The organism is Dongia mobilis (assembly GCF_004363235.1).
GTDB lineage: Bacteria > Pseudomonadota > Alphaproteobacteria > Dongiales > Dongiaceae > Dongia > Dongia mobilis.
Window position 1 is genome coordinate 64,279 of record NZ_SNYW01000012.1, and the last position, 57,519, is coordinate 121,797.

49 protein-coding genes (2 of these 49 cut by a window edge) are annotated in these 57,519 nt (G+C 64.1%); 23 read left to right on the forward strand and 26 right to left on the reverse strand.

Features of this window, described 5'->3' with window-relative positions:
- Both A8950_RS16170 and murJ read right to left on the reverse strand, forming a co-directional pair.
- A protein-coding gene (locus A8950_RS16170) for a DeoR/GlpR family DNA-binding transcription regulator (protein ID WP_133614725.1) crosses the window boundary here: on the reverse strand, positions 1-338 show its 5' portion. Its footprint begins 460 nt before the window's first position; only the first 338 of its 798 coding nucleotides appear in the window; it begins with the start codon at positions 336-338; its stop codon lies off the left edge, out of view.
- Positions 339-410: 72 nt separating this feature from the next.
- A complete protein-coding gene (murJ, locus tag A8950_RS16175; RefSeq protein ID WP_133614726.1) occupies positions 411-1,952 on the reverse strand; it encodes a murein biosynthesis integral membrane protein MurJ in 1,542 nt (513 codons plus the stop codon).
- Positions 1,953-2,228: 276 nt separating this feature from the next.
- Here murJ and A8950_RS16180 point away from each other — a divergent pair, with 276 nt between their 5' ends.
- Positions 2,229-3,254 (forward strand): sulfate ABC transporter substrate-binding protein, encoded by a 1,026-nt coding sequence (locus A8950_RS16180; protein ID WP_133614727.1) that lies wholly within the window; start codon positions 2,229-2,231, stop codon positions 3,252-3,254.
- A 217-nt stretch (positions 3,255-3,471) separates the two neighbouring features.
- On the opposite strand, the gene A8950_RS16185 is transcribed toward A8950_RS16180, so the two are convergent.
- The 6 genes from A8950_RS16185 to A8950_RS16210 all read right to left on the reverse strand — a co-directional run bounded on the left by A8950_RS16185 (position 3,472) and on the right by A8950_RS16210 (position 12,347).
- Positions 3,472-6,558 carry an efflux RND transporter permease subunit gene (locus A8950_RS16185; protein WP_133614728.1) on the reverse strand — a complete coding sequence of 1,029 codons (3,087 nt, stop codon included), beginning with the start codon at positions 6,556-6,558 and terminating at the stop codon, positions 3,472-3,474.
- Positions 6,559-6,579: 21 nt separating this feature from the next.
- Positions 6,580-7,743, reverse strand: coding sequence for an efflux RND transporter periplasmic adaptor subunit (locus A8950_RS16190; protein ID WP_243735675.1), 1,164 nt, complete (start codon positions 7,741-7,743; stop codon positions 6,580-6,582).
- A gap of 11 nt (positions 7,744-7,754) precedes the next feature.
- Positions 7,755-8,312 carry a TetR/AcrR family transcriptional regulator gene (locus A8950_RS16195; protein ID WP_133614729.1) on the reverse strand — a complete coding sequence of 186 codons (558 nt, stop codon included), beginning with the start codon at positions 8,310-8,312 and terminating at the stop codon, positions 7,755-7,757.
- 196 nt (positions 8,313-8,508) lie between these two features.
- Positions 8,509-10,518 (reverse strand): sensor histidine kinase, encoded by a 2,010-nt coding sequence (locus A8950_RS16200; protein WP_166645232.1) that lies wholly within the window; start codon positions 10,516-10,518, stop codon positions 8,509-8,511.
- A gap of 105 nt (positions 10,519-10,623) precedes the next feature.
- Positions 10,624-11,730, reverse strand: a complete 1,107-nt coding sequence (locus A8950_RS16205; RefSeq protein WP_133614731.1) for a cis-3-hydroxy-L-proline dehydratase — start codon at positions 11,728-11,730, stop codon at positions 10,624-10,626.
- Positions 11,731-11,792: 62 nt separating this feature from the next.
- Positions 11,793-12,347, reverse strand: a complete 555-nt coding sequence (locus A8950_RS16210; RefSeq protein WP_133614732.1) for a regulatory protein RecX — start codon at positions 12,345-12,347, stop codon at positions 11,793-11,795.
- Between the two features lie 91 nt (positions 12,348-12,438).
- Between A8950_RS16210 and A8950_RS16215 the strand changes: the two genes are divergently transcribed.
- On the forward strand, positions 12,439-13,737 hold the full coding sequence (locus A8950_RS16215) for an NAD(P)/FAD-dependent oxidoreductase (protein ID WP_133614733.1): 1,299 nt from the start codon (positions 12,439-12,441) through the stop codon (positions 13,735-13,737).
- Between the two features lie 6 nt (positions 13,738-13,743).
- Here the strand turns inward: A8950_RS16215 and A8950_RS16220 are convergent, their stop codons facing one another.
- Complete coding sequence (locus A8950_RS16220) at positions 13,744-14,214, reverse strand: nucleoside deaminase (protein WP_243735676.1); 471 nt, start codon at positions 14,212-14,214, stop codon at positions 13,744-13,746.
- 114 nt (positions 14,215-14,328) lie between these two features.
- Between A8950_RS16220 and A8950_RS16225 the strand changes: the two genes are divergently transcribed.
- From A8950_RS16225 to rsmD, 3 genes are read left to right on the forward strand one after another with little or no spacing between them, the layout of a single operon-like run.
- Complete coding sequence (locus A8950_RS16225; RefSeq protein WP_133614734.1) at positions 14,329-15,045, forward strand: gamma-glutamyl-gamma-aminobutyrate hydrolase family protein; 717 nt, start codon at positions 14,329-14,331, stop codon at positions 15,043-15,045.
- Positions 15,042-16,235 carry a pseudouridine synthase gene (locus A8950_RS16230; protein WP_208109898.1) on the forward strand — a complete coding sequence of 398 codons (1,194 nt, stop codon included), beginning with the start codon at positions 15,042-15,044 and terminating at the stop codon, positions 16,233-16,235. Before A8950_RS16225 ends, A8950_RS16230 begins: the two co-directional genes overlap by 4 nt.
- Positions 16,216-16,779, forward strand: a complete 564-nt coding sequence (rsmD, locus tag A8950_RS16235; protein ID WP_133614736.1) for a 16S rRNA (guanine(966)-N(2))-methyltransferase RsmD — start codon at positions 16,216-16,218, stop codon at positions 16,777-16,779. Before A8950_RS16230 ends, rsmD begins: the two co-directional genes overlap by 20 nt.
- Before the next feature lie 6 nt (positions 16,780-16,785).
- On the opposite strand, the gene mutL is transcribed toward rsmD, so the two are convergent.
- Positions 16,786-18,594: a DNA mismatch repair endonuclease MutL gene (gene mutL, locus A8950_RS16240; RefSeq protein WP_133614737.1), complete on the reverse strand. Its 1,809-nt coding sequence runs from the start codon at positions 18,592-18,594 to the stop codon at positions 16,786-16,788.
- Positions 18,595-18,706: 112 nt separating this feature from the next.
- Between mutL and A8950_RS16245 the strand changes: the two genes are divergently transcribed.
- A complete protein-coding gene (locus tag A8950_RS16245) occupies positions 18,707-19,165 on the forward strand; it encodes a VOC family protein (RefSeq protein WP_133614738.1) in 459 nt (152 codons plus the stop codon).
- Here A8950_RS16245 and A8950_RS16250 read toward each other — a convergent pair.
- Complete coding sequence (locus tag A8950_RS16250) at positions 19,162-20,145, reverse strand: NAD-dependent epimerase/dehydratase family protein (RefSeq protein WP_133614739.1); 984 nt, start codon at positions 20,143-20,145, stop codon at positions 19,162-19,164. The genes A8950_RS16245 and A8950_RS16250 overlap by 4 nt on opposite strands.
- 7 nt (positions 20,146-20,152) lie before the next feature.
- Complete coding sequence (locus A8950_RS16255; RefSeq protein WP_133614740.1) at positions 20,153-21,508, reverse strand: nucleotide sugar dehydrogenase; 1,356 nt, start codon at positions 21,506-21,508, stop codon at positions 20,153-20,155.
- Between the two features lie 122 nt (positions 21,509-21,630).
- Between A8950_RS16255 and A8950_RS16260 the strand changes: the two genes are divergently transcribed.
- Positions 21,631-23,772 carry a heavy metal translocating P-type ATPase gene (locus A8950_RS16260; protein WP_133614741.1) on the forward strand — a complete coding sequence of 714 codons (2,142 nt, stop codon included), beginning with the start codon at positions 21,631-21,633 and terminating at the stop codon, positions 23,770-23,772.
- Positions 23,772-24,167, forward strand: a complete 396-nt coding sequence (gene cueR, locus A8950_RS16265) for a Cu(I)-responsive transcriptional regulator (RefSeq protein ID WP_133614742.1) — start codon at positions 23,772-23,774, stop codon at positions 24,165-24,167. Before A8950_RS16260 ends, cueR begins: the two co-directional genes overlap by 1 nt.
- A 10-nt stretch (positions 24,168-24,177) precedes the next feature.
- Here the strand turns inward: cueR and A8950_RS16270 are convergent, their stop codons facing one another.
- A complete protein-coding gene (locus tag A8950_RS16270; RefSeq protein ID WP_133614743.1) occupies positions 24,178-24,807 on the reverse strand; it encodes a hypothetical protein in 630 nt (209 codons plus the stop codon).
- A 289-nt stretch (positions 24,808-25,096) separates the two neighbouring features.
- Between A8950_RS16270 and A8950_RS16275 the strand changes: the two genes are divergently transcribed.
- From A8950_RS16275 to A8950_RS16300, 6 genes are all read left to right on the forward strand, one after another.
- Complete coding sequence (locus A8950_RS16275; protein ID WP_166645233.1) at positions 25,097-26,200, forward strand: ABC transporter substrate-binding protein; 1,104 nt, start codon at positions 25,097-25,099, stop codon at positions 26,198-26,200.
- Positions 26,201-26,305: 105 nt separating this feature from the next.
- Positions 26,306-27,247: an ABC transporter permease gene (locus A8950_RS16280; protein WP_133614745.1), complete on the forward strand. Its 942-nt coding sequence runs from the start codon at positions 26,306-26,308 to the stop codon at positions 27,245-27,247.
- Between the two features lies 1 nt (position 27,248).
- Positions 27,249-28,061: an ABC transporter permease gene (locus A8950_RS16285; RefSeq protein WP_133614746.1), complete on the forward strand. Its 813-nt coding sequence runs from the start codon at positions 27,249-27,251 to the stop codon at positions 28,059-28,061.
- A gap of 28 nt (positions 28,062-28,089) precedes the next feature.
- Positions 28,090-29,178, forward strand: a complete 1,089-nt coding sequence (locus tag A8950_RS16290; protein WP_133614886.1) for an ABC transporter ATP-binding protein — start codon at positions 28,090-28,092, stop codon at positions 29,176-29,178.
- Between the two features lie 53 nt (positions 29,179-29,231).
- Complete coding sequence (gene phaZ, locus A8950_RS16295) at positions 29,232-30,461, forward strand: polyhydroxyalkanoate depolymerase (RefSeq protein ID WP_133614747.1); 1,230 nt, start codon at positions 29,232-29,234, stop codon at positions 30,459-30,461.
- On the forward strand, positions 30,458-30,922 hold the full coding sequence (locus tag A8950_RS16300) for a YcgN family cysteine cluster protein (protein WP_133614748.1): 465 nt from the start codon (positions 30,458-30,460) through the stop codon (positions 30,920-30,922). The genes phaZ and A8950_RS16300 overlap by 4 nt, the downstream gene beginning before the upstream one ends.
- Before the next feature lie 6 nt (positions 30,923-30,928).
- Here A8950_RS16300 and A8950_RS16305 read toward each other — a convergent pair whose 3' ends face one another.
- Positions 30,929-31,348 carry a DUF1178 family protein gene (locus A8950_RS16305; protein WP_133614749.1) on the reverse strand — a complete coding sequence of 140 codons (420 nt, stop codon included), beginning with the start codon at positions 31,346-31,348 and terminating at the stop codon, positions 30,929-30,931.
- 144 nt (positions 31,349-31,492) lie between these two features.
- Here A8950_RS16305 and A8950_RS16310 point away from each other — a divergent pair, with 144 nt between their 5' ends.
- Positions 31,493-32,017, forward strand: coding sequence for a class I SAM-dependent methyltransferase (locus A8950_RS16310; RefSeq protein ID WP_133614750.1), 525 nt, complete (start codon positions 31,493-31,495; stop codon positions 32,015-32,017).
- Between the two features lie 10 nt (positions 32,018-32,027).
- On the opposite strand, the gene A8950_RS16315 is transcribed toward A8950_RS16310, so the two are convergent.
- A complete protein-coding gene (locus A8950_RS16315) occupies positions 32,028-32,429 on the reverse strand; it encodes a DUF4170 domain-containing protein (RefSeq protein ID WP_133614751.1) in 402 nt (133 codons plus the stop codon).
- A 188-nt stretch (positions 32,430-32,617) separates the two neighbouring features.
- Here A8950_RS16315 and A8950_RS16320 point away from each other — a divergent pair, with 188 nt between their 5' ends.
- The 3 genes from A8950_RS16320 (at position 32,618) to A8950_RS16330 (ending at position 36,352) form a co-directional block, all read left to right on the forward strand.
- Positions 32,618-33,355, forward strand: a complete 738-nt coding sequence (locus A8950_RS16320) for a hypothetical protein (protein ID WP_133614752.1) — start codon at positions 32,618-32,620, stop codon at positions 33,353-33,355.
- Between the two features lie 64 nt (positions 33,356-33,419).
- Positions 33,420-35,405, forward strand: coding sequence for an oxidoreductase (locus tag A8950_RS16325; protein WP_133614753.1), 1,986 nt, complete (start codon positions 33,420-33,422; stop codon positions 35,403-35,405).
- A complete protein-coding gene (locus A8950_RS16330; RefSeq protein ID WP_133614754.1) occupies positions 35,405-36,352 on the forward strand; it encodes an ornithine cyclodeaminase family protein in 948 nt (315 codons plus the stop codon). The genes A8950_RS16325 and A8950_RS16330 overlap by 1 nt, the downstream gene beginning before the upstream one ends.
- Positions 36,353-36,377: 25 nt before the next feature.
- On the opposite strand, the gene putA is transcribed toward A8950_RS16330, so the two are convergent.
- From putA to A8950_RS19585, 7 genes are all read right to left on the reverse strand, one after another.
- Entirely contained in the window at positions 36,378-39,545 is a 3,168-nt protein-coding gene (putA, locus tag A8950_RS16335) for a bifunctional proline dehydrogenase/L-glutamate gamma-semialdehyde dehydrogenase PutA (protein WP_243735677.1), read from the reverse strand.
- Between the two features lie 94 nt (positions 39,546-39,639).
- Positions 39,640-39,975, reverse strand: coding sequence for a hypothetical protein (locus A8950_RS16340; RefSeq protein ID WP_133614755.1), 336 nt, complete (start codon positions 39,973-39,975; stop codon positions 39,640-39,642).
- Positions 39,972-40,370, reverse strand: coding sequence for a hypothetical protein (locus tag A8950_RS16345; RefSeq protein ID WP_133614756.1), 399 nt, complete (start codon positions 40,368-40,370; stop codon positions 39,972-39,974). The genes A8950_RS16340 and A8950_RS16345 overlap by 4 nt, the downstream gene beginning before the upstream one ends.
- Before the next feature lie 305 nt (positions 40,371-40,675).
- Positions 40,676-42,148 (reverse strand): Asp-tRNA(Asn)/Glu-tRNA(Gln) amidotransferase subunit GatB, encoded by a 1,473-nt coding sequence (gatB, locus tag A8950_RS16350; protein ID WP_243735678.1) that lies wholly within the window; start codon positions 42,146-42,148, stop codon positions 40,676-40,678.
- 4 nt (positions 42,149-42,152) lie between these two features.
- Entirely contained in the window at positions 42,153-43,622 is a 1,470-nt protein-coding gene (gene gatA / locus A8950_RS16355) for an Asp-tRNA(Asn)/Glu-tRNA(Gln) amidotransferase subunit GatA (protein WP_133614757.1), read from the reverse strand.
- A gap of 15 nt (positions 43,623-43,637) precedes the next feature.
- Positions 43,638-43,925: an Asp-tRNA(Asn)/Glu-tRNA(Gln) amidotransferase subunit GatC gene (gatC, locus tag A8950_RS16360; RefSeq protein ID WP_133614758.1), complete on the reverse strand. Its 288-nt coding sequence runs from the start codon at positions 43,923-43,925 to the stop codon at positions 43,638-43,640.
- Positions 43,926-44,029: 104 nt separating this feature from the next.
- The gene (locus A8950_RS19585) at positions 44,030-44,680 is read right to left on the reverse strand and encodes a LysE family translocator (protein WP_166645235.1); all 651 of its coding nucleotides are present in this window, start codon (positions 44,678-44,680) and stop codon (positions 44,030-44,032) included.
- 204 nt (positions 44,681-44,884) lie between these two features.
- On the opposite strand from A8950_RS19585, the gene A8950_RS19590 reads away from it, so the two are divergent.
- Both A8950_RS19590 and A8950_RS16370 read left to right on the forward strand, forming a co-directional pair.
- Entirely contained in the window at positions 44,885-45,394 is a 510-nt protein-coding gene (locus A8950_RS19590; RefSeq protein WP_166645236.1) for a hypothetical protein, read from the forward strand.
- A gap of 226 nt (positions 45,395-45,620) precedes the next feature.
- A complete protein-coding gene (locus A8950_RS16370) occupies positions 45,621-48,629 on the forward strand; it encodes a PAS domain-containing sensor histidine kinase (RefSeq protein ID WP_133614760.1) in 3,009 nt (1,002 codons plus the stop codon).
- Here A8950_RS16370 and ftsH read toward each other — a convergent pair.
- The 4 genes from ftsH to hflK form a co-directional block, all read right to left on the reverse strand.
- The gene (gene ftsH / locus A8950_RS16375) at positions 48,626-50,437 is read right to left on the reverse strand and encodes an ATP-dependent zinc metalloprotease FtsH (protein ID WP_133614761.1); all 1,812 of its coding nucleotides are present in this window, start codon (positions 50,435-50,437) and stop codon (positions 48,626-48,628) included. The two genes, A8950_RS16370 and ftsH, sit on opposite strands and share 4 nt — an antisense overlap.
- Positions 50,438-50,522: 85 nt before the next feature.
- Positions 50,523-52,013: a DegQ family serine endoprotease gene (locus tag A8950_RS16380; RefSeq protein ID WP_133614762.1), complete on the reverse strand. Its 1,491-nt coding sequence runs from the start codon at positions 52,011-52,013 to the stop codon at positions 50,523-50,525.
- 105 nt (positions 52,014-52,118) lie between these two features.
- Entirely contained in the window at positions 52,119-53,000 is an 882-nt protein-coding gene (hflC, locus tag A8950_RS16385; RefSeq protein ID WP_133614763.1) for a protease modulator HflC, read from the reverse strand.
- Entirely contained in the window at positions 52,997-54,166 is a 1,170-nt protein-coding gene (gene hflK / locus A8950_RS16390; protein ID WP_133614764.1) for an FtsH protease activity modulator HflK, read from the reverse strand. Before hflK ends, hflC begins: the two co-directional genes overlap by 4 nt.
- Before the next feature lie 244 nt (positions 54,167-54,410).
- On the opposite strand from hflK, the gene A8950_RS16395 reads away from it, so the two are divergent.
- The 3 genes from A8950_RS16395 to A8950_RS16405 all read left to right on the forward strand — a co-directional run.
- Positions 54,411-55,517, forward strand: a complete 1,107-nt coding sequence (locus A8950_RS16395; protein ID WP_133614765.1) for an Mrp/NBP35 family ATP-binding protein — start codon at positions 54,411-54,413, stop codon at positions 55,515-55,517.
- 45 nt (positions 55,518-55,562) lie between these two features.
- Positions 55,563-55,982: an OsmC family protein gene (locus A8950_RS16400; protein ID WP_133614766.1), complete on the forward strand. Its 420-nt coding sequence runs from the start codon at positions 55,563-55,565 to the stop codon at positions 55,980-55,982.
- 113 nt (positions 55,983-56,095) lie between these two features.
- Positions 56,096-57,519, forward strand: partial view of a sensor histidine kinase gene (locus tag A8950_RS16405; RefSeq protein WP_133614767.1) — the 5' portion only. It continues 538 nt past the right edge of the window; the window shows 1,424 of its 1,962 coding nt (coding positions 1-1,424); its start codon is at positions 56,096-56,098; the stop codon falls past the right edge of the window.

A 57,519-nucleotide genomic window follows, 5' to 3' on the forward strand; every position in this document is an offset into this window, starting at 1 on the left:
TTGGAGAGCGCCCGGGCCACCTCCTCCGTCGTGGTACCGATATTGATGAAGAGCGACGATCCGTTGGAAATGAGGGATGCGGCGTGCTCGCCGATGCGGCGCTTTTCGAGATCGGCCAGATGCCGGCGTGCCTCATAGGCGACGTTCTCGACACCGGACGCCAGGATGGCGCCGCCATGGGTGCGGGTCAGCAGGCGCTGCCCGCACAGATCGTTGAGATCCTTGCGGATGGTCTGCGGTGTCACGTCGAACTTGGCGGCCAATTCGTCGACATTGACCCGGCCGTTGAGGCGGGCCAAGGCCAGAATGTCATTCTGTCGCGGTGTCGGCGTGAACATGAGCGTGGTCCTGAATCTGGTTGGAGCCGAGATTAAGGCGCCGCCGCTGGGGTGCCAACCGGCAATTCCACGCTAGCGTTTGCGCCGCAACATGCTCAGGTCGCTGCGACTTGTCACCCGCAGCAGCAATGCCAGGACGGCAAAAACGATGGCGCCGACCGCGATGATGAGGCCGGTCGCGACAACCCGGTGCGCCGTGACGGCATCTCCTTCCGGCCAGAATGCGAGGATACTTGCCCATGTTGCGGCGGCAAGGCCGGCGCAGGCTGCAAGCTGACGCGGCAGGAAGCGCTGGAACCTTTCGTCAAAAACCAGAAAGCCGCGACGCATCAGGGTCCAGGTCAAGAGGGCAGCGTTGACCCAGGCGGCCACCATCATGCCGAATGCCACACCGACAAAGCCGTAGCGCGGCGTCAGGGCAGCGCTGATGGAGATGTTCACCAGCACCGAGACAACCGCGAACTTGAAGGGCGTCGTGGTGTCCTCGCGGGCAAGAAAGCCGACGGTCAGTGCCTTCAGCCCGACATAGGCCGGCAACCCTGCAGCCATGATGAGCAACGCCAGCGCGACTGCCTCTGAGTCCGAGGCTGTAAACTTGCCGCGCTCGTAGAGCGTCACGATGATCGGCTGCGCGGCCACCATCAATCCGACCATGGAGGGTAGCGACAGCAGAAGGCCGAGCTCGAGGGCCCGGTTGTGCATGCGCATCGCGACAGCCGGGTCGGAGTCTCGCAGGGCCCGGGTCAGGGATGGCAGGAGAACGACGCCGATCGCGGTTCCGATCAGCGCAAGCGGCAATTGATAGAGCCGATCCGCATAGTAGATGTAGGAAATGGCGCCAGGATGCAGCGATGCGAGGATGGTAGACACGACCAGATTGATCTGGGTGACGCTGGCGCCGATGAGACCGGGCAGCATCAGGCGGCCGAGCCGCCGCACCTCCGGCGTCAGCCGGGGCAGGACGAGTCGCAGGACGATTCCGGCTTTGTGGCAGGCGCCGGTGAGGAATAGGAACTGCGCCAGCCCGGCGCCGACTACCGCCCAGGACAAGGTCTGGGCCACGCGGAAGTCGTCACCCTCGACGAACCAGAGCGTCGTCACCAGAACCAGGTTGAGAATGATCGGCACTGCCGCAGTATGGGCGAATTTCTGCAGGCCGTTGAGCATCCCGCCCTGGAGCGAGCAGAGCGACATGAAGAGGATGTAGGGAAAGGTGATGCTGGTGAAGAGAACCGTTGCCGCGAATTTCTCTGGCAACACATCGAAGCCGGGTGCGAAAAGCTGGATGAGCCAGGGCATGGCGAGTTCGGCGGCAAGGGTCAGGGCCAGCAATAGCATCAGCATGACCGACAGGACCTGCTCGGCGAAGCGCCGCGCTCCGCCCGCCCCCTCCTCCACCATGCGCCGGGTAAAGATCGGAATGAAAGCGGCGCTGAAGGCACCTTCGGCAAACATCTGCCGCAACAGGTTCGGCAGGCGCATGGCGACGATGAAGGCTTCCGCCATTGGCCCGGTGCCGAGAATGCCGGCGATCAGGATTTCGCGGACGAAACCGAGCAGCCGGCTGATCAGGGTCATGCCGCCGACCGTTGCGACAGCGCGGAGAGAGAACATGGCGTGCGGCGATCTCGTTGGTCGGCTGCGTCAGGGGGAAGAGGTCAATTACGATGCTGAATGCGTCTCTACCACAGCCAGGATGATTCCGGCGAATGCCCTAACCCGACCCGGCTGACGTGTCGCCATAACGTGCTGAATTTATGGCCGAGTTATGGCCCAAATATTCTCTACTAGACAGATAGATTTAATAGTGTTTATTTCTCTACGTCGATCGGATGCGACCGAGCGATACATCGACCGGACCACCCTGTCACTGTCTCCCTGGAGGCCAGGATGTTGTTATCAAACGGAAAAATGTCGAACCTTTTGGGTCTTCTGGTGGTCATTGCCGCCCTTCTACACCCTGATCCCCTGCGCGCGGAAAGCCAATTGCTCAACGTTTCCTATGATCCGACGCGCGAGTTCTATCAGGCATACAACGCAGCTTTCGCTACCCACTGGCAGGCGCTGACGGGAGAGAGTGTTACCGTCAACACCTCCCATGGCGGCTCTGGCAAGCAGGCCCGCTCGGTGATCGAAGGACTGCCCGCAGATGTCGTCACCCTGGCCCTGGCGCAGGACATCGACGAAATTCACGCCAAGGCGGACCTGCTCCCGGCCGACTGGCAGCAGCGCCTGCCGCACAACTCCACCCCCTATACCTCAACCATCGTCTTCCTGGTCCGCAGCGGAAACCCAAGGCAGATTCGCGATTGGAGCGACCTGATCAGGGACGACGTGGCGGTCATTACGCCAAACCCGAAGACCTCCGGTGGCGCTCGCTGGAACTATCTGGCGGCCTGGAGCTGGGCTCTCGCCCAGTCGGGCGGTTCGGCGGAAACCGCCAGGGACTTCGTGCAGGAACTCTTCCGCCATGTTCCGGTCCTTGATACAGGTGCGCGGGGCGCCACGCTCACCTTCACCCAGCGCGGCATCGGCGACGTCCTCCTGGCCTGGGAGAATGAGGCCATGCTGGCGATCCAGGAGTTGGGCGCGAACTCCTTCGAGATTGTGGTGCCATCCATTTCCATTCTGGCCGAACCTCCGGTCGCACTGCTTGATCGCAATGTCGATGCACGGGGCACGCGCAAGCTTGCCCAAGCCTATCTGGAATACCTGTACGCGCCGGAGAGCCAGGAACTGGCAGCGCAACATTTCTACCGACCGCGCGATCCAGCCATCGCCAGCAAGCACGCCGCAACCTTCCCGGCAGTCCAGTTGTTCACCATCGAAGATGTGTTTGGCGGCTGGGCCCAAGCGCAGGCGGCCCATTTTGCCGCCGGCGGCATCTTCGACCAGATCTATCAGCCGGCAGACTGAACCGAAAGCGAGCCGGTTCCGGGACCTTCCCGGCCGCAGGCTGCCAACCCGGTGAAGCCAGACCGGCTGTGCGCGGTCGCGGTGACCGGGCGAGGCATTACCTGCCGCTGCGATGCCGCCACGAACCTTCAGGTCGTGGCGGCATGCGGCAACTCCTTCGGCAATTGCCGGCGGCGCGCGGTCACGCCCGCGCGGCACAGCAATCGGCGCCGTCCCGTCAACCTTCGATCACCGCCGGGTGCTGAGGCGCGGCATGAGGTGCGAGATCCCCCGGCTTTGCCTTTGCATGGTTGGATGCAATGAAAGTGTAGAAGACCGGCAACACGAACAGGGTGAAGAGGGTGCCGATCGACAGGCCGGCCACGATCACCACCGAAATCGACAGGCGACTTGCAGCACCGGCACCACTTGCGAACATCAGGGGAATAAGGCCGGCAACCATCGCCGCGGTCGTCATTAGAACCGGACGAAGGCGCAGGCCGGCCGCGATCTCGACCGCCTCCAATTTGGAGAGGCCATGTTTCTCCTGCTGTTCCTTCGCGACCTCGCAGATCAGGATGCCGTGCTTGGTGATCAGGCCCACCAGGGTGACAAGGCCGACCTGGCTGTAGATGTTGAGCGTCGAGTAGCCAAGCGCCAGCGGAATCATCGCACCGCAGATCGAAAGCGGCACCGAGATCATGATCACCAGCGGATCGCGCAGGCTTTCGAATTGTGCCGCCAGTACCAGATAGATGATGGCGATGGCAAAGGCGAGGGTGAACCAGAAGGCAGCACCTTCCTGAATGTACTGCCGCGACTGGCCGGCATAGTCGATGGTGAAACCCTCAGGCAAAACCTCTTCGGCAATCTCCGCCATCTTTTCAAGGGCAGTACCCAGGGGAGCAGCCATCACGGCTGAGATGATGACGGCGTTCTGCTGGTTGAACTGGTTGAGGGCAATCGGCTGCACCTCTTTGCGCAGCGTCACCAGGCTTCCCAGCGGAATCGCCTTGCCGCTCGCCGTCCGGACATAGTAGTCGCCCAGCTTCTGCGGATCGAGGCGGTCTATCCGCGGCACCTGGGGAATAACCTGGTAGCTCTTGTTGTAGAGATTCATCAGATTGACGTAATTGCCGCCAGTCATGGTGGCGAGAGTCTGCGCGATCTCCTGCATGGTAACGCCATAGGCCGCCGCCTTGTCTCGGTCGACCTCGACGATTGTCTGGGGCTTCTGGAACTTCAAATCGGAGTCGAAGTAGAAGATTTGGAACCCGGCCTGGTAGAGGCGCTCCTTGAACCGCTCCACGACATCGTTGAGCGTCACGTAGTCGGCGATGGTGCTGATCACGAACTGGATCGGAATGCCGTCGGCACCAGGCAGGGATGGCACCGGAAACACCGCCGCATTGATGCCGGAAATGCCGCCGAGCAGGCCGGTGAGGTCATTGAGCACCGGACCCTGGTCGCGCGTGCGTTCATCCCACGTCTTCAGCACGGCGACGCCGAAGCCGGAGTTCGTGCCGTCGATTCCGTTGATGGTAAAAAAGCCGTTGATCTCGGGAATCTGGGCGACGCTGTTCTTCATGGCGTCGCCATAGCGGTCCATGTAGTCGAGATTGGCGTCGGTCGGGCCCTGATAGGCCATGAAGCCGGCACCCTGGTCCTCGACCGGCGCCAACTCCTTGAACATCAGCGCGACGAAGCCGAGACCGACCAGTGCCACGAGCACGATGAAGCCGAACACCACGGTCGCCGCCCGGTCACGCAACGAGGCACCCAGCATCCGCAGATAAACTCGGCGGATCGCATCGAACGTGACGTCGATGCGATGGGCGAGGCCGCGCTTGTCGGGGTCGTGCTTCAAGAGTTTCGAACACATCATCGGCGACAGAGTCAGCGCCACGATTCCCGAGACGATGACTGCGCCGGCGAGCGTCAGCGCGAACTCCTTGAACAGCGCACCGGTGAGGCCGGTCATGAAGGCGATCGGCGCATAGACCGCTGCCAGGGTGATGGTCATGGAAATCACCGGGCCGGCAATTTCACGCGTGCCGACCAGGGCTGCCTGGAAGGGGCTGAGGCCTTCCTCGATATGCCGGTGCACGTTTTCGACCACGACGATGGCGTCATCGACCACGAGGCCGATGGCAAGAACCATGGCGAGCAGGGTCAGCAGGTTGATCGAAAAGCCGAGGATCAGCAGCGCGAGGCAGACGCCGATCAGCGACAGCGGGATGGTGACCAGCGGAATGAGGACCGAGCGCAGCGATCCCATGAACAGAAAAATCACCACCATGACGATGAGAGCGGCCTCGCCGATGGTTTTCAGCACCTCCTTGATCGAGGCCCGGATAAAGATTGTCGCATCATAGGCCACCTGCATCTTCATCGATGCCGGCAGGTTGGCTTCGATCGAGGGCAGAACCTTGTAGACGTCGTCGATCACCGTCAGCGGGTTGGCATCCGGCGCCGTCTTGATGCCGATGAAGACAGCCTTTTCGCCGTTCACATAGACCGATGAATCGCTGCTCTCCGGCCCCAGTTCGACATTGGCTATATCCGACATGCGCACCAGCTGCGCACCTTCGTTGCGGATGACCAGGTCGCGGAACTCCTGCTCGCTGCGGAGATCGGTGCGGGCGGTGGTGCCGACCACATCGAAATACCCCTTGGCACTGCCGGCCGCGGCCAGATAGTTGTTGGCTTCGATGGCCGCCTGCACTTCGCCCGCGGAGATGTTGTATTGCGCCATCCTTTCTGGATCGAGCCAGATGCGCATGGCGAATTTCTGACCGCCGAAGAGTTCCGGGTCGGCAACGCCCGGAACGGTCGACAGCTTCGGCTGGATCACGCGAGCCACGTAATCAGTGATCTGGCCCGGATTCATCGCGCTGCTGGAGAAAGCGAGATACATGGACGCAAACTGGTCGCCGGTCGACTTCACGATCACCGGATCGTTGATGCCACGCGGCAGCAGCGAACGGGTCTGGTTGACCTTGGCGGTTACCGCCGTCATGGCAGCGTCGGGATCCTCGTTCAAACGGACATTGACCGTGACCACGCTGGTGCCGGCATAGGATTTCGACGTCAGATAGTCGATGCCGTCGGCCGTCGCCACCGCCTTCTGGATGGGGTCGGTGATGAAGCCCTGCATCAGGTCGGCATCGGCGCCCGGAAAGGTCGTCGTCACCGTGACGGTCGTGTTGAAGAGTTCGGGATACTGCCGAATCTGCAGCGAAAAGATCGACTGCAGGCCCAGCAGCAGGATCAACAGGCTGATGACTGTCGCGAGAACCGGTCGCTTGATGAAAATGTCGAACATGGCTTTGGTCCTGCTGCGCCCCTATTCCACCGGCACCTGATCGGGCAGTGCCAGCGTATCGTCCTTGACGACGGCGACTCGGGTGCCGTTGTCGAGCTTGAGCTGGCCCGACGTCACGACCATTTCCCCGGCCTCGACACCGGATTCGATGATGACGAAGCCTTGCCGCCTTTCGCCCGTGTCGACAATGCGCCGCTCCACCACATTCACGTCCTCACCAGCCTCGGTACGCTCGGCCTTGACCAGATATATATAGTCGCCATAGAGCGAGTAGCTGATCGCGGTCTGCGGCACGACGACGACGTCCATGCGTGCCGGGAGAAGTACGGCCAGCTTCGCGAACATGCCCGGCCGCAACAGGCCCTCGGCATTGTCGAAACGGCCCTGCACCTCGACCATGCCGGTCTGCTGGTTGACAAGCGGCTCGATGGCCGAGATCTCGCCTTCGAACTCCCTGACCGGATAGGCATCGGTCGTCATGCGGATCTTCTGCCCGACCTTGAGGTCGGACAGATCGCGCTGCGACACGCTGAAATTGACGAACATGATCGAGAGGTCCTGGATATTCACGATGGCCTGTCCGGCCTCCAGGTATTGCCCGACATTGATCTTGCGGATGCCGAGCTCGCCGTCGAAGGGGGCAAAGATCGTCTTCTTCTCGATCTGGGCCGCCAGCGCCGCGACCTCCGCCGCCGCAACGTCGTATTCCGACTGGCGCTGGTCAAGTGTGGCCTTCGAGATGTTGTTGGTGGAGAGCAGTGTCTCGCCGCGGGCAAGGTCAGCCCTCGCCAGCTTCAGCGCCGCCTGTGCCTTGGCAAGGTTGGAGCGCTCGACATCGGCATCGAGTTGCACCAGAGGCTGGCCTTGGGCGACGCTCTCGCCGGATTCGAAGCGGATCTGCTGCACCAGCCCCGGCACCGAGGAGTTGATGTCGACACCGCGGCGCGCCTCAAGAATGCCGATCGCGGCAACCTCGACCCCCCAGTCCTGAGCCTCGGCCGGAATGGCGGTCACGTTGATGACCGGGACTGGCATGCTTGCCATTTGTGCCGCCATGGCGGTGAACTTCGACTGGATCGTGTAGCCGATGCCGCCGAACACCAGGGTACTGCCGATCAGCATGAACAGCATCTTCCAACTGAAGATGCTGCGCAGCATGTTGCGGACAACCGAACCTGCGGACATGGTCGAACTCCTCAAACCTTCTCTTGTTCTTTCGCCTCGACGCCGGACAGCAGGGCCAGCGCCCGTTCGCGTACCCGGTCGCGCGTACTGTCATTCATGATGGGCGAGCCCACCAGGCGATGCAGCCATAACCCGTCCATGGCAAGGGCCACCAGCAAAGCCATATCGGGATCGTCGGAATCCTCGGTGAGACGCCGGAAGCCCTCGCTGATGGTCCCCTCCAGGGGCTCCAGCAGGCTGGGATTGGTGGCGATCGCTGCCAGCAACGCACATCCCGCCGGGTCGCTGGTCGGCGCCTCGGCATCAAAGGCGGTTGCGACCAGGGCTCGCGCCCACTTGTTCGGTCCCTGCGGCAGGACGTCATAGTGGCGCTGCTGGAGTTGCACGCATTTGTCGCTGAGATGCGCGACCATGCCCTGGATCAGCGCTTCCTTGGTCTTGAAGTGATAGAGCACACCGCCCTTGCTGATACCGGCAGCCCGCGCCGCCTCGTCCAAGGTCAGGCTGGCAACGCCTTGGGCGCGCACGACGGCAAGCGCGGAATTGATGATGTGGTCGCGGGTACTCATGTCCAGGAACGGCTTTGGCAATAATCGGGATGTTTGCTGCAGCGCGAAAACTATACCGTCCGGACGGTATAGTAAAGTGGGTATGGGGGCATTTTTCCTGGCGACGCCAACTATCTATAAAATCTTCGTTTTTTGCCGCCAGGGAGGAGTTTGGCGCGCCTTTGGCGGCGATCCTACGACATCCTTGACCACGGGGTCACGCAGGGGCCGTGGAACGGGTCCCTGCCCTGCCGGCCGCGACCAGGAGCGTCGCGGTGGTGCCGAGGTCGACCATGCTGGTGATTTCGAGGGCGAACCCGACGCGATCGCACAGCATCCTCGTAATCGGCAGGCCGAGGCCGACACCGCTATTCCCGGCAACATAGGGATTGCGCACCGAGCGCGAGAACGGGACGAAGGCGTTGCGCAATTCCTCCGCCGTCATGCCGACACCATTGTCGCCGATTTCGATCCGGCAAGTGCCGTCAGATCGCAATTGCCCCCGTACGGTAATGGTGCCGTTCGGCCGCGTGTACTTCACGGCATTGCTGAGCAGATTGGTCAGAATCTGCTTGAGCGGGGTCTCGTCCACCAGGAGCACAAGGTCGTCTGGGATCTCGACCTGCCACTGCAGCCGTTTTTCGGCAAATTGCTGCTCCAGCATGCGCCGGATGCCGGCAACTACGTCGCCCAGCACCTGCGGGTCACGGCCGCCGCTATCCAGGCCGTGATCGAACCGGGCGAATTCCAGCACCTGATCGATCAATTGCTGCAAATGGCGACCGAGGCCGATGATATCCGCGACATAGGAGCGCTCGCGCTCGCCAAGGCGGTCGGCGCTCGTCATTTCGATCATCTCGGAGAAGCCGATGATGCCGTTGAGCGGCGTCCGCAACTCGTGGCTCATATGCGCCAGGAATTCGGACTTGATCTGCCCGGCACGGATCGCCTCATCCAGCGCCAGCTGCGTCGCCTGAATCTGGGCAGACAGATTGCGCGCCATGTCGATCAGCGCCTCTTCGGTCTGCCGGATCTCCTTGAACGAACCTTGCGCCGGCAGCAGGTCTTCAAACTGGCCGCTCCTGACACGACTCGCATTGTGCTCCAGGCGGCGCAGTCCTGCCACGATCGGCTGCGACAAGGCGATGGCGGCCAGAACGGTGACGAGGGCAATGCCGGCGACCATCCAGAAAACCGAATCCCGCACCGAGGAAAACCAGCCGAGCGGCCCGGCACGCGGCACCGCGATGCCGACCAGCCACGAAAGGCCGCGAAAATCGAATGCACTGAGCTCAGCCAGATAGTTGACGCCTTGCCAATCGAGTGTACGGAAGCCAACCGGTTTCAGGGCACCCGGCGACATTCCGTGCCGCCAGACTGCAGGCAGCAGGGACTGGTCGAGATCGTCAACCGTCATCAACGCCTGGCCAATCGGCCGGACGATCTGTCGTGACGTCGGCTGGCGCGCCAATTCCGAGGCAGCGATGATACCAGCCTCGTCCGTCAACAGGAAGGCGCGCCCGCTGATCTCCGATTCCAGGCGCTGGAAAAACTGCGACATCTCGTTGAGCGTGATATCTGCGCCGATCACGCATTGCATGACCTCGTTTTCACATTTTGCCGGCCGCGCCACGGTGATGCCAGGCTGGCGCGTGGTCCAGAATACGTACGGCTCGGTCCAGCCGCTGTTGAGACCACGCGTCGCAGCCGCATACCAGGGCCGCAATCGTGGATCGTAGCCGTCCACCATCGTGGCATCCGGAACGATCTCCTCATAGAAGGCATTGCGCCAGGTAACCGTCACCATGCGCGCGCGACGCTGCTCCTCGATGGTCTTGAACATGAATTGGTCGCCGGTCACCGTCTGCACGCGCATGACATAGGTGAAGCCGCCGTCCTCGTAGCCGACATACATTCCGGCGAGATAGGGATGCGCCATGAGTTGTTGCCAGAGATAGCGCTGCAGCACTTGCCGGTCGGTCGCATCGAGCGTCCGCTCGCTGATCATCCTGGCCGTCAGGTCCGAAAGGCGCTCAGCCTGGCTGAGGAAGGCGACCGCTCGCGAGACGATATGGCTGGTCGCACTGCGCATCAGCGATTGCGCAGCTGCATCGGCCCCCCGCTGTGCGATGACCAGCCCGCCACCGATGATGGCCAGGGCCGCCATGCCGACCAGGAGCGGAAGTGCGATCAGCAGAACCGTTCGAACCGACCAGAAGGCCCGCATTGGCCGCCGTTTTCCCCTTACGTTAGATGACTTCAGGCCTGCTTCGGCCCACATGTGACCTTACATGACCGAGAAGGTGGTGCAAGCGAGGCCTGAATGCCGACGTCACACACTTATGGTAACCGACGCAGGGCCGATAACATCAGGACGTGGCGTCACGCCAAGACCAGGAGTCATACCCGCGGCCATCCTGCCGCCCTGACGTTTGGGCCCGCCTTCGGCGATCGAACGCGTAACATAGGAGTTGAAATCCGTCGCCGAAAACAGAAGCTCTTGCGGCGTCGAATGCGCGAGATGGGCGATGGCAGCGGTCGCGATGTCGCCCCCCCAGGTATCCTCGATCGTCATGGCGATCCCGAGGGCCTGGCAAAGGTCTCGAATCTGCCGCGCCCGCGTCAGACCGCCGACCTTGCTGATCTTCAGGTTGATGACGTCCATGGCGAGGTCGGCATGGCCCTTGAGGACGGCGCCGAGGGAATCGATCACTTCGTCGAGGATGAATGGGCGCGCCGTGCGGCGGCGAATGGCGAGACATTCCTCGTAGGACATGCACGGTTGCTCAATATAGACGTCGATATCGCGCACGGCATCGACCACGCGAGCCGCCTCATGCATCAGCCAGCCGGTATTGGCATCGGCGATCAGCACGTCGCCCGGCTGCAGTTCCGCCGCGCATGCCTCGATCCGTGCGATGTCGGTGTCAGGATCACCACCGACCTTCAACTGGAACTTGGTATAGCCATCAGCGCGGTACTGATGGACGCGTTCGGCCATCTCTGCCGGGCTCTCCTGGCTGATGGCGCGGTAGAGGGCAAAACTGTCGCCATAGCGGCCGCCCAGCAGGGTGACGACCGGCAGCCCCGCAGCCTTGCCGAGGATGTCCCAGCAGGCGACATCGATGCCCGATTTCACGTAAGGATGCCCGCGCAGGGCCTGGTCCATGCGCCGGTTGAGAACCCCAAGATCCCGCGGGTCGAGGCCGAGGAGCTTCGGCCCGATTTCCTTCAGTCCCGTGCGCACGCCTTCGGCATAGGCCGGCAGATAGGCCGGCCCCAGCGGGCAGACCTCGCCATAGCCGGTGATACCGGCATCGGTCTCGACCGCAATGACGGTGGAGTCGAACACGACCACCTGGTTGCCGCCGGACCACTTATAGGATCCTTCATGCAGCGGCAGTTCGACGCGATGGGCGCGGATGGCTGTGATCTTCATGCTTGAGGTCCCCGTTTTTGGCAGACCGAACCTAGCGGAAATCGCCGGCGATCAGAAGGGGGCTAATCCTCGGGCTCGATCTCGATATCGCTGGCCAGAACCTGCCTTGCCAGCGCCAGCGAGAACCCGGCGCGCGCCATGGCGGCGAGGTCGCGCTTCTCCTGGATGAGGCGTTGCGCGCCCGCGATATGTCGCGCGCGATAGGGGCCGAGGCGCCGGCGCTTGGCATAGGCGATCGCCGCCGCATGATCGGAATCGCCGAATTCCTCGGCCAGGTCGGCGATGGCCGCATCTCGCATGGCGCCGTCGACACCCAGCTGCGCCAGCTTGACCCCGATCTGGTGCCGCGATGCGCCACGCCTTGTCAGGCTGGCGGCCTTCATGGCGGCAAAGCTCCGGTCATCGAGCAGTTTGCGCGCCACCAGCGATTGCACGATCTCGGTGACCGCCGCCAGTAGCGGCGCCGGGTCTTCGTCGTGGGCCGCGGCCGACCGGCGGATGCGGCGCACCAGCATGTCCCGCACCCGCTTTTCGGTCGCGGCGAAGCGCGCCAGGTAATCGAGCGCTACCTGGTCGAGATCGTTTCGGGTGAGGCGTTTCGGTTTACGGGACTTCATCGTGCCAGCATGGCAGATTCGTTACCTGCCTGCACTGGAAAGACGGTCGCGAACGGTCTATCAATGCCGCGCCAGTCTTGGGGGGACGACGATGACCGATACCGTATTCGCCACCGGGTACAAGAACGAAAGCTTTTGGTGGGAGGATGCGCCCCGCCCCGACCGGCGCGCGGGATCCCTGCCGGCCAAGGTCGACGTGCTGGTGATCGGTTCCGGCTATACCGGCCTGATGGCGGCCTGGGAAACCGCCAAGGGTGGCCGGTCGACCCTGGTCGTCGATGCCGAGGCCGCCGGTTTCGGCTGTTCCAGCCGCAATGGCGGCCAGGTTTCCACCAGTATCAAGCCGACGCTCTCCGAGCTTTCCGGCCGCATGAACGAGGAGATCGCGCGCGGTGTCAGGCAGGAAGGCATCGACTCGCTCGCCTATGTCACCGATCTCGTGGAAACGCAGAAGCTCGATTGTGACTGGCGCGTGGTCGGGCGTTATCACGCGGCGCATAACCCGAAGCAGTTCGATGCGCTGGCCAAGGCGATGCAGACCCAGCCCCAGGGCCTCGTCGTCCCCTACGAGATCGTGACGCGGGCCGAGCAGTCCAAGGATATCGACACCGCCTTCTACCATGGCGGCGTCGTCTATCCGAAACATGCCTCGCTGCATCCCGGCAAGTATCACCTGGAATTGCTGCGCCTCTCCGAAGGCGCTGGCGCGCAAGTGGTTTCCTATTGTCCGGTCACCCACCTCGACAAGGATCCCGGCGGCTTCGTGGCAACGACGCCGCTCGGCCGCGTCAACGCCCGCGACGTCGTGGTGGCGACCAACGGCTATACCGGGCCGCTTACCCCCTGGCACCGCCGCCGCGTCATTCCGATCGGCTCCTACATCATTGCCACCGAGGAATTGCCGCTGGAGCAGACGGCGCGCCTGCTGCCCACCGACCGCGTCATCTCGGACACCCGCAAGCTGGTCTTCTATTACCGCCTGTCGCCGGACAAGAGGCGTATCATCTTCGGCGGGCGCGTCGCCTATATGGAGAACGACCCCAAGGTCAGTGCGCCGCGTCTGCATTACTGGATGTCGCTGGTCTTTCCGGAGTTGAAGGCGACCAGGGTGAGCCATAGCTGGATGGGCTATGTCGCCTATACCTTCGACACCCTGCCGCATCTCGGGCAGCAGGACGGTCTCTACTACGCCATGGGCTATTGCGGCTCCGGCATCTCGCTCGCCACCTATTTCGGCGCCAAGATCGGCCAGCAGGTGCTGGGCAAGAAGGAAGGAATGAGCCCGCTCAACAACGTGCCATTCCAGACCCGACCGCTCTATGAGGGCAATCCGTGGTTCCTGGCCCCCTCGATTCTCTATTACCGCATCCGGGATTCGCTGCCGATCTGAGAGAACTCACCGCCGCGCGCGGAAGAAGCCGCGCAGCAGTTCGGCGCTCGCCGCTTCCGCCGTCGTCGGCCCGCTGATCTCCGGCCGGTGATGACAGGTCGGTTGCTCGAAAAACCGGCCACCATGCAGCACGCCGCCGCCCTTGGGGTCGGGTGCCGCGAAATGCACCCGCCGCAGCCGCGCGAAACTGATCGCGGCCGCACACATGGCGCAGGGCTCCAGCGTCACGTAGAGTTCGGCGAAGGGCAGGCGCTTCTCGCGCCGGCTGGTGGCGACGGCCCGGATCACCAGCATCTCGGCATGCGCCGTCGGGTCGTGCCATTCCTCAACCCGGTTGTGATCGGCTGCCAGCACTTCGCCGGTGGCTGGATCCACCAGGACGGCGCCCACTGGCACCTCGGCACGCGCAGCGGCGGCTTCCGCCTGGCGCAAGGCCAATTCCATGAAATCCACCGGATGCGGGTGCGGGATGGTCATGGCCCGCACTGTCGGGCCATCGGCCTATTCTGGTCAAGGGTGGGCTTGTGTCCAACCTGCTGATATGAAATAGCTTTGCGAAATCAGTTCCAGCCAGCCCGGAGCCGGCCCCGCATGACCGCACCCTTGATCGGCCTGACCCTTGATGTTGACGCACCGCGCGGCATCGCGAAGGCCCCGCATTATTCCCTGCGCGCCACCTATACCGGTGCCGTCGCCAAGGCCGGCGGCCTGCCACTTTGCCTGCCCCATGAGCCCGGCATGGTCGAGGCCTATGCCGATACCCTCGCCGGCCTGGTCGTCACCGGCGGTGGCTTCGATGTCGACCCGGCCCATTTCGGCGACAACACGCGCCACGCGACCGTGCGCACCAAGGAGGGTCGCACGAACTTTGAGCTTGGCATCGTCAATGCGATGCTGAAGCGCGACAAGCCGGTCCTCGGCATCTGCGGCGGCGAACAACTGATCAACGTGATCCTGGGCGGGACGCTGATCCAGCATATCGAGGACGAGGTTCGCGATTCCCTGCTCCACGAACAGCCCAACCCGCGTACCGAGCCCGGCCACAGGGTGAGACTCAAGGAAGGCTCCCTGCTGCAGAAGATCGTCGGCGGCACGGAACTTCCCGTCAATTCGGCGCACCACCAGGCGGTCAAGACCGTCGGTCCCGGGATCGTCGTCAACGCGACAGCGCCGGACGGCGTCATCGAGGGGATCGAGGACCCGCGCCATCGCTTCTGCCTCGGCGTGCAATGGCATCCGGAACTGGATGTCAGCGAAGGCGATGGCAAGATCTTTGCCGCCTTCATCGACGCGGCAAAAGCATCATGAGCGAGAGCGCATACAAGGGCGAGCGCATTGCCAAGGTGATGGCCCGCGCCGGGCTTTGCTCGCGGCGCGATGCGGAAGGCTGGATCGCGGCCGGGCGCGTCAGTGTCAACGGGCAGAAGCTCAGCTCGGCGGCGATCAACGTGCAGCCCAATGACATCGTGCTGGTGGACGGCAAGCCGCTCCCCGACAAGGAGGGTGCCCGCGTCTGGCTCTATTACAAGCCGAAGGGGCTGATGACCACCGCACGCGACCCGGAAGGCCGCCCGACCGTGTTCGAGCGCCTGCCGCCGGAAATGCCGCGCGTGATCTCGGTGGGGCGGCTCGACCTGAATTCGGAAGGATTGCTGCTACTCACCAATGACGGCGAGTTGGCGCGGCGGCTGGAACTGCCCTCGACCGGCTGGATCCGGCGCTACCGGGTAAGGGTGAACGGTCGCATCGACCCGAAAATCCTCGATCAGGTAAAAGCGGGCCTCACCATCGAGGGCGTGCGCTATGGCCCGATCGAAGCCGCCGTCGACCGGCAGCAAGGTGCCAATGCCTGGATCACCATGGGCCTGACCGAAGGCAAGAACCGCGAGATCCGCCGCATCTGCCAGCATTTCGGTTGGCCGGTCAGCCGCCTCATCCGCATCAGCTATGGCCCGTTCCAACTGGCCGAGATGGAACCCGGCCAGGTCACCGAGGTGAAGGGCAAACTGCTGAAGGACCAGTTGAAGTTCGGCAATGACTGGAAGCCGGAGCTGTCGCGCGCCCTGCCGCCGGCCCATGTCCAGGCGGCGCAGGAAGAACGCAAGCTTCGCGCCGTCGGCGAATATCCTGAGGCCCGCAAGCGCTGGGGCAACAAGACCGCAAAGGACAAGCGCGAGGAGGACCGGCATGAGCCCCGTCCACCCAAGCCAGGCCGGCAGAAGTCTCAGGACGGTAAGTCCCGCCGCATCGAACAGCCGATTACGATGCCGGGAAAAACCGGCAAATCCGACAAATCAGGCAAGTTCGAGGCGGAAGCACGTCAGCTTGCGGCCCGGATTGACGGCACGCTGAAACTGGGGCGACTGCTGGACCACAAGCCGGAAAAATCGGGAGAGGGCGCCGCGCCCGCCGCCAAGCCCAAGCGCCGTGGTCCCCGCAATGCCGGGCAGCAGAAACCCAAGCCGAAACCGAAGCGCGATGCGCATCGATTCCGGTAGCCATCGCGGCACGCGCCTCGCTGTGCCGGAGGGCAAGGATATCCGCCCCACCTCGGACCGTGCGCGTCAGGCCATCTTCAACATCCTGGCGCATGGCCATGACGCCATCAGGGATGCCCGGGTGCTGGATGTCTTTGCAGGGTCCGGCGCCCTCGGCCTCGAAGCCTTGTCTCGCGGGGCGGTCTCGCTCGTCGCGATGGAGCGCGAGCGCATCGCCGCCGATTGCATCAAGAAGAATGCCGCCGCCTGCCATGAAACCGAGCGGACGACGATCCTGCTCGGCGATGCAACCCAGCCGCCGCCCGCCCATCGTTATGGCAAATTCGCGCCCTGCGATCTCGTCTTCCTCGATCCACCCTATGGCCTGGATCTGGTCTCCCCCACCCTCGTGGCCCTGGCGCGGGCCGGCTGGCTCGCCGGCAACGCACTCGTCGTAGCGGAGATGGCGACGCGCGATGCCTTCAGCCCGCCGGACGGCTTCTCCGTCATCGACGAGCGCCGCTACGGCAAGGCACGGGTGGTCATGTTGCGGTATGAAGCCTAGCGATACCTACCGCCGCCCGAACAGTTTCTCGATATCGCTGAGCTTCAGCTCGACATAGGTTGGCCGGCCGTGATTGCACTGGCCGGAATGCGGCGTCGCCTCCATCTGCCGCAGCAACGCGTCCATCTCCGGCCCGGTCAGCTGCCGGCCGGCGCGGACCGAGCCATGGCAGGCCATGGTGCCGCAGATGTCCTCCAGCCGCTCCTTCAGCTTGAAGGCCGCACCCAGTTCCAGGATTTCCTCGGCAAGATCGCGGGCGAGATTTTTGACGTCGCTCTGACCGAGCAAGGCCGGCACCTCGCGTACGGCAACGGCATCATTGCCGAACGCCTCGATGACGAGGCCCAGTTCCTCCAGTTCGACGCTGCGCGACAGCAAGGCATTGACCAGCTTCGACGGCATCTCGACGATCTCGGGGATCAGCAGCGCCTGGCGCTTCACCCCCTGCCCCGCCAGGGCCGCCTTCATGCGTTCCAGCATCAGGCGCTCATGGGCGGCATGCTGGTCGACGATGACGATGCCGTCGGCGGTCTGTGCCACGACATAGGTGCCGAATAGCTGCGCCCGGGCGACGCCCAGGGGGTAGTCGCCGGCAGCCGGTTCCGGTGCAGCCGCCGGCATGGACGGGCGCGCCAACTCGGCGGAAAGCGGCGCGAAGGACGCAAGCGCCGCCTGCACGGCGCCGGTACCGAATCCGGCGGATCGCGGCATCGGCGCATAGGCCGGCGGTGGCGCTGCTGCGACACCGGACATCGGCGCAAAAGCCGCCAGGGTCTGTCCCGCAACCGTGGTCGAGGCGCGGTGTCCGGCGGCGTCAAGGGCGCGGCGGATGCCGCCCACCAGCAGCCCGCGCACCAAAGCCGCATCCTGGAAGCGAACCTCAGCCTTCGCCGGATGCACATTGACGTCGACCAGTTCCGGCGGACAATCGATGAAGAGCGCCACCAGCGGATGCCGGTCGCGCGCCAGGAAATCCTGATAGGCGCCGCGGATGGCGCCCTGCAGCAGCCGGTCGCGCACCGGCCGCCCGTTGACGAAGAGATACTGCATCGACGCCGTGGCGCGATTGAGCGTCGGCAGGCCGGCAAACCCGGAAAGACGGAAGCCCTCGCGCGCGACATCAAGGGCGACGGCATTGTCGGCGAAGTCGCGCCCCATCACGTCGCCGAGGCGCTTCAGCCGCGCGGCATCTTCGCCCTCGGCCAGATCGGGCCGCGCCGCGTCGAAGCGCAGCACCGTGCGGCCGTCATCGCTCAAGCCGAAGGCGACATCGGGATGGGCCATGGCGAGTCGCTCGATCACCTCGACCACGGCATTCTGCTCGGAGCGCGCAGACTTCAGGAACTTGAGGCGTGCCGGCACGGCGAAGAAGAGATCGCTGAGTTCAACCCGCGTGCCGGCGGAGAGCGCCGCCGGTTCCGGCCCGGTCTTCACACCGCCCTCGATCCTTATGCGCCACGCTTCGTCGCTGCCGCGCGCGCGGCTGGTGATGGACAGACGGCCGACCGCGCCGATGGAGGGCAGCGCCTCGCCGCGGAAGCCGAAGAAGCCGATATGGACGAGATCGTCATCCGGCAGTTTCGAGGTGGCGTGGCGCTCCACCGCCAGTTCCAGTTCGGCCCTGCCCATGCCATGGCCATCATCGGTGACGCTGATGAAGCTCTTGCCGCCCTCGCGCAGTTCAACGGCGATGCGGGTCGCCCCGGCATCGACACTGTTTTCGACCAGTTCCTTCACCACCGAGGCGGGTCGTTCGATGACCTCGCCGGCGGCGATCTGGTTGACGAGATTGGCGGGCAGAAGACGAATCGGCATGGGCGCGAGTCTAGACCGGTTTGGCCGCGGATTGTACCGCCACAAGATGCCGCTTGCCGCACCGGCCACGCCGGTGGCTGAATAGCCCCAAGGTCGGACGGGAGAGCGGCAAATGGCGGAAGACAAGGGAGAATTTCCCAGTGGCGAGGATTATGGGCGCAGCCTCCGGGGCTTCGGAATCAACATGCTGGTGCGGAATGTCGCCCGCTCGGTTGCCTTCGCCCGCGAGGTGCTGCTGGCCGAGGTGGCGACCGCCGACCAGGACTTCGCCGTGCTCCGGCACCGGGTCGATGGCCGCGTTCTCGCCGAATGGATGCTGCATGCCGATGGCACCTATCACAGCAACCCCCTGCCTTCCCTGATCGCCCCCGACGGTCCGCGCGGCGCCGGGCTGGAACTGCGGCTTTACGCCATCGATCCCGACGCCGCCGTTGTCCGGGCCAGGGCGCGCAGCGACGTCATCCTGGCCGAACCCGCCGACAAGCCGCACGGTATGCGCGAGGCCTACATCCTGGACCCCGACGGCTATTGCTGGGTGGTCAGTCGGCCGCTGTCGAAAAACCAGGGTTAGTTCCGGCGCGCATAATCCCGGTACCAGGTCACGAAATTTTCGATCGCGACATCGAGCGGTGTCGCCGGTTCGTAGCCGAGATCGGCGCGGGTCAGGCTGAGATCGGCCCAGGTTGCCGGCACGTCGCCTGCGGCCGGCGGCAGCACATTGCGACTGGCCTTGGTACCGCAGGCCGCCTCGATCAGGCCGATCAGATGATTGAGCGTCACCGGCCGGTCGCTCCCCAGATTGTAAAGGTGGTGCGGCACCGCCGCGTCGCGCGCTGGCGGCCGATCGAGCGCGGCCAGCACACCTGCCACGATATCATCGATATAGGTGAAGTCGCGCGAGACGCTGCCATCGCCAAAAACGTCTATCTGGCGGCCCGCCAGGATCGCTTGCGTAAATCGGAAATAGGCCATGTCTGGCCGCCCCCAGGGCCCGATCACCGTGAAAAAGCGTAGCCCGGTGAGCGGCAGCCGATAGAGCTGGGCATAGGCGATGCTCATCAATTCGCCCGACCGCTTGGTGGCGGCATAGAGCGAGGCCGGGCAATCGACCGGATCGTCGATCGCAAAGGGTACGCGCTTGCTGTTGCCATAGACCGAACTGGAACTGGCATAGACGGTATGCGCAACCTGCGGCAGATGCCGGGCGAGTTCCAGGATGTTGAGATGGCCCGCAAGATTCGGTCCGACATAGTCGGTCGGGTGATCGATCGAATGCCGCACGCCGGCCTGAGCAGCCAGATGCACGATGCCGGTGATGCTGTCACGATGATGATGGATCGCCGCCCCTAGCGCCGGCGCGCGGCCAATGTCGGCAAATACGTAGTGAAAATGGGGATGCCGCTCCAATCGGTGGAGGCGGGCCTGTTTGAGCCGGGTGTCGTAATAGGCGTTCATGTTGTCGATGCCGAGCACGCGATCGCCCCGCGCCAGCAAGGCCTCGGCGACATGAAAGGCGATGAAGCCGGCAACACCGGTAACGAGTATGGTCATGAATTTCTCACGCCTTTACGACATTGCGCCCGCGCCAACCCGCCCGCGCCATGCGATCGCGGGTATCGATGATCAGCTTCGCACCGCGTCCCAGCGCCTTGTAGTCGATGCTGTCATGGTCGGTGACGATCAGCACGGCATCGGTCCGCCCCAGAGTGGCTGCACTCAACGCGACCGAGCGTCGCCCCATGAGATGCGGGTGCTCGCGAGACGGCTTCACCGAGGTGATGATGGGGTCGTGGTAATCGACCTTCGCCCCCTGCGCCTCCAAAAGGTCGATGAGCGTCAGGGCCGGGCTTTCGCGCATGTCGTCGACATTCTTCTTGTAGGCGAGGCCGACGATCAGGATGCGCGCATTCTTCAAGGCCTTTCCGGCGCGCGTGCTCAAGGCTTCCGTCAGGCGTGCCACGACATAGCGCGGCATCGCCGTGTTGATTTCTCCCGCCAGTTCAATGAAGCGCGTGCTGATGCCGAACTCGCGGGCCTTCCAAGTGAGGTAGAATGGGTCGATCGGGATGCAATGCCCGCCGAGGCCGGGTCCCGGATAGAACGGCATAAAGCCGAAGGGCTTGGTCTTGGCGGCCTCGATCACCTGCCAGACATCGATGCCCATGGCATCGAAGATGACCTTCAACTCGTTGACCAGGGCAATATTCACTGACCGGAAGATGTTCTCGGTCAGTTTCACCGCCTCCGCCGTCGCCGCATCGGTGACCGGCACGGTTTTTACCACCACCTGGTCGTAGAGCGCCTTGGCCAGTTCCCCGGCGGCCGCGCCATCGCCCCCCACCACCTTGGGTATGGCGGCAGTGCCGAACTGCTCGTTTCCGGGATCTTCGCGTTCGGGCGAATAGGCGAGGAAGAAGTCGCGTCCGGACCTGAGGCCGCCCACCTCCAGTTCCGGCTTCACCACGTCGTCCGTGGTGCCCGGATATGTACTCGATTCGAGGACGACGAGTTGCCCCTTGCGCAGGTGACGGGCGATCGTCCGCGCCGTGTTGGCGACAAAGGAGAGGTCCGGTTCCCGCTGGCGGGAGAGCGGTGTCGGCACGCAGATGATGATCGCGTCCATGCGCTTCAACCCGGCAAAATCGCTGCTGGCGGCGAGGCGGCCGGCTTTCACCAGCGGCGCGATGCGCCGCCCCGGGATATGGCGGATGTAGGATCGGCCGGCGGCAAGCTTTTCGGTTTTTGCGGCGTCGATGTCGAAGCCGGTCACGGCAAAGCCCTTCTCGGCGAAGACGCAAGCCAGCGGCAGGCCGACATAGCCGAGCCCGATTATGCCGATCCGCGCCCGGCCGGAGACGATGCGCGCCAACAGGGCAGCGGCGGCCGGTTTCCTGGATTTTCCTCTGATTGCCATGACTTAACGTGACTCCGTAAGGCGCCAGCACCCTAGCAAGGAACCGGAGGCGACGCCACCACTTGACCTTCCCATGATGGGAAGGAACATATGGGAATGGCGCAACGAAAGGAAACCCCGTCATGAGCGCCAGCGAACTTCGCCTCGACGTCACCGGCATGACCTGTGCCGCCTGCGCCACCCGGATCGAGAAGGTGCTGCGGCGCCTGCCCGGCGTGGAAGCGGCCGCGGTCAACCTCGCCAGCGAGGAGGCAATCGTCAAGGCCGTTGCCCCCGCGACCCGGGAAAGGATTGTCGAGGCAATCGAGAATGCCGGTTACGGTGTGCGGCCCGAGAACGCAGCGGAAGAGCGCGACCGCGAGTCGTGGTGGGTCGCGGCCGGCGTCCTGCTCTCGCTGCCGCTGGTTGCACCAATGCTGTTGGAACTGGCAACGGGCGAAAGCTGGATGTTGCCGCCCTGGGCGCAGCTTGTCCTCGCCACACCTGTCCAGTTCGGCCTCGGCCTCCCCTTCTATCTGGGTGCCTGGCGGGCGTTGCGGGGCTTCAGCGGCAACATGGACCTGCTAGTCGCCATCGGCACATCAGCCGCCTTCGGCCTCAGCCTCTACCTGATGGCAACGCACCCGCACCATCTCTATTTTGAATCCGCCGCCGTCATCATCGTCCTGGTCCGCCTCGGCAAGTGGCTGGAAAAGCGCGCCAAGAAACGGACGCTCTCGGCACTCTCCGCTCTCAATGCCCTATGGCCCGCCGAGGTACTGGTGCGTCGCGCCGACGGCGAAAGCGAAATCCCGTTGCAGGATCTCGTTGCCGGCGACATCGCCATCATCCGCGCCGGCGCCCGCATTCCCGCGGATGGCTGCATCATCGCCGGCGAGAGTGAACTCGACGAGGCGCTCATCACTGGCGAAAGCCGGCCGCGTGCCGTGGCTCCGGGCGACCGGGTCATCGGCGGTGCCGTGAACGGCATGGGCCGGCTGGAGGTCGAAATTGCCGCCGTAGGTGCCGAGACCATGCTGGCGCGGATCATCCGCATGGTAACGGAGGCGCAAGGTGCCAAGGCACCGATCCAGCGCCTCGCCGATCGGGTCTCGGAAGTCTTCGTGCCGGTGGTCCTGGCGATCGCACTGGTCACGTTCATTGGTTGGGTAGCGGCCGGTGCCGGAGTCGAAACCGCGCTGGTCAATGCTGTGGCGGTCCTCGTCATCGCCTGCCCCTGCGCACTCGGTCTTGCCACCCCGACCGCGATCATGGTGGGCGTCGGGGTGGGGGCAAAGCACGGAATACTGATCCGCGACGCGGCAGCGCTGGAGACCGCCGGCCGGATCGATCTCGTCGCCTTCGACAAGACCGGCACGCTGACCGAAGGGAAGCCGCATCTCCAGCAGACAGTGGAAATGCCCGGCGTCGACCCCGAGCAGGCTCTGGTCATCGCCGCCGCACTTCAGTCCGGCAGCACCCATGCCCTCGCTGATGCCCTGCGCGGCGCGGCCGGAGAACGTCCGCTACCGGCAGCATCTCAGGCAAACGTGATCGCCGGTCGCGGCGTCACGGCATTGATCGACGGTCACCCCTATATCCTCGGCAATGCGCGCATGATGACGGAACGTGGCTTCGACCTGGCTCCCCTGCAGGGGCCCGCCGACCGGCTCGCAGCCGAGGGGGCCAGCATTTCCTACCTCGCCGAAACCGACGGGCATCAGCGCCTGCTTGCCCTCTTCGCCTTTGCTGACCGCCTGAAACCGAATGCGCATCGCGCCGTCGCAGCCCTGCACGATCTCGGCATCCGCGCGTTGATGCTGACGGGTGACAACAAGGGTGCTGCTGCCAGGATCGCCGCCGAACTGGGGCTTGACGACGTGCGCGCCGAACTGCTGCCCGGCGACAAGACCGATGCCATCCGGCAGTTGAAGCAGCAGGGCAACCGGGTCGCCATGGTCGGTGACGGAATCAATGACGCGCCGGCCCTGGCCGGCGCGGATCTCGGCCTTGCCATGGCGACCGGCACCGATGTCGCCATCGAGACGGCCGGGGTGGCGCTGATGCGCGGCGATCCCGCCCTGGTGCCGCAGGCCATCGACCTGGCGCGGCGGACCAGCCGCAAGATCTGGGAGAACCTGGCCTGGGCCTTTGTCTTCAACGTACTTGGGCTGCCGCTTGCCGCGTTCGGCTATCTGACCCCGATCATCGCCGGGGCCGCCATGGCGCTCTCCTCTGTCGCCGTGGTCACCAATGCGCTGACCCTGAATCGTTGGAGGCCGTGATGGAGATACTCAATATCGGCGAGGCAGCGCAGGCCAGCGGCGTCTCGGCCAAGATGATCCGGCACTATGAAGCGATCGGCCTGCTGCCGCGCGCGCAGCGTAGCAACGCCAATTACCGGATCTATGGACCGCAGGATGTCCACAACCTGCGCTTTATACACCGCGCGCGCTCGCTCGGTTTCCGGCTGGAGGACATCCGCGAATTGCTGGCTCTGTGGCGCAACCGCCAGCGCTCCAGCGCGCAGGTGAAGAAACTGGCGCTTGCCCATGTCGCAGAACTGGAGGAGAAGATTGCCGCGATGCAGGAGATGGCAGAAGCGTTGAAACACCTGGCACAGCACTGCCATGGCGATGACCGGCCCGATTGCCCGATCCTGGAGCAACTTGCCGACTAGAAGCGGCCGATTAAAATCGTATGAGCCGCTTCAGCAGGGGCAATGGTGCATCGGTTGCCTCACGGCCAATCCGGAAAACCAGGGATCGGTCGCCGCCCGAGATCCGATAGACCCCGCCCTTGTCGAGCGGCAGGTCGCCGGCGGCCAGTTCGAAAATGCCATCTGTCGACTGCACCTGCCAGGTGCGGGCGGGATTGCGCCGATCTTCGATGGTGAGATTGGCAAGATCCAGCGCAATCACGACGGGCAGACGACTGGCAAGAACGAATGCCGCCTCGCGGGCAATGGGGTCGGCGTCTGCGGCGCTGTCGGGATCGCGAAAGGCCAGGGCTGCGCTCTGGCTGGCCTCTGCCGGCGTCAGATCGAGTGCGGCCGGGTCGCACGAGATCGTCTGACGCTGTACCGCCCCACCCGTTACATCCGACTGCAGGCGCCCGATGGCGACCTGCCCGCCGCGTATTGTCTCGCGCTGGCAGGATTGCAGGTATGAGAGGATGACCCCCTGATCGCTTGCCAGGCTGAGCGAATCGCCCTCGCGCAGCAGGTGGAACGGGGGGATCGCCGTCACGTTCGCGGTCGCATCCTCGACGATGGCGACCGGCGGGCGCGGTTCGGCGGATACCGAGCCGGACCATGCCATCAGGGCGATAGTCGTCAACGGAAACAAGCCACGGCACGGCATCGCGTCACCTCGAGGCGGCAGAACGCTATAGTGGTATCATCAAATCCGCAACCCGCCCTGTCAACGTGGCGTACAGGCGAAAACTGTGCGCCAGGACACCTTTTTGTGTCCTCGACAACACCGGTTGCGCTGCGGCAACGAGGGTGGCAAGATTAGCTGTACACAGGAACAATAAGCGGCGATCGAACGCCGCAGGCAGGATGCATCGCGAAAAATGCGCGATGCCAAAACAGGAGGGTGTCTGGAAATGAAGAAGCAGGAAATCCTGAGCGCCATGAAGGCCGGCCGCCTCACGCGCCGCGACATGATGAAACTGATGTCGGCGACCGGCGTGACCATGGCTCTCATCCCGATGGGGCGCGCCAGGGCCGCCGACGAAGCAATCAACTTCACCTGGGAAGGCTATAACGAGCCGGGCTTCCACCCGGCCTATGCCGAGAAGCATGGCGCAGAGCCGGAAGGCCCCTATTTCGCCGATGTCGGCGAAGCGCTCGCCAAGGTGCGGAGCGGCTTCAAGGTTGATGTCGTCCACCCCTGCAATCTCGACCTCAAGAACTGGCGCGATGCGGATGTGATGCAGCCGATCGACACCGGCCGGCTGTCGCATTTCGGCGATCTGTTCGAAAGCCTCACCAAGCTGGAATTCGCCCAGGGCGACAACGGCGAGCAGTATTTCATCCCGGTGGACTGGGGCAATACCTCGATACTCTACCGTCCGGATCTGGTGGAGGTTCAGGAGGAATCCTGGACCATGCTGTGGGACGAGCGCTACAGCGGGCAGATCTCCATGGCGGCGGACGCGACCGAATCGGCCGCCATCGCCGGTATCGTGCTGGGCGTGGCCGATCCCTTCAACATGACTGACGAAGAACTGGCCAAGGCCAAGGATCTTCTGGTCAAACAGAAGTCCCTGCTGCGCTTCTACTGGGACAGCAACTCGACGGTCGAACAGGCACTCGCCTCGGGCGAACTGGTGATGTCGACCGGCTGGAACAGTTCGGTGGTGACCCTGCAGGGCCAGGGCGTGCCGGTCAAGTTCGCCAATCCCAAGGAAGGCATCATGAGCTATTGCTGCGGCCTCGTCCTGATGAAGGACGCGCCGCATATTGACAAGGCCTATGACCTGATCGATGCCATGATCGCGCCGGAGGCCGGCAAGTGGCTGATCGAGTCCTACGGCTATGGTCATTCGAACAAGAAAACGTTCGAGATCGTCGAGGATGCCATGCTCAATGAGCGCGGCCTGCCGAAGGACCCCAACCTGTTCTTCGCCAAGGGCATCTTCCAGCGCCCGACGGCAGACGCCGACCGTCTCCACAAGATGTTCGAGGAAGTGAAAGCCGGCGCGTAAGTCCGATTGAAGGCGGCCCGCTTCGGCGCATTCAATCGGCCTGCGAATCGGGACCGGGGGTGGGGACGCCCCGGTCCCGATTCATTGATTTTCCGGCGGTAGATCATGACAGCATTGGCATCGGGCGCGACGTCGCCCACTTCCCAGGATCCGACAAGGCGGCGGCCGGAATGGCTGGCTGGGCTCTGGCTCATTGCGCCGACCCTCGCCATCGTCATCGGCATGATGCTGGTGCCTCTCTGCGCCATCGTCATCGTCAGTTTCTGGACGCAGACCGGCTTCGATCTCGACACCAGTTTCACGCTGGCCAATTACGGCCTGCTGGTTGACGACGCACTCAAGTGCTTCTCGGATGGTTGCGGCCTGTATTCGACGCTGATCATCAAGTCGCTCTGGATTTCTTTTGTCGCCACTTCGGCTGTCGTGTTGCTGGCATATCCGATGGCCTATTTCATGGCCTTCCGCATCCAGCGCGGCAAGCTGGTGTGGATCATCCTGCTGACTGTACCGTTCTGGACTTCGTACCTGCTGCGGGTCTTCGCCTGGAAGGTCATCCTGGGCTTCAACGGCGTCATCAATTCGGGTCTGAAATCGCTCGGCCTGATCGAAAAGCCGCTCGAGTTCCTGCTCTACAATCCAGCCTCGGTCACCATCACACTCGCCCACGCCTGGGCCGCCTATGCCGTGCTGCCGATCTATGTCAGCCTCGAGAAGATCGATCGTTCGTATCTCGAGGCAGCGACGGATCTCGGCGATTCCAGGTGGAAGCGGTTCTGGCGGGTCACCTTCCCGCTGTCGCTGCCGGGCACCATTGCCGCGATCCTGCTGGTCTTCATCCCGACTGTCGGCGACTATATCACGCCGACGCTTGTCGGCGGCCCGTCCGGGATCATGATCGGCAACTCGATCGCCACCCAGTTCATCAAGGCCAACAATGCGCCGCTGGGCGCCGCACTCTCCTGCCTCATGATGCTGGCCATCACACTGGCGGTATGTCTGTTCCTGGCCGTGATCGGCAAGAAGCGACTGAAGGGGGCCGATATCTGACATGTCCTTCCTGCGCCGACATACCAACCTGCTTTCCCTCTTTGCAGTCCTCTATCTGCTCTTTCTCTACGTGCCGGTCCTGTTGCTGCCGCTGTTCTCCTTCAACGACAACATCTACGTGACGCTGCCCCTCAAGGGCTTCACCTTGAAATGGTACGAGAGCCTGGCTGGCAATTCGGCTCTGCTCAATGCGCTGTGGGCCAGCGTCAAGGTCGGAATCGGGGTTTCCATTATCAGCACCGTTCTCGGGCTGATGGCGGCGCGGGCCATGACGCGCTACCGCTTTCCGGGTCGCCGCTCGATCTATGCCCTGATCCTGCTACCGCTGGTGATTCCCTACATGGTGATCGGCGTCTCCACCCTCGTCATTCTTCGGCGTCTGCTGGATGTCGAACTCAGCCTGCTCACCGTCGGCGCCTCGCACGTCCTCATCACCGTGCCACTCTCGATGCTGGTGCTGATGGCGCGCATGGAGGGCTTCGATCGCAGCCTGGAGGAGGCCTCGCGTGACCTCGGCGACACCGCCTGGCGCAGCTTCCGGCGCGTGACCCTGCCGCTGGTCATGCCGGGCATCGTCTCCAGTTTCCTGCTTTGCTTCATCACCTCGTTCGACGAATACCTGCTGGCCTTCTTCCTGGCCGGAAGCGATTCAACCCTGCCGATCTTCATTTTCAGCACCCTTCGTTTCCCCAACAAGATTCCCGACGTGCTGGCATTGGGGTCGCTCATTCTCATGATCTCGATCGTGCTGGTGGTGCTGGCGGAGTGGCTGCGCCGGCGGGGCATTTCGGGCAGTGATTCTTCGGTACTCTGAGGGCAAGATGGCGTCATCCGACAATGCAATGATCACACTGAGCGCGGTAACCAAGCGCTTTGGTGCCTTTACCGCCGTCGATGCGGCGACCTTCGACATTGCCGCCGGCGAGTTCTTTTCGCTGCTGGGCCCGTCTGGCTGCGGCAAGACCACGCTTCTGCGCATGATCGGCGGCTTCGAGCAGCAGACGTCCGGCGAAATCCTGATCGACGGCGAGGCGATGGGAACGCGGCCGCCCAATCATCGCCCGACCAACATGGTGTTCCAATCCTACGCGATCTTTCCGCACCTCGATGTGGCGGAGAACATCGCCTACGGTCTCGCCAACCGGCCGGTTGACAAGGCGACCGTCGCCCGGAAGGTCGATGCCGCACTCGAGATGGTCAGGCTCTCCGGCCTCGGCAAGCGGCGCGCCAACCAGCTTTCCGGCGGCCAGCGCCAGCGCGTCGCCCTGGCCCGCGCCATCGTCTGCGAACCCAAGGTCCTGCTGCTGGACGAGCCGTTGGGCGCCCTCGACAAGAAGCTGCGCGAGGAGATGCAGATCGAGCTGCGGCAGTTGCAGAAATCGCTCGGCATTACCTTCATCTTTGTCACTCACGACCAGGAAGAGGCGCTGTCGCTGTCCGACCGCATCGCCGTGATGGCGCGCGGCAAGGTCCTGCAGATCGACAGCGCCACCGCCCTCTACGAGCGGCCGAATTGCCGTGAGGTGGCCGGCTTCATCGGCAACATGAACTTCTTCGAGGGCCGGGTCGTGGCAGTCGAAGGCGATCAGGCGGTGATGGAGATCGGCCCCGATATCCGTGTGCGCGTCCCGCTGACCGGACAGTCGGTGACTGCGGGCGGCAATGCAATACTGGCGGTGCGCCCGGAAAAGATCGATGCGGTCGTGGATAGGCCGGCCCCCAGCCGGAACGCCATCCGCGCCACCACCCGGGCCAGTTCCTATCTCGGCGACCGCAGCCTGATCCTGGCCGATTGGCACCAGGAAGCGGCACCGGTTTCGGTCTCGCTGCAGAACCGCCACGCGGCGGCGGAAAGCCCGCTGGCCGGCGGCGCGGCTCGCGAAATATGGTTAACCTGGCCGGTCGAAGCGGGGGTTCTTCTGTCTGATTGACCCCTACCAGGGTCGGCCTTGATTGATTTCGCAACGCAGCGTAAAGAATTAATATGCTTTATCACGCCATTGAGGCGCAGTATCTCGCGCTGACGCCGCTCCGGATCGCCGCCGACGCCTGGCGCGACCTGCTTGCCCATCCGCACAATCCCTTGGCTGAGACGACGCTGCACAGGGCCGGGGCGGCAGCCTGGGAGATTTTGGCCCGGTCGGCGCGACGACATGGGCGCCCCGAATTCGGCATCCGCGAAGTCAGCGTCGATGGAATCATCACCGCCGTCAGCGAACGCGTGGTGATGGGCGAGCCGTTCTGCCGCCTGATCCATTTCGAGCGGGCGCTGCAAAAGCCGCGCAACGACCCGAAGGTGCTGCTGGTCGCCCCGCTGTCCGGCCATTTTGCGACCCTTGTCCGGGATACGATCGAGACCCTGCTGACCGAACACGAGGTCTATGTCACCGACTGGCAGGACGCCCGCGAAGTGCCGCTGGCCGAAGGCGCCTTCGGCTTCGAGGATTATGTCGACGTGCTGATCCGCGCCCTGCGCCACCTGGGTCGCGGCGTCTCGATGCTGGCCATCTGCCAACCGGCACCGGCTGCCGTCGTGGCAGCCAGCATGCTGGCCGAAGCGAAGGATCCGGCGACTCCCCGCCACCTCATCCTGATGGGCGGTCCGGTCGACACGCGCAAGGGGCCGACCGAGGTGACGCGCCTCGCCAAGTCGCACAGCCTTGCCACCTTCGATGCCGCCGCAATTCATCACGTGCCGCCGATGCATCCCGGTGCCGGGCGCAGGGTCTATCCCGGCCTGCTGCAGCTCTCCGGTTTCATGTCGCTCAATCCGGACCGGCATCTGAAGGCGCATCTCGATTTTCTCTGGGCCCATGCCAAGGGCGACAACCAGTTCGCCGCTGCGCATCGCCGATTTTACGAGGAATATCTGGCGGTCATGGATCTCGACGGCCAGTTCTATCTCGACACCGTGCGTATCGTATTTCAGCAGCACGCCCTGGCCACCGGACGGCTGACGCATCATGGCCAGAACGTCGCCCCCGGCGCGCTCACGCAGACCGGTCTGATGACTATCGAGGGCGGTCGCGACGACATCACCGGGGCGGGGCAATGCCATGCCGCCCATGCGCTCTGCACCCGCCTACCAGATCGGCTGCGCCTGGAACTCACCGAGGATAAGGTTGGCCATTACGGCCTCTTCAGCGGCCGCAAATGGCGCGAGCGGATCTATCCCGCGATCCGCGACTTCATTCGCACCGCCAACCCGAGATGAAGCGCGCTGCCGCCAGCCCCGCGGCCGAGGCGCTCCCCTTCTGGAAGACGACGCCGCTTTCCAAGATGACGCCGGCGCAATGGGAGAGCCTTTGTGACGGCTGCGGCAAGTGCTGCCTGGTCAAGCTGCGCGACGTCGACACCAATGAAATCCTGTTCACCAACATTGCCTGCAAGCAGCTCGATTTGCGCTCCTGCCGCTGCAAGGACTACCAGAACCGCAAGGCCCTGGTGCCGGATTGCGTGCAATTGACTCCGCGCAATATCGGCCGCATCGACTGGCTGCCGGAGACCTGCGCCTACAAGCTGGTGCATCGGGGGGAAGACCTGCCGTGGTGGCACCCGCTGGTTTCCGGCGACACCAGGACGGTGCACCAGGCCGGCATTTCCATGCGCCGCCGCGCCATCTCGGAGGGCCGCGCCGGCGAGCCCGAGGATCACATAGTCGACTGGATCAAATAGCTGGGATTACGCGTCGTCACGCGGCAGCCAGGGCACCCGGGCAACCTCGATGCCCTCTTCGGCCAGTTCCCGGTGCTGCTCGTCGCTGGCCTCGCCATAGATGCCGCGGGCCTGCGCCTCGCCGTAATGGATCTTGCGCGCCTCGTCGGCGAAGCGCTCGCCGACATAGTCGCAATTCTCTTCCACCTTGCGCCGCATTTCGGCCAGCTGGTCGCGCATGGCCTTAGCCATCACGGCCATGTTGGGTGAATCGTCCTTGCCGGCACTGCCGATCCGCGGCGCCATCAGGGCCTTCGCCACCTTGCGGTCGCCACATTCCGGGCACTCGACCATCCTCCGGGACAATTGCCGGTCGGCCGAATTGCCGTCCTTGAACCAGATATCGAAACTATGGTTCCGGCTGCAACTGAGTTGAAATAGGATCATTTTCTTTGCAATGCCTGTTCATCCGCTGGCGTGCAATGTCTCCTAAACATCCTGCGCCGGCAATTCTTAAGAAATATAGGGTCGCATGACAAAAATGCTACCATCCCGGCCATTGATGCGGCGCCCCTTTGACAAAAGCGTGTGATGGAGCAGTTATCGGCCAGCCCCCCTTCTGCCTGGGTCGCGCGCTTCACTGCGGCCATCACCCCCGGCGCGCGGGTCCTGGATGTGGCCGGCGGCAATGGCCGGCACAGCCGGTTCCTGCTCGCCAAAGGTTTCCGGGTGACGGCCGTAGACCGCGATATCGGTGGTCTTGCCAGTATTCCCGGCCTGGAGGTCGTCGGGGCCGATCTGGAGAATGGCGCGCCCTGGCCCTTCCTGGGCCGGGGATTTGCCGCCATTGTCGTAACGAACTATCTGCATCGTCCCCTTTTCCCCCACCTCGTCGCGTCCCTCGTCACCGGCGGGATCCTGATCTACGAGACGTTCCAGCAGGGCAATGAACGCTTCGGCCGGCCAAGCAATCCGGATTTCCTGCTGGCCCCTGGCGAGTTGCTTCGCGTCGCCGAAGCGCAGCGCCTCACCGTGCTGGGCTATTTCAGCGGCTATACGACGATACCCAGGCCAGCGGTGATCCAGCGGATCGCAGCACGGCAGGGAACCTCATAGGGGCTCTCGGCTAGTGGCTTTTGGGGTGCTCGCCCTTGGCGAGTTTCTCGATGCGGTAGCGGCACATGGCATCATCGACGTTGGACCATGACAGGCGCGACCATTCGGTCTTCGCGTCCTCATAGGAGTCGAACGGCCCGGACCATTGCTCGCCACCGCCGGGCGCCGGCTCGCTGAAGGTGGTGTCGCAATAGGGACCGCCCACGACCCAGAAGCAGATCTCGCCGCCCTCTTCCTCGATGCGGTAGCGGGCATTGGCCTGGTCGACCGTCTCCCAGGCCCGCTTCTGCCAGGCGGCCTTGGCGTCATCATAGGTCGAAAACGGTCCGATCCGCTCTTCCTTGCCACCGCCGGAAATGCGATCGAAATTGGTGTCGGCGTAGATGCCGCCGATAACCCAGTAGCGGGCCATGATGTATCTTCGGTTCCCTTGACGTCGTGACCGGCCGGCACCTGCTTGTGCGGACCGCTCGAAAACCGTCCTAACCAACGCATTCTTAACTGGATTTCGAGTCGTCGGCAAAGCATAAATCGCCTGACGAGGCAGCGCCGACTCGCAGGTCGAGTCGATTGCCACCCATACCAGCCGCGGGACAGGTAATGACCGGAGATATGCGACCGGAGGATTTCGGGGCCGTCTATGAGCGATTCCAGGCCAGCGTGTCGCGCTATGATTGCGGCCGCTTCTGCTCGCCGCTGAATGGCGGCCAGCCGGTCTGCTGCGACACCGCCCATGCCATTCCGGTGGTCGACAAGCCGGAATTCCAGTACCTCAAGGCCCGCACCGACCTCTGGCACAAATACAAGCCGACCGACGCCAATTCGCGCAAGATCGTGGCCGAACTGCACAAGGGCTGCATGGCGATCGAGTGCAAGGGGGCGCGCTTCTGCGAGCGCGACAACCGGACTCTCGCCTGCCGCGCCTTTCCCTTCTATCCCTATTTCACCAGAGCGGGCGAGCTTGTCGGCCTTGCCACCTACTGGACCTTCGCCGATCGTTGCTGGCTGATGTCGAACATGCAGGTGGTCGAGAAGAAGTTCATCCGGGAATTCATCGCCGCCTATGAGTACGTCTTCGAGCGCGATCCCGAGGAACTGACCGCGATGAAGAAGCATTCAGTCAACCATCGCCGGCAATCGACGCGCCTCAACAAGCCGATTTTCCTGATCGGGCGCCAGGGCGGCTTCCTCAAGGTGATGCCGAAGACTGCCGAAATCCGCCCGGCGGCCGTCACCGAACTGGCGAAATACGGCCCCTATAAATCGCCCCGCGCCTATGCGAAGGCGGTCAAGGATTATGGCGGCGAGATGCCCAAGCAATCGCCTTTCGTCGACTGAGCTTGACTCTCGTCCCGGCTGCCACCCACTCTGGCGATAGCCAGCTTCGGGGGCAGCCAGCACGATGTCACAGGCCTTTCCACACCTCTTCCAGCCGCTTCAGCTTCGCCACAAGACGCTGAAAAACCGCATCGTGTTCGGCGCCCATACTGCCAACATGAGCGAAGGCGGTCTGCCGGGCGACCGGCATCTCGGCTATTACCGCGAGCGTGCCCGGGGCGGTGCTGCCATGATCGTGGTCGAGCCGGTGCCCGTGAACGCCCATGCCGTGCTGACGCGCGGCAATTTCCGCCACGGCGACGATGCCGTCATCCCGCATTTCCGGCGCATCACCGAGGCCTGCCACGAGCATGGCACGGTGATGATCCAGCAGCTCTATCATGTCGGCGCCCATGGCGACTGGGACAATTCCTTCGCCGCCAACCACTCACCCTCCGGCGCCCCGTCGATGCATGACAGCGACGGCAGCCACCGCATGACGGCGCGCGAGATCGAGGCGACAATCGGGGCCTTCGTGGCGGCAGCCGGCCGCGCCCAGGCCGCCGGCTATGACGGCGTGGAATTGATGGCGGCCTATAACGCCATCATCGAGCAGTTCTGGTCGCCTTTGGCCAACCGTCGAGATGACATCTATGGCGGCAGTTTCGAGAAGCGCATGCGCTTCTCGCACGACCTGCTGCACGCGATCCGCCGCAAGGTGGGCGATGATTTTATCATCGGCATGGCGATCAGTCTCGATCCTGGCAGCCCGGCGGCACTCACCATCGAGCAGCAGATCGAGATCGCGCTGTGGCACGAGAAGCGCGGCCTCTACGACTACACGACGCTCGGCACCGGCTCCTATTTCGACTTCACCAAGATCATCCCGCCCTTCGTCTATGAGGACAAGATGGGCGCGCCCTTCGCCGAGGCGATGAAGGCAGCAATGACCACCATGAAGGTGCAGGCGGAAAGCCATATCCGCACGCCGGAGAATGCCGATTACGTCATCGCCAGCGGTCAGGCCGATACGGTCAGCATCGTACGCGGCCAGATCGCCGACCCACACCTTGCCATCAAGGCGAAGACAGGACGGCCGGAGGATGTGCGCGGCTGCATCTCCTGCAACCAGATGTGCTGGGGAAGGCGCTCGCGCGACTACTGGATATCCTGTCTCATAAACCCCTCGGCTGGACGCGAGTTCGAATGGGACGGCGACACCTTCAAGCCGGCGGCACAACCCAAATCCGTGCTGGTGGTGGGCGGCGGCCCTGCCGGACTGGAGGCGGCGCGCGTCGCCGCCGAGCGCGGCCATCGTGTCATCCTGGCGGAGGCAACCGATCGCCTGGGCGGCCAGTTCCGCCTCGCCGGCCTCCAGCCACGGCGCGGGCAGATCACCGACCTCATCACCTGGTATGAAGGCCAGCTTGCCAAGCTGCAGGTGGAAGTGCGCCTCAACACCTATCTCGAGGCGGACGAGATTGCGGCCTTGAAGACCGATGCCATCGTGCTGGCCACAGGCTCGCAACCCGCCATGACCGGCTGGCAGCGCGGCATGGCGCATCGCGACTCAATGCCCGGGGTCGACGGGCCCAATGTTTGGTCGGTCGAGGAGGTGATGCGGCGCGAGGCGCGCCTCGGCGCCCGCGTACTCATTCTGGACGATGCCGGCAATTGGCGCGCCCCGGGCACGGCCTGGCACCTTGCGGAAAAGGATCACAAGGTAACGCTGCTTACCGCCGATGCCTATATCGGCCGCGACCTCGCCCGTACCGCTGCTGATTTTCCGATGCGCGCGCGCCTCAAGAAGCTCGGTGTCATCTTTTTCACCGACTCGGTCATCGTCGCCTGGCATGGCGATGCGGCGACGATCCGCGATCTCTCGACCGGGGAGGAACGTCGCCAGGAGTTCGACTCCCTGGTACTGGCCACCACCAATGTGGCCGATACCGCCCTGCAGGAAGATTTGGCCCGGACCGGCATCGACCATCACGCCATCGGCGATTGCCTTGCCCCGCGCCATGCCGCCGCCGCGATCTATGAAGGCCGCAAGCTGGGCCTGTCGCTCTGATGCACCATCTCCATGCCGAGCGGATTCACGCCATCGCCGACTATCCGGGCGTGGTGGCGGCCCTCAAGGAGATGAACCGCACGGGCGTCGATGCGATCGACCGCATGCTGCTCAGCCAAACCCAGGCTAACGGAACACAGAACGACTGGCTGATGCTGCCCGCCTGGCGCTACGGCAGAAATTTCGGCATAAAGCTGGTCAGCGTATTTCCCGATAATCCGGCACGCGCTCTGCCGGCGGTCCAGGGGATCTATGCGCTGTTCGATGGCAAGACGGGCACCGCCATCGCGACACTCGACGGCGCCGCGCTGACACTGGTCAAGACGGCCGGCAATTCGGCGATGGCGGCCGACCTCCTCGCCCGAGCGGATGCCGCCACCCTGCTGATGGTGGGCGGCGGCGCCCTGGCGCCGCATCTCATTGCCGCGCATTGTACCATGCGGCCGATCACGCGCGTGCTGTGGTGGAACCGCCGCAGCGAGGTGCTGGCTGAACCAGCCAGGGATCTGCGACGGCGCGGGATCGCGGTCGAGATCGTGACCGACCTCGCCGGAGCGGTCACCGCCGCCGACATTGTCTCGACGGCGACGCGGGCGACGGCGCCCGTCATCAAGGGCCAGTGGCTGAAACCCGGCTGCCATCTCGATCTCGTCGGCGGATACCTGCCGGAAATGCGCGAGGCCGATGACGACGCCTTCCGCCGCGCCGCGCGCCATTACATCGACGCCCGCCTTACCACCGTTGATGTCGCGGGCGATGTAACCCAGCCGATCCGCGACCGCCTTGCCGATGCCGCGGATTTTATCGACATGTTCGAACTCAACCGCGGCAGCAAGCCAGGTCGGCGCGACCGGGACGAGATCACCTGGTTCAAATCCGGCGGCGGTGGTCATGAGGATCTGGCGGTGGCCCAATACCTCTACGACCGCGCCAGCGCGGCAGGCTGACGCCCGGCCCGGTGCCGCGACTGGCTTACGCGCCCTCCTCCGTCAAGCTGAGCAGGCTGGCATTGCCGCCGGCCGCCGTCGTGTCGATCGTGAGGGTGCGTTCGGTGGCGAAGCGATGCAGATAGCGCGGGCCGCCAGCCTTGGGGCCGGTGCCGGAGAGGCCCTCGCCGCCAAAGGGCTGCACGCCGACCACGGCACCGATCATGTTGCGGTTGACATAGGCATTCCCCACCCGCAGCCGCTCGGCGATATAGGCGATCTTGCCGTCGATGCGGGAGTGGATGCCAAGGGTCAGGCCATAGCCGGTGCCGTTCACCGCCGCCAGTACCTCGTCAAGTCGATCGGCGGCGTAATGGATGACGTGCAGCACCGGCCCGAACACCTCCCGCTGCAGCCGGTTGAGATTGTCGATGCGATAGGCGGCGGGGGCGAAGAAATGGCCGCCGGCGCATTCGGCGCCGAGCTTGTTCCGGTAGACGAGCTTGCCTTCCCGCTCCATGCGCTGGGCATGGGTCTCCAGCATTGCCTTGGCTTCCGCATCGATCACCGGGCCGATATCGGTCTGGAGCCAGGCCGGGTTGCCGATCTTCAGCTCCGCCATGGCGCCCGCCAGCATCTTCTCGAGTTTGACACCTATATCCTGCTGCACGAAAAGCACGCGCAGTGCCGAGCAGCGCTGGCCGGCACTCTGGAAGGACGAGATCAGGACGTCGCGCACGACCTGCTCGGGAAGGGCCGTCGAATCAACGATCATCGCATTCTGGCCGCCGGTCTCGGCGATCAGCGGGACGATCGGTCCATCCTTGGCGGCCAGCGTCCGGTTGATGAGGCGCGCCGTCTCGGTCGAGCCGGTAAAGGCGATGCCGGCAATGCGCGGGTCGCGGGTCAGCGGTGCGCCTACGCCTGGCCCATCGCCCGGCAGCAGATGCAGGACGTCACCGGGCACCCCCGCCTGGTGCAGCAGCCTGACCGCGAGCGAGGCGATGAGCGGCGTCTGCTCAGCTGGCTTGGCAATCACGCAATTGCCGGCGACCAGGGCAGCACTCACCTGGCCCATGAAGATGGCGAGCGGGAAATTCCAGGGCGAGATGCAGACGAATACTCCCCGGCCGTGGAGATAAAGCTGGTTGCGTTCGCCGGTCGGGCCGGGTAGCGCCTGGGGTGCTGCAAAATCGGTGCGCGCACGGGCCGCGTAGTAGCGGCAGAAATCGACCGCCTCGCGCAGTTCCGCCACGGCATCGCCGATGGTCTTGCCGGCCTCGCGGATGCAGAGCGCGATGATCTCGCCGCGCCGCTGCTCCATCAGATCGGCGGCACGGTCGAGGCAGGCGGCGCGCGCCTCGGCCCGCATGCCGGACCAATCGGCAAAGGCCCGGGCTGCGCGACCCACGGCATCCTCGACATCGGCTGCGGTCGAAAGTACGACACTGCCCACGGTCTCATGGGTGTCGGCCGGGTTTTTCACCTCCATCGCCTCGCCCGAGCGCAGCTGTCCGCCGATGATCGGCCCGGCCTGGGGACGCCCCGCGGCGGCGGCTTCGATTTCGCCCGCGAGCGCCAGCATCGCCTCGGGATCGGAAAGATCGACACCGGCCGAGTTCCGCCGCTCGGCCCCGAACATGTGGCTGGGCAGCGGAATGCCGGGATGGGGCTTGGATTTCAGCGCCCGCACCTGGGCAATGGGATCGGCGACGATGGCATCCAATGGCGCCTTCTCGTCGACGATGCGATTGACGAAGGAGGTATTGGCACCGTTCTCCAGCAGGCGCCGCACCAGATAGGCCAGCAGATCCTCGTGGCTGCCCACCGGCGCATAGATGCGGCAGGGAATGCCCATGGCATCCGCGGGCGTCACCTGGTTGTAGAGCGGCTCGCCCATGCCATGGAGGCGCTGGAATTCCAGCTTGTCCCGCGCCGCCGCCTCGCCGCCCGCCATCTCGATGACGGCGGAGAGCGTATGGGCGTTGTGGGTGGCGAACATCGGGTAGAAAGCCTGGCCGTCGGCGAGCAGGCGCCGTGCGCAGGCGAGGTAGGAAACATCGGTCGAGGCCTTGCGCGTGAAAACAGGGTAATTGGCAAGCCCCCGCTCCTGGCTCCACTTCACCTCGCTGTCCCAATAGGCGCCCTTCACCAGGCGGACCATCAAGCGGCGACGGTTGCGCCGCGCGCAATCCGCCAGCCAGTCAATGAGCGGCAGGCAGCGTTTCTGATAGGCCTGGATGGCAAGGCCAAGTCCGTCCCAGCCCGCGAGGCTGGGGACTCCGGCGACCACCTCGATGATGTCGAGCGAAAGATCGAGGCGGTCGGCTTCCTCCGCATCGATGGTACAGCCGATGCCGGCGGTCTTGGCGGCCTCGGCAAGGGCCACAACCTTGGGCACCATCTCGCCCATGACGCGTTCGCTCTGCGCGAATTCATAGCGCGGGTGCAGGGCCGAGAGCTTGATCGAAATGCCGGGCGCTGCGACCGGACCCTTGCCCCTGGCGGCCTTGCCGATAGATTTGATCGCCGCCACATAGGCTTTGAAATAGCGCTCGGCGTCTTCCATCGTGCGGGCGGCCTCGCCCAGCATGTCGTAGGAATAGCGATAACCCTTCTTCTCGAGGGCCTCGGCGCGCTCCAGCGCCTCGCCGATATCGCGCCCCATGACGAATTGCCGGCCGAGGATCTTCATCGCCTGGGTCACCGCCTGGCGGATCACCGGTTCGCCGCTCCGCGTCACCAGGCGCTTCAGTACACCCTTGAGATCATTGGCGCTCTGGTCCAGTTGCATGATGCGCCCGGTCAGCATCAGCGCCCAGGTCGAGGCGTTGACGAAAAGCGAGTCCGATTCCCCCAGATGCGCGCCGAAATCGGCTTCCTTCAGCTTGTCCCGGATCAGCTGGTTGGCCGTGTCGCTGTCCGGGATGCGCAGCAGGGCCTCGGCCAGGCACATGAGGACGACGCCTTCCTTCGACGACAACTCATAGGCATGCATGAAGGCATCGATGCCGCCCTGGCCGACGCGGTTCTTGCGCACTTCCTCGACCAGGCGCCGGGCGCGCGCGGCGATGCGGTCCTGCATGTCGGGCGCCAATTCCGCCTGGCCCAGCAGCATCTCGACAATGGCCGTCTCGTCGGCCCGGTAGTGGCCGCGCAGGCGGCGGCGCAGGGGGGTAGGTTCGGCGGCGGGCGCGCAGAAGATCATGGTCATGTGCTGGCGTCGGAATCCGGAGGTGACGGGGCAAAATCGGCCGCAGTCTAGTCCCAACGGCCCGCAAACCCAAGACCGGGAAAATCCGGAAAGTTCAGCAGCCCTGCTTGTCCGCGAGTTCGATCAGGCGCGCGTTGCGGGCCCGGAGAACGTGGATTTCCTTGTTCGGCTGGTCACGGAAATCCAGCGTCAGCAGGGCCGGCGGGAACATGATGCCGTCCACCACGGTGTAATGCACATTGCGGCGGTGGATCTGGTCGTCGCGATCGACCAGACGCGCGATGGCGAGGTCGTTCTGGCTGGTCTCCGCCAGCAGATCCATGCAGCTCAAATCGGGATCGGTCGGCCGGATGACCTCGACCAGTTGCGGGTTCTCGCCGCCGCAGGCCGCCAGCAGCATCAGGCCGGCCAGGGTCAGGAAGCGCCTCATGACCGCACCCAGTGATCCTTGCCCGGCCAGCAATCCCCGCCCTGGTTCTGGGCCATGGAGATGAGGTGCCGGTTGCGCGTGGCAAGGGCGCTGTGCTCGATCTGCTGCGGCGAATTCGGATAGTCTTCCTCGACGCCCATGTCGAGGCCGAACCAGCCGGGTGGGAAGGCCAGCGACAGGCCCATGATCATGTCGTTCTTCTCTTCCTGCCACACCTGCTCGCGCACCAGGGCCGACTGCTTGGCATAATTCCGGGCCACTTCGTCCCGAATCTGTTCGCAGGTCATGTAGCGATCGGTGATGGTGGCTTCCTGCACCGGTACAGGCGACCGCCCGGCGCAGCCGGCAACGACCAGCATTCCTACCAGCAGGCTCATCGGCAACATTGCGCGCATGACTCGACCCCCGGGTCCCATGGCAGACATGCGGTCCCGTCCGTCCTCGCCAGGAGCCGCCTCCATATTCTACGCCACAAATAGGTTAACACAACCTTTCTGGCAGCGGCGAAAACTCATGCCTATCAAAGGATTGCCAGCCGCATTTAGGTCAATTTGCGATGAAACTTCCCTAACCTGCCTGTTTCACAGGACTTCAGCGGGAGCCAGCATCATATCGCGGCCAAGCGCGCTCGGTCCGGCCGGCTGGTTGGCCAGGCCGGCTAGTTGGTCAGGCCGACCAAGCGCTCAGGCCGGCCGGGTGGTCAGGCCGACAATTTTGCCCGCAGCCTTTCGTTCAGCATGGCGGGATTCGCCTTGCCGCCCATGGCCTTCATCACCTGGCCGACGAAAAAGCCCAGCAGCTTGTCCTTGCCGGCCTTGTACTCCGCGACCTTGTCGACGTTGGCGGCCATAACCTTGTCGATCTCGGCATCGATGGCGCCGGTATCGAGGACCTGCTTCAGCCCCTTCGCCTCGACGATTTCCGCCGCCCCCTTGCCGGTCTCGAACATCTCGGCAAACACATCCTTGGCGATGCGGCCTGAGATCGTGTTGTCGGAAATCAGGCCCACCAGTTCACCTACTGCCGCAGCCGAAACCGGGCTTTCGGTGATGTCCAGGCCGGCCGCATTCAGCTTGCCGAAGAGCTCCGAGGTGATCCAGTTGGCGGTCAGCTTCGGGTCGCGGCCCTTGGCCGCCGCCTCGTAGAACGCCGCGGATTCCTTCTCCGCGACCAGCACGCCGGCATCGTAATCCGAAAGGCCGAATTCCTTGATGAATCGCTGGCGCTTGGCATCGGGGAGTTCCGGCAGGCCCGCCTTCAGCCCGTCGACCCATTTCGGATCCAAGTTGAGCGGCAGCAGGTCGGGGTCAGGGAAATAGCGGTAATCATGCGCGTGCTCCTTGGAGCGCATCGAGCGGGTGACGCCCTTGCCGGGATCCCAGAGCCGGGTCTCCTGCTTGATCGAACCGCCCTCCTCCAGGATTTCGATCTGGCGGCGCGCCTCGTATTCGATCGCCTGAGCGACATAGCGGATCGAGTTCACGTTCTTGATCTCGCAGCGCGTGCCCAGGCCATCGCCGGGCTTGCGCACCGAGACGTTGACGTCGCAGCGCATCGAACCTTCGTCCATGTTGCCGTCGCAGGTGCCGAGATAGCGCAGGATCGAGCGCAGCTTCTTCAGATAGGCTGCCGCCTCGTCGGAGGAGCGCATGTCGGGCTCCGAGACGATCTCCATCAGCGCGACACCGGCCCGGTTGAGATCGACATAGGTCTTCGACGGGTGCTGGTCGTGCAGCGACTTTCCGGCATCCTGCTCGAGATGCAGCCGCGTGATCCCAACCTCGCGGTGCTCGCCGCCCGGGAGGTCGAGAATGATGGTGCCCTTGCCGACGATCGGGTCCAGATACTGGCTGATCTGGTAGCCAGCCGGCAGATCGGCATAGAAGTAGTTCTTGCGATCGAAGACCGAGCGCAGATTGATCTGGGCGTTGAGGCCGAGGCCCGTCTTCACGGCCTGCTCGATGCAGACCTCGTTGATCACCGGCAACATGCCCGGAAAAGCCGCATCGACCAGGCTGACCTGTGTATTCGGCTCGGCGCCGAAGGCGGTGGCGGCGCCAGAGAACAGCTTCGACTTCGAGATCACCTGAGCGTGAACCTCGAGGCCAAGGACCATTTCCCACATGCCGGTCCGGCCTTCGATCAGGTTCTTGTTGTTGGTCATGTCGTTCATGGCCTTATACTCCCGCCGGCAAGGCGGTGAAATTGGCGGCGCGCTCCAGCACCTGGGCCGAACGCAGCAGCGTTTCCTCATCAAAGGCGCGGCCGATCAACTGCAGGCCGAGCGGCAAGCCGTTCGCGTCGAGACCGGCCGGCACCGAGATGCCGGGCAGGCCAGCCAGGTTCACGGTCACGGTAAAGACATCCTGCAGATACATCTGCACCGGATCGCCCTCGTTCTCGTTGAAGCCGAAGGCCGCAGACGGCGTGGATGGCGTCAGGATAACGTCCACGTCCTTGAAGGCGTCGGTGAAGTCCCTGAGGATGAGGGCGCGGATGCGCTGCGCCTGCAGGTAATAGGCGTCGTAATAGCCGGCCGACAGCACATAGGTGCCGATCATGATGCGCCGCTTCACTTCCTTGCCGAAGCCGGCCGCCCGGGTGAGCTCGTACATCTCGTCGAGGGAATTCCCCGGCACACGCAGGCCGAAGCGCACGCCATCATAACGGGCAAGATTCGAGGACGCCTCGGCTGGCGCGATGATGTAATAGGTCGGCAGCGCATATTTGGTATGCGGCAGCGAGATTTCGCGGAGTTCCGCGCCCTGCGCCTTCAGCCATTCGGCACCCCTGGCCCAGAGTGCGTCGATCTCCTGCGACATGCCGTCGACGCGGTACTCCTTCGGGATGCCGACCTTTAGCCCGCGAATGTCGCCGGTGAGCGCCTTGCGGAAATCCGGCACCGGCATTTCGACCGACGTCGAATCCTTCGGATCATGCCCGGACATGGCGCCCAGCATGATCGCGCAATCCTCGACCGAGCGCGCGATCGGGCCGGCCTGGTCCAGAGACGAGGCGAATGCGACGATGCCCCAGCGCGAACAGCGGCCATAGGTCGGCTTGATGCCGACCGTGCCGGTCAAGGCCGCCGGCTGGCGGATCGAGCCGCCAGTGTCGGTGCCGGTCGCCGCCATGGCGATCCGCGCCGCAACCGCGGCCGAGGAACCGCCCGACGAGCCGCCGGGGACGAGGTCGGTTTCGTCGCCCCGTCGCTTCCACGGATTGATGACATTGCCGTAATACGAAGTCTTGTTGCTGGACCCCATGGCGAACTCGTCGAGGTTGAGCTTGCCCAACATCACGGCGCCGGCGTCGAACAGGTTCCGCGTCACGGTCGATTCATAAGTCGGCCTGAAACCGTCGAGGATATGCGAACCGGCGGTGGTCAGGACACCCTCGGTGCAGAACAGGTCCTTAATGCCGAGCGGTATGCCCTCAAGGGCGCCAGCTTTGCCGCCGGCACGGCGCTGGTCTGACGCGTCGGCCTGCTTCAGCGCGATCTCCGGCGTTTCGGTGATATAGGCATTGAGGTTCTTGTGCTTCGCCATCGCGGCAAGATGCGCCTCGGTCAGCTCGCGGGCCGAGAACTTCTTCGCGGCGAGGCCGTCGAGGGCGGCGGCGATGGTGAGGTGGGTGAGTTCGCTCATGATATCCGGGCCGCCTTACTCGATGACCTTGGGAACGGTGAAGAAGCCGTGGGCCGGTTCCGGCGCATTGGCCAGCACCTTGTCCGGATTGCCACCGTCATTGACCACATCGGCCCGCCGCGGCAGGTCGCGGGCAAGCACGCCCGACATCGGCTGCACGCCCTTGGTATCCACCTCATTCAATTGCTCGATCCAGGCCATGATACCGGTGAGTTCCTGGGCGAGTCCCGGCAAGTCGGATTCCGGCACGCGGATCCGCGCCAGGGTGGCGATATGGGCGACGGTCTTGCTGTCCAGTGACATGGGGCGCGATCAATCCGATTTGTTGCGTAAAGCGGGAAATTCGGGGCGGAAACTAGCATCCAGCCCCACCCCGATCAACCGGCCCGGATGGCGGCAAAATCCGCTCAGACCGGCCAGAAGTAGACCGCCGTTACATGGGCGAGGGTGTAGAAGCCGAACGCCACCAGCAGGCCGCCGGCAATGCGGTTGAGCCAGATCAGGGCATTGCGGGAGATCATGTGGCGGATGAAACCGACGCCGAGACTTAGGCTCAACCACCAACCGGCAGCCCCCACCAGCACACCGCCGATCAAAATCGGAACCAGGCCAATCTCCAGCCGGACCAGGCCGGGAACCCCGGCGAAGACCGCCATGAAGGACAGGATGGTCACCGGGTTGGCCAGGGTCAGTGCCAGGGTCTTGCCAAAATCCGCAATCAGGGTCTGCGGTACCTCGCCGCTGGCCGACGGCGAAATCGGCTGCTTGAGGCCCAAATGGACCCCGAAGGCGATCAGGAACAAGCCGCCGCCCAACTCGAACCATTGCCGCTGCGCCTCGATCAGTCCGGAAAGAGCGGTGATTCCGATGATCCCGCAGATCGCGAAGATGGTATCGGCCACGGCCGCGCCGAGGCCGCCGCAGAACCCGGCCAGTCGTCCCTTTTCCAGCGTCAGGCGAATGCACAGCATGCCGATGGGGCCGACCGGGGCCGCGACCGCAAAGCCGATTCCCATGCCCTTGGCCAGAAGAATGATGTCCCGCAGCAATAGATCCACGTTCAACACCGCCTTCGCAGGGCATCGCCACCCGGGTGCAGGGTCTGCATAGGAATCAGCATGAAATGACAATCCCCCGGGTGTTTCGTTTGCCCGTGCGTCCTGGGGCGGGTCGGATGTATGGTGACCGGGCAGCCATGTCAATCTGCCCCACTTGCGGCGAAACGTGGCGGCATGGTCCCTGGCAAGAGGCAAGGATAAAACATGGCGGCCCTGTGGCGATTTTTGCACGCGACCGTGCTGGCATTGGCTTTCATTGTATACTTGGCCGGATTGGCCCCCTCGGCCTTGGCCGAAACGACCACGACGTGGCAGGAGGTCGTGCCCGATCTGGCCCCGGATGCTACCGAAGTCACGGATGACGCGGAAATCCGACGTATCCTCGAAGATCTGACGATTTTCGGCCGCTATGTCGACGGTGAAGACTGGATCGAGTACCACGACCGCAGCGGACGTACGGCCTATAACGAGAAGGGCTGCACCTATCCCGGTACCTGGTGGATCGAAAACGGCAGCATCTGCTACGCCTATCCAAACTACCGCGACAACGCCCCCAATTGTTTCGTCATGTTCGTGCGCGCCGGCGGGGGCATTCAATTCGTTGCCTTCGACGCCGGCGGAGCCCCATATCTTGCCTCCTCCTCGATCAACATCGCCCCGGGTAACGTGGCCCATCTGCCGCTTGGGAATCTTTCCCCCTGCGTTGGCGTGTAGGATTATTTCCATTTGATGTGATCGATTGGCCGCCCCTGGGTGCCTGCCACCGGGCGGAATTGCCTCGCCCAAACCAAATTCCGGGGTTCTCGAGGCGGTATTCTAAATTGTAGTTAATTTACTGTTAATCTGATACTCTCCTTGTTAGGAATTAGGCTCTATGTCCTAATCTTGGCCGCCGTGGAGAGCAGCGACCCGGCCGTCCTGGCAGCAATGGGGGTAGGGCTTGATATTGAGGAGTTGGCGCCGCCTGACAGCGCTTGCTGTCGTCAGTGGTGGTGCCTATGGCGGGCTTCTGACACAGGGCCAAGGCGGGCTGAGTGCCGGGCTCGCCATTGCTGCGGTCGGGCTGGCCGGTGCGGCCCTGGCCTTGCGCCAGGAAACCAGCTCGGCAGCTTTGCCGTCGGGGTTGCTGACAACGTCGCCACGCCTGCCGGCCGGGATCCGGCAATCTTCCGACACTTTGGTGCCCCGGGACCGGTCGCGGGATATGGAACTCGCCGATTTGGCGATCGAACATGCCCAGACGCCGATCGTGATCACGGATGGCGCCAATCGAATCCTGCGCTTCAACCGGGCCTGCGTGGCGTTGTCCGGATATACAGCCGAAGAACTGGCTGATCCGGCCTGCTGGGAAAAGCTGCTGCTGCCGGAGGAGATGACCGCGGTCCGCCACGCCGTCGATGCCACCGCCGCCGAGCCGTTTCCCCGCGTGGTCGAGAATGTCTGGGCAACCAGATCCGGCCAGCGACGACTGCTACGCTGGACCAACTCTGCGTTGCACGGCCTCGACGGGGAGATCCGCGCCGTCGTTTCCGTTGCCACCGACGTGACCGACAGCCGGCGCATGGAGGCCCAGTTTCGCCGCATCGAGAGCACGCTGCGGCGGGCGCATCGGATCGCCCAGCTGGGCCATTGGCTGTGGTCGCCGCATGCGGGTATCAGCCAGCCAGGGTCGGAGGGCGACGGCACCTACTTCTACTCGGCCGAGGCGGCCGCCATTTTCGGCGTTGACCAGGACGCCCTCAATCTGGGTGGCGACGATCACTACGCGTCCCTGCTCCACCCGGATGATCGGCAGGAAGCGATGCTGGGCTATCGCCAATTCTTCGCCTCGCCGGAAGAGCATCTGACGCAGGATTATCGCATCAGGCGTCCCGACGGCAGCATCCGGCATCTGCGCGTGGTATCGCAGAAGGTCCGCGATCCCGCCGGCGCGATTACCGAGATCACCGGGACGATCCAGGATCTGACCGAGATCCGCCGCGCCGAACTCGCCATTCGCCAGATTCAGCTGATCCTGACTGCCGCGCAGCGGCTGGCGGGCGTCGGCTACTGGTTCTGGGAACAGGCCGACGGCGACGATGCGGACTCAGATGGGCCGGACACCCGATTTCACTATTCGGCCGAAGCCCAGGCCGTCAGCGGCATTTCCGAGCAGTTGATGCAGACGCTGTCGACCGAGGATTTCTGCCAGCGCTTTGTCCATGAGGCAGACCGCGCCCGCGTGCTCGAGATTTTCATGCGCTTCGCCAGGGGTGCGAGCGACCAGTACACGGTGGAATACGCCTTTCATCATCCCTATCGTGGCGACCGGATTCTGCGTGCCGTGGCCCTGCGCGAACGCAATGCCGCCGGCCAGCCGCTGCACGCCATCGGCATGATCCAGGACATCACGGATCTCCGGCGCGACGAGGCAGCCTTGCGCGACCAGCAGCATCAGCTCGCCGCCGCGCACCGTCTGGCGCGCCTCGGCTACTGGTCCTGCACCGGCGGCAATGACGGCACGCCCATCCGGAAGGCGATCTGGTCCCGGGAAGCGGCGGCCATTACCGGAATCGACAGCGATATGGCACAGGCAGCGTTGCAGGCGGACGACTTCGAGCACCGTTTCACGCATCCGGACGACCGGTTGCGGGTGATGAAGGCCTATGCCGACCTCAGGGCGCAGCGCATCAAGCAATACGACATCGATTATCGCCTGCGGCAGCCGGGGGGCGGCGAGATCTGGCTCCGCTCGCTGGCATCGTTGCGGCTTGACGCCGAGGGACGGACCATTGGCCTCTTCGGCATCCTGCAGGACATCGGTGACCGCAAGCGCGCCGAGGCGGAACTGCGCCTCGCCAACCAGAGCCTTGCCAATGCGCAGCGGATCGCACATGTCGGCAGCTGGTCCCGGGATATCGCGAGCGGCCGAGTCGTCTGGTCGGACGAGACCTACCGGATCTTCGGATATGAGCCCCGCAGCCTCGATCCGAGCCTGGACCTTCTGATGGCCTCGGTGCATCGGGATGACAGGGGAAAGCTTTCAGCGGCGATCGAAGCGAGCCTGCGGAACCATACCGACTACGTCATCGAGCATCGCATCGTCCGGCCCGACGGCAGCATCCGCCATGTGCGCGAACAGGGCGAGGTGTCACTGGACAGTGACGGCCAGGTCCTGCGCCTGGAGGGTGTCATCCTGGACATCACCGAAATCAAGGCGCGGGAGCTTGCCCTCAACGAGGCGCGCTTGCGGGCCGAGACAGCCGATCGCGCCAAGACCGAGTTTCTCGGCAACATGAGCCATGAACTGCGCACACCGCTCAATGCCGTGATCGGCTTTGCCGATGTCCTGTCGCAGCAATTGTTCGGCCCGATCCCGGCAACCTATGGCGAGAGCATCGCCGCAATCAGCCAGAGCGGGCGGCATCTCCTGGAGATCATCTCGGATCTGCTCGAGATGTCGCGCATCGAGAGCGGAGAGCGGCGGCTGGCCGAGCACTCCTTCGATCCGCTGACGGCCATTGCGGAATGCTGCCGCATGATCCAGGCCCAGGCAGAGGCTGCCGGCATTCGGCTCGTCATCGACGATACCGGCCAGTTGCCGGTCCTGCTGGCCGAGGAACGCGCCTTCAAGCAGGTGCTGGGAAACCTGCTATCCAACGCCGTCAAGTTCACGCCGCGTGGCGGCGCGGTGGCGGTCACGGTCGCGGCCGATGTCAACGCCGGCATGCTGGTCGTCGTCAGCGATACCGGGCGCGGCATCGAGCCGTCGGTCCTGCCGCAACTGGGCAAGCCATTTGCGCAGGGCGAATCGACCCTGACGCGGCGCCACGGCGGCATCGGATTGGGCCTTGCCATCAGCCGACGCCTGATGGAACTGCATGGCGGGCGCCTCGAGATCAGCAGCCAGCCTGGCCAGGGGACGCGGGTAACCATGATGTTCCCGAAGGAACGGCTGTCCCTGCCCTAGCCGCGTTCAAGCATGGCGCGCAGTTCGTCACCGGTCAGGGTCTCCTTCTCGATCAGCCGACGCGCCGCCCGCTCGAGATCGTCGCGCCGGCTGCGCAGGATCTCGCTGGCCTGGGCAAAGGCGCCTTCCACCAGGTCGCGCACCGCCTGGTCGATCTCGCGCGCCGTCTGCTCGCTGTAGCGCCGCCCGGCCGGCATCATCTGCTGGATGCCCAGAAAATTCTGCGGTGTCTCGTCGAGCGAAACCTGCCCCAGTGTCGCATCCATGCCGAAGCGGGCGACCATCGACCGGGCAATGTCCGTCGCCTTGGCCAGATCGTCGGCCGCGCCGGTCGACAACTGCTCGAAGACCAAGCGTTCCGAGGCACGGCCGCCAAGCAAAACGGCCATGCGGTTGATCAGCTCTTCCCGGGTCATCAGGTAGCGGTCTTCCGTCGGCCGCTGGATGGTGTAGCCGAGCGAACCGATGCCGCGCGGTATGATCGACACCTTGTGCACCGTCTCGCTGCCGGGCAGGCTCGTAGCCACCAAAGCGTGCCCGATCTCGTGGAATGCGACGATCTCGCGTTCCTTCGGATTGAGCAGCCGGTTGCGCTTCTCGAGGCCGGCGACGATGCGCTCGATCGCGGCGGTGAAATCAGCCATGGTGACGCTGTCGCCACCGCGCCTGGTCGCCAGCAGCGTCGCCTCGTTGACCAGATTGGCAAGGTCGGCGCCGGTGAATCCGGGCGTCAGGGCGGCGATATCGTCGGCCTTCACGTCCCCGGCCAGCTTGGCCTTCTTGAGATGCACGCCAAGAATCTGCACGCGCCCCACACGATCGGGCCGGTCGACAAGGACCTGCCGGTCGAAGCGACCGGCGCGCAACAGGGCGGGATCGAGGATTTCGGGCCGGTTGGTGGCCCCGAGCAGGACCAGGCCCTGGCTGGAATCGAAACCGTCAAGTTCGGCCAGGAGCTGGTTCAGCGTCTGCTCCTTCTCGTCATGGCCGCCGCCAAACGGAAAGGCACCACGGGCCCGGCCCAGGGCGTCGAGTTCGTCGATGAAGATGATGGCAGGCGCATTGGCGCGTGCCTGCTCGAACAAGTCGCGCACGCGGGCAGCACCGACGCCGACGAACAATTCGACGAACTCCGAGCCGCTGATCGAAAAAAACGGCACACCGGCCTCGCCCGCCACCGCGCGCGCCAGCAGCGTCTTGCCGGTACCGGGCGGCCCCACCAGCAGAATGCCTTTCGGCAGGCGCCCGCCGAGGCGACCATAGGTCGTCGGGTCCTTCAGGAAATTGACGATCTCCTGCAACTCGGCCTTCGCCTCGTCGACGCCGGCGACGTCGGCAAAGGTCACCTTGATGTCGGTTTCGACGAACACCTTGGCCCGGCTCTTGCCGATCGACATGAAGCCGCCGCCGAAGCCCTGTTTCTCGATGATCTTGCGAAAGACGATGAACCAGAGCCCGAAGAAGATCAGGACCGGCAGCACCCAGGAAAGTATGCTGCGAAAAAGCGTATTCTCGGTGGCGCCGGTGAACCTGGCACCATATTGCGACAATTCGGCGGCGATCTGCGGATCGACCCGGTTGGTGACGAATTGCTGCTCGCGGCCACTGCCGTCATCCTTCAGCCGGCCCTGGATACGATTCTCGGTAACCACGACTTCGGCCACCTTGCCCTCGGCGAGCAGGGTGCGGAATTCGCTGTAGGGCAGGACCTCGACCGCCAGATAGCTGGACAAAAGCGACTGCAGGGCGAGTACGCCCAGCATTGCGATCACAATGTACCAGGCGTTGAACTGGGTCTTCTTGTCCATTCCGGATTGCCCTGCATGCCGTAACCATCCCGGGCATGCTGGATCAATCCTCAGACCAGCGTCAAGGCAAGGCTGGGTCGCAGCGTCAATTCTGGCCGATCTTGACCGCCACCCACTGGAAATCGCCCTGCCGGTTGATCAGCAGCGTCACCAGTCGGTAGCCATTGTCCTGTGCCGACTTCACCCGGTCGCGCACATCGCCCGGACTGGCAACCGCCTTCTGGTCGACCTCGGCGATGATGTCGCCCGGCCGCAGGTCCTTTGCCGCCGCCGTACTGCTCGGATCGACCTCGACGATAACGACGCCCTCGGCATTCTCGGGCAGATCGAACTGCTCGCGCAGGGCGTCGGTAATGCGCGCGACGTCGACGCCGAGCAACTCGATGCGATCGCCCTTGCCTTCGTCCTCGGTCGCCTCGTCGCCGTCTCGCTGTGTCACCTGCGCCGCGGCCTCGGCAGCTTCGTCGAGTTCGCCCAGTTCGACCGTCACCGTGGTCCTGGCGCCCTGACGCCAGATGGCGACGGCGACCTTCTTGCCGAACTGCGTATCGGCGACGATGCGGGGCAGCGAGCGCATCTCCGTCACCTCGCGCCCGTCGAATTCCAGGATCACGTCGCCCTGGCGGATGCCGGCCTTGTCCGCCGGACCCGCGGCCGAGACGCTGGAAACCAGCGCGCCCTTGGCTGCCGGCAGGCGCAGGGCCTCGGCGAGTTCGGGCGATACCGTCTGTATTCGCACACCCAGCCAGCCGCGCCGCGGGTGGCCGAATTCGCGGATCTGGTCGATGACCCCCCTGGCAAGATTGGCGGGAATCGAGAAGCCGATGCCGACCGAGCCGCCGGAGGGGGAATAGATCGCCGAATTGATCCCGACCACCTCACCCGCCATGTTGAACATCGGCCCGCCGGAATTCCCGCGATTGATCGAGGCATCCGTCTGGATGAAATCGTCATAAGGCCCGGCATTGATGTCGCGCTGGCGCGCCGAGACGATGCCGGCCGTGACGGTGCCGCCAAGGCCGAAGGGATTGCCAATGGCCAGCACCCAGTCGCCGATACGCAATGAGTCGGAATCGCCCCATTTGACCGCCTGCAGCGGCTTCGTGGACTCGACCTTCAGCAGCGCCAGATCGGTCTTTTCGTCGCGCCCCACGAGCGTCGCCTTCAACTCCTCGTTTTCATGGGTGATGACCGTGATCTCCTCGGCGTTCTCGATCACGTGGTTGTTGGTGACGATGTAGCCGGCGGGATCGATCACGAAGCCAGAACCCAGGGACGTGGCGCGCCGCGGCGGCCGCGGCTGGTTGCCCTCCTGCCGGTCCAGGAACTCGCGGAACATCTCGTCGAGGTCCTGGATCTGGCTGTCGGCCGAAACGGTCTGTGTGGTCGAGATATTGACCACGGCCGGCAAGGATTGTTCGGCCAGATCGGCGAAGCTTTCCGGCGCCGAGCGAGCATCGGCGGTCCTGGCGGCGACAACGACGCAAGTCAGCAGGATCAGGAGGCTCAGAACGGCGAGTATTTTCGGTTGGTGCGCGGCGATGTCGGCGGCACGGGCTTGGCGGCGGGCTAGCATGGGGATCTACCTCGTCTCAACAGCGGTCGCAGGCACTATAACGCAAAAACCGACCGGTATTGCACCCGGTCGGTTTGCGCAACAATCATTCAACAATCGGTTCTGTCATTGCGCCTGGGCGTCGCCCTGGTTGCCGAAAAAGCGGAAAAAGTCACCCGCCGGCGGCCCGACATAGGTGGTGGTATCGCCGGCAAGGCCCTGCTGCATCGCCTGCAACGAGCGGTAGAAGTCGAAGAAGGCGGGGTCGCGCCCAAAGGCCTCGTTATAGATGGAGATCGCCTCGGCATCGCCTTCGCCGCGCAGGATCTCGGCTTGGCGGCGCGCATCGGCGACCAGCACCACACGTTCCTTGTCGGCCTCGGCCCGTTTCTCGCGCGCCTCGCGGGCACCCTCTGCGCGAATTCCCGCAGCCTCCTGGGCGCGCTGGGTGCGCATGCTGTTGAACACGGCCTCGCTGTTCTGCACCGGCAAATCGACACGCTTGAAGCGCACGTCGACGATCTCGATGCCATAGGGCTCTGCCGCCTGCCGGGTCAGCTCGTCCTTCACCTGCCGCATGATGTCGGCGCGCTTCGGCGTCAGCGTGTCGGTCAGCGGCACGTTGCCGATGACGCTTCGCAGGGTCGCCAACAGCACGCTCTGGATCTGATTCTCCGCATTCTCGAAGGTGCGGCCGACCCGGAAGAAGGTGAGCGAGTCCTTGATGCGATAGCGAACAAAGGCCGACACCACGATGTACTTCTGGTCGCGCGTCGGCAGTTCGGCAACCGGCGCCTCGAAGTTGCGCACGCGCCGGTCGAAGGTCGTGACCTGATCGGCGATCGGAACCTTGAACTTGAGGCCGGGTTCCTCGATCACTTCTTGCGGATTGCCGAAGCGCAGCACGATTGCGGTCTCTGCCTGCGGCACGATGTAGGTCGAGTTGTAGACGCCGATCAGCACGGCGCCCAGCAACACGATGATGGCGACGATCTTGCCCTGGCTCATTGCGAGGCTCCCGGCTGGCTGGTGGCGGGCTGGGCTGACGTTGGATTCTCGACCGTTTCACCGGATTGCGGCCGATTCTTGAGCAGCTGATCCAGCGGCAGGTAGGGAACCGCACCGCCACTGCCCGAACTCGCCGGATCGATCAGAATCTTGTTCATGTTGGCAAGGATGCCGCCCATGGTTTCGAGATAGAGTCTGCGTTCGGTAATGTCGGGCGACTGGCGATACTCTTCATAGATCGAGAGAAAACGCTGCGCATCGCCCTGGGCGATCGAGACCTTCTCTTCCTTGTAGGCCTCTGCCTGGCGGACAAGCTGTGCCGCCTGGCCCTGGGCCTCCTGGGTCACCTGATTAAAATAGGCCTGGGCGCCGTTGATCGCCGCCTCGCGATCGGCCCGTGCCTTCTGCACGTCACGGAACGCCTCCATCACCTCGGCTGGCGGTTGTACCTGCTCCACCGACAATTGTTCGATGCTGATGGCGCCATTTTCGGCGCCGGGCAGCTTGTAGCTGTCCAGCATCTGCTGGGCGAGGTCGCGCGCCTCGGACTCGACCGCGCTCTTGCCCTGGGTGATCGCGTATTCGAAGCTCGAACGGCCGATGATTTCTCGAATGGCGGCCTCGACCGCGTTCTTGACGCTGGCATTGGGGTCGCTGAGGCCGAACAGGAACTGCTCGACGTCCTTGATCCGCCAGAAAACGGTTGCCTGCAGGTCGACAATGTTCTCGTTGCCGGTCAGCATCTGGCTTTCTTCCGGGATGGCCCTCTTGGGGCCGCCAGGCACCTCCGTGCGGTAACCGACAGTAACGCTGTAGCGGGTCGAGACGTCCGGCGTCTCCGAAGCGCCGATTGGCGCCGGCCAATTCCAGCGCAGGCCCGGCGTTGTCTGGCTGACAAAGCGGCCGAACACGATATTGACGCCGACCTGGCCCGCATTGACGACGTAGAAGCCGCTGACCAGCCAGAGCGCGATCGCGACGATCGCAATCAGCCCAATGGCACGTCCGGAACCGAAGCCGCCCGGCATGATCGATTTCATGCGGTCCTGGCCGCGACGGATCATTTCCTCGAAATCGGGCGGCTGATTCCCGCCGCCACCGCCACCGCCACGCCCCCATGGGCTCTGCCCATTGCCCCATGGGCCGCCCTGATTGTTCCACGCCATAAGGACCCTCGAATCTTGTGGTATTGACGACCGTTCCCGGCCGGCCCGTTTGCCGGTGCCATCCTCGGCACCGCTCCCTGCCTCGCCCTTCTTTGGCCGCGGCCCTTTCTTTGCCCGGGCCAAAGCCTTATATGACAGCCGCTGCAGCGCCGCAATCAATGCCGGATCCGCTCGTGTCGAGCCAGCATCCGGCTATCTCCTGCGGGCGCCGCTTATATCGGGGCCAAGACGAGGGATTTCAAGCATGGCCGGTACAACTGAGGGCGAGATTCGGGCCGCCCTTGCTAGCGTCGCGGCGCCGAATGGCGGTGACATCGTCGGTCGCGGCATGGTCCAGGGCCTGGTACTGCGTGACGGCCATGTCGGCTTTTCGATTGAAGTCGACCCGGCCCTGGGTGCCCAGATGGAGCCCCTGCGCAAGGCGGCCGAAGCGGCCGTGATGAAGCTGCCGGGGGTCCTGTCGGTGACCGCCGTGCTGACCGCCCACAAGGCGCCGCCGCCCACCCCGCCGCGCCAGCCGGCCGCCGCCGGCCGGCCCGCCGGCTCCAAGGCGATGGTTCCCGGGGTCAGGCACATCATCGCCATCGCCAGCGGCAAGGGCGGGGTCGGCAAATCGACCACCGCCACCAACCTGGCCCTTGCCTTTACCACGCTCGGCCTCCGGGTGGGCCTCCTTGATGCCGACATCTACGGCCCTTCCCAGCCGCGCCTGATGGGCCTCTCCGGTCGCCCCGAGAGCCGCGATGGCAAGACCCTGGAACCGAAGGTCAGTTTCGGCGTCAAGGTGATGTCGATGGGTTTCATCGTCGAAGAGGACACGCCGATGATCTGGCGCGGCCCCATGGTGATGAGCGCCATTACGCAGTTGCTGCGCGAGGTCAATTGGGGCGAACTCGACATCCTGGTCTGCGACCTGCCGCCGGGCACCGGTGATGCGCAGCTCACCATGGCGCAGAGTGTGCCGCTCGCCGGTGCCGTCATCGTCTCGACGCCACAGGATATCGCCCTTCTTGACGCCAAGAAGGGCCTCAACATGTTCCGGAAGGTTGACGTGCCGGTCCTGGGGCTGATCGAGAACATGAGCTATTTCAGCTGCCCCAATTGTGGCCACCGGAGCGAAATTTTTGCCCATGGCGGCGCCAGGCGCGAGGCAGAAAAGGCGGGGGTCGAGTTCCTTGGCGAAATCCCGCTCGACATCCAGATCCGCGAAACGTCGGATGCGGGCAAGCCGATCGTCGCCAGCGAGCCCACCTCGGCCCACGCCCTTGCCTATGGCGAGATCGCCGCAAAAATCTGGCGCAAGCTGGACACTGCGCCACAGCGCGCGGCGCCGCGAATCGTCCTACAATAAAAATTAGGCGATCATGCAGCGAAAGGCCGGTCGAGAGGAATTGCCATGAAAGCGAGCGTCACCTGGATTGATGGTGGAACCTATGCCGCCGAAAGCGGCAGCGGCCATGGTCTGCTGATGGACGCGCCGATTGTCGCTGGCAAGCCGACCATTGCCCCGTCGCCCATGGAACTGGTGCTGATCGGCACGGGCGGCTGCACGTCGGTTGACGTCGTCTCCATCCTGCAAAAGGGCCGCCATGACGTGCGCGGCTGCGTCTGCCGGCTGGAATCGACTCGCGCCGAGACGCCCCCCAAGGTCTTTACCCGGATCAACATGCATTTCATTGTTACCGGCAAGGAATTGAAGCCTGAGGCCGTCCAGCGCGCGATCGACCTTTCGGCCGAGAAATACTGTTCAGCCTCGATCATGCTGGCCAAGACGGCCACGATCACCCACAGCTTCGAGATAGTCGCCGCCGATTGATGGGTCCGGCGCGGAGAGATTGACTCTGCCGCCGGGGCCTGCCCCAATATCCTTCATCGCAATCCCTGGAAGGGACCAGCGTGACTGAACGGGGATTATTGGCACCCGCAGGGATGCGCGGCGTCGCCCTCAGGCGGGGCCTGATCCTGCTTATTGCGCTGGCTATCTCCGGCACTGCCCTGCTGGGTGGCGAAATCCTGCTGCAACGTGACGTCAACGCCGGTGCGCGGGAGCAGATGCGGGCGCAACTGGAATTTCTCGCCCGCCGCATCACGACCGAGATCGAAGCCAGCGAATATCTCGGGCGCGGCATTGCCGCCATCTTCGCCGTCCAGCCTGGTCTTTCCCGCAGCGAATTCAACGCCGCTTGCGACCTGCTGATGCAGGATGAGCCGAAAATCCGCAACATCGCCCTGGTCGTCGGCACGGTGATCACCTACAACTGTCCGGAAGCCGAGAACGGCCAGACGATCGGCGTCGATCTGCGCGATCGCGTCGACCAGTGGCCGGCCTTGCAGCGCATCATGGCCACCGGAAAGCCTGAAATCGCCGGGCCGGTCAATCTGGTCCAGGGCGGTTGGGCGATCATCACCCGCACACCGATCATGTCGGACAAGGGCGGCAAGCTTAGCTATTGGGGTGCCGTCAGCATCCCGCTGCGGCTGGACGGCGTGCTGGAGGCGGCCGGAATCGCCGAATTGGCGCGACAGACTCAAATCGCCATCCGCAGCAACCGCGCAGCCAATTCCGGGCCCGAGATCTTCTTCGGCGAAGAGAGCGTCTTCGACAGCAACCCGGTCATCGTGCCGGTCACCCTGCCGGAGGGCGTCTGGTCCCTGGCCGGAATCGTGCCGCGGGAATGGCTCGGCACGGCTCAACTCATCCGGCAGCACGTCATGATTGTGGCAATCGCCCTGCTGCTGGGCGGCCTGTTCCTGGTTGTCGCCTTCTATGCCGAACGGCGCCAGCGCATGGAGGCGGAAACGAGCCGCTTCCGCGACCTGCTCCGCGCCTTCATGGAGAATTCGCCCATTGCGATGTATGTGAAGGACCTTGGCGGCCGCTACATCGACCTCAATGCCGAGGCGCGCAATGCGTTCAATGTCGGCGACCGGACCTATGTGGGCGCCACGGCCGACCGATTTTTCCCGCCTGAGTTCGTCGTCACGCTGGACGAAGAGGATGGCCGCGTCAGGAGCGGTGACGTGGTTCGCTCGGAGCGCGCCGCGCCGACTGGCACCGGCTATCAGTTCGAGCGCGAGATCAAGTTTCCTGTGACCGACAACCAGGGGCGCGTGGTTGCCATCGGCGGCTACGTGATCGATATCACGGCCAACAAGCAGGCGGAGGAACGGCTGATCCAGGCCCTGCACCGGGCCGAAGCGGCCAACCGGGCGAAGTCCGAGTTTCTTGCCACGATGAGCCACGAGCTGCGCACGCCGCTCAATGCCATCATCGGTTTTTCAGACCTCATCCGAAACGGGATCTTCGGCAAGCTGGAAAACGCCCGCTATGTGGAATACATCGACAGCATCCA

Coding starts and splice junctions, on each gene's coding strand:
- murJ (WP_133614726.1), bottom strand. CDS start 1,952: ATGTTCTCTCTCCGCGCTGTCGCAACGGTCGGCGGCATGACCCTGATC.
- A8950_RS16180 (WP_133614727.1), top strand. CDS start 2,229: ATGTTGTTATCAAACGGAAAAATGTCGAACCTTTTGGGTCTTCTGGTG.
- A8950_RS16185 (WP_133614728.1), bottom strand. CDS start 6,558: ATGTTCGACATTTTCATCAAGCGACCGGTTCTCGCGACAGTCATCAGC.
- A8950_RS16190 (WP_243735675.1), bottom strand. CDS start 7,743: ATGTCCGCAGGTTCGGTTGTCCGCAACATGCTGCGCAGCATCTTCAGT.
- A8950_RS16195 (WP_133614729.1), bottom strand. CDS start 8,312: ATGAGTACCCGCGACCACATCATCAATTCCGCGCTTGCCGTCGTGCGC.
- A8950_RS16200 (WP_166645232.1), bottom strand. CDS start 10,518: ATGCGGGCCTTCTGGTCGGTTCGAACGGTTCTGCTGATCGCACTTCCG.
- A8950_RS16205 (WP_133614731.1), bottom strand. CDS start 11,730: ATGAAGATCACAGCCATCCGCGCCCATCGCGTCGAACTGCCGCTGCAT.
- A8950_RS16210 (WP_133614732.1), bottom strand. CDS start 12,347: ATGAAGTCCCGTAAACCGAAACGCCTCACCCGAAACGATCTCGACCAG.
- A8950_RS16215 (WP_133614733.1), top strand. CDS start 12,439: ATGACCGATACCGTATTCGCCACCGGGTACAAGAACGAAAGCTTTTGG.
- A8950_RS16220 (WP_243735676.1), bottom strand. CDS start 14,214: ATGACCATCCCGCACCCGCATCCGGTGGATTTCATGGAATTGGCCTTG.
- A8950_RS16225 (WP_133614734.1), top strand. CDS start 14,329: ATGACCGCACCCTTGATCGGCCTGACCCTTGATGTTGACGCACCGCGC.
- A8950_RS16230 (WP_208109898.1), top strand. CDS start 15,042: ATGAGCGAGAGCGCATACAAGGGCGAGCGCATTGCCAAGGTGATGGCC.
- rsmD (WP_133614736.1), top strand. CDS start 16,216: ATGCGCATCGATTCCGGTAGCCATCGCGGCACGCGCCTCGCTGTGCCG.
- mutL (WP_133614737.1), bottom strand. CDS start 18,594: ATGCCGATTCGTCTTCTGCCCGCCAATCTCGTCAACCAGATCGCCGCC.
- A8950_RS16245 (WP_133614738.1), top strand. CDS start 18,707: ATGGCGGAAGACAAGGGAGAATTTCCCAGTGGCGAGGATTATGGGCGC.
- A8950_RS16250 (WP_133614739.1), bottom strand. CDS start 20,145: ATGACCATACTCGTTACCGGTGTTGCCGGCTTCATCGCCTTTCATGTC.
- A8950_RS16255 (WP_133614740.1), bottom strand. CDS start 21,508: ATGGCAATCAGAGGAAAATCCAGGAAACCGGCCGCCGCTGCCCTGTTG.
- A8950_RS16260 (WP_133614741.1), top strand. CDS start 21,631: ATGAGCGCCAGCGAACTTCGCCTCGACGTCACCGGCATGACCTGTGCC.
- cueR (WP_133614742.1), top strand. CDS start 23,772: ATGGAGATACTCAATATCGGCGAGGCAGCGCAGGCCAGCGGCGTCTCG.
- A8950_RS16270 (WP_133614743.1), bottom strand. CDS start 24,807: ATGGCATGGTCCGGCTCGGTATCCGCCGAACCGCGCCCGCCGGTCGCC.
- A8950_RS16275 (WP_166645233.1), top strand. CDS start 25,097: ATGAAGAAGCAGGAAATCCTGAGCGCCATGAAGGCCGGCCGCCTCACG.
- A8950_RS16280 (WP_133614745.1), top strand. CDS start 26,306: ATGACAGCATTGGCATCGGGCGCGACGTCGCCCACTTCCCAGGATCCG.
- A8950_RS16285 (WP_133614746.1), top strand. CDS start 27,249: ATGTCCTTCCTGCGCCGACATACCAACCTGCTTTCCCTCTTTGCAGTC.
- A8950_RS16290 (WP_133614886.1), top strand. CDS start 28,090: ATGATCACACTGAGCGCGGTAACCAAGCGCTTTGGTGCCTTTACCGCC.
- phaZ (WP_133614747.1), top strand. CDS start 29,232: ATGCTTTATCACGCCATTGAGGCGCAGTATCTCGCGCTGACGCCGCTC.
- A8950_RS16300 (WP_133614748.1), top strand. CDS start 30,458: ATGAAGCGCGCTGCCGCCAGCCCCGCGGCCGAGGCGCTCCCCTTCTGG.
- A8950_RS16305 (WP_133614749.1), bottom strand. CDS start 31,348: ATGATCCTATTTCAACTCAGTTGCAGCCGGAACCATAGTTTCGATATC.
- A8950_RS16310 (WP_133614750.1), top strand. CDS start 31,493: ATGGAGCAGTTATCGGCCAGCCCCCCTTCTGCCTGGGTCGCGCGCTTC.
- A8950_RS16315 (WP_133614751.1), bottom strand. CDS start 32,429: ATGGCCCGCTACTGGGTTATCGGCGGCATCTACGCCGACACCAATTTC.
- A8950_RS16320 (WP_133614752.1), top strand. CDS start 32,618: ATGACCGGAGATATGCGACCGGAGGATTTCGGGGCCGTCTATGAGCGA.
- A8950_RS16325 (WP_133614753.1), top strand. CDS start 33,420: ATGTCACAGGCCTTTCCACACCTCTTCCAGCCGCTTCAGCTTCGCCAC.
- A8950_RS16330 (WP_133614754.1), top strand. CDS start 35,405: ATGCACCATCTCCATGCCGAGCGGATTCACGCCATCGCCGACTATCCG.
- putA (WP_243735677.1), bottom strand. CDS start 39,545: ATGACCATGATCTTCTGCGCGCCCGCCGCCGAACCTACCCCCCTGCGC.
- A8950_RS16340 (WP_133614755.1), bottom strand. CDS start 39,975: ATGAGGCGCTTCCTGACCCTGGCCGGCCTGATGCTGCTGGCGGCCTGC.
- A8950_RS16345 (WP_133614756.1), bottom strand. CDS start 40,370: ATGCGCGCAATGTTGCCGATGAGCCTGCTGGTAGGAATGCTGGTCGTT.
- gatB (WP_243735678.1), bottom strand. CDS start 42,148: ATGAACGACATGACCAACAACAAGAACCTGATCGAAGGCCGGACCGGC.
- gatA (WP_133614757.1), bottom strand. CDS start 43,622: ATGAGCGAACTCACCCACCTCACCATCGCCGCCGCCCTCGACGGCCTC.
- gatC (WP_133614758.1), bottom strand. CDS start 43,925: ATGTCACTGGACAGCAAGACCGTCGCCCATATCGCCACCCTGGCGCGG.
- A8950_RS19590 (WP_166645236.1), top strand. CDS start 44,885: ATGGCGGCCCTGTGGCGATTTTTGCACGCGACCGTGCTGGCATTGGCT.
- ftsH (WP_133614761.1), bottom strand. CDS start 50,437: ATGGACAAGAAGACCCAGTTCAACGCCTGGTACATTGTGATCGCAATG.
- A8950_RS16380 (WP_133614762.1), bottom strand. CDS start 52,013: ATGCTAGCCCGCCGCCAAGCCCGTGCCGCCGACATCGCCGCGCACCAA.
- hflC (WP_133614763.1), bottom strand. CDS start 53,000: ATGAGCCAGGGCAAGATCGTCGCCATCATCGTGTTGCTGGGCGCCGTG.
- hflK (WP_133614764.1), bottom strand. CDS start 54,166: ATGGCGTGGAACAATCAGGGCGGCCCATGGGGCAATGGGCAGAGCCCA.
- A8950_RS16395 (WP_133614765.1), top strand. CDS start 54,411: ATGGCCGGTACAACTGAGGGCGAGATTCGGGCCGCCCTTGCTAGCGTC.
- A8950_RS16400 (WP_133614766.1), top strand. CDS start 55,563: ATGAAAGCGAGCGTCACCTGGATTGATGGTGGAACCTATGCCGCCGAA.